Annotated in this window: 53 protein-coding genes and 1 tRNA gene (1 of these 54 running past the window's edge); 23 read left to right on the forward strand and 31 right to left on the reverse strand. The window is 73.4% G+C overall.

Annotated elements, in window-relative coordinates; genetic code table 11:
• Positions 1-744: 744 nt before the first annotated feature.
• Positions 745-1,614: a Fic family protein gene (locus ABTX81_RS07925; RefSeq protein ID WP_350542352.1), complete on the forward strand. Its 870-nt coding sequence runs from the start codon at positions 745-747 to the stop codon at positions 1,612-1,614.
• A gap of 318 nt (positions 1,615-1,932) precedes the next feature.
• Here ABTX81_RS07925 and ABTX81_RS07930 read toward each other — a convergent pair whose 3' ends face one another.
• Entirely contained in the window at positions 1,933-3,450 is a 1,518-nt protein-coding gene (locus ABTX81_RS07930; RefSeq protein ID WP_350542353.1) for an HAD-IA family hydrolase, read from the reverse strand.
• A 381-nt stretch (positions 3,451-3,831) separates the two neighbouring features.
• Between ABTX81_RS07930 and ABTX81_RS07935 the strand changes: the two genes are divergently transcribed.
• Positions 3,832-4,110 carry a site-specific integrase gene (locus tag ABTX81_RS07935; RefSeq protein WP_350542354.1) on the forward strand — a complete coding sequence of 93 codons (279 nt, stop codon included), beginning with the start codon at positions 3,832-3,834 and terminating at the stop codon, positions 4,108-4,110.
• A 176-nt stretch (positions 4,111-4,286) separates the two neighbouring features.
• Here the strand turns inward: ABTX81_RS07935 and ABTX81_RS07940 are convergent.
• A tRNA-Tyr gene (locus ABTX81_RS07940) sits at positions 4,287-4,367 on the reverse strand.
• A gap of 216 nt (positions 4,368-4,583) precedes the next feature.
• On the opposite strand from ABTX81_RS07940, the gene ABTX81_RS07945 reads away from it, so the two are divergent.
• Positions 4,584-5,072 (forward strand): YajQ family cyclic di-GMP-binding protein, encoded by a 489-nt coding sequence (locus ABTX81_RS07945; RefSeq protein ID WP_350542355.1) that lies wholly within the window; start codon positions 4,584-4,586, stop codon positions 5,070-5,072.
• 71 nt (positions 5,073-5,143) lie between these two features.
• On the opposite strand, the gene ABTX81_RS07950 is transcribed toward ABTX81_RS07945, so the two are convergent.
• The gene (locus tag ABTX81_RS07950) at positions 5,144-5,644 is read right to left on the reverse strand and encodes a hypothetical protein (protein WP_350542356.1); all 501 of its coding nucleotides are present in this window, start codon (positions 5,642-5,644) and stop codon (positions 5,144-5,146) included.
• 41 nt (positions 5,645-5,685) lie between these two features.
• Positions 5,686-6,447, reverse strand: coding sequence for an ArsR/SmtB family transcription factor (locus tag ABTX81_RS07955; RefSeq protein ID WP_350542357.1), 762 nt, complete (start codon positions 6,445-6,447; stop codon positions 5,686-5,688).
• 137 nt (positions 6,448-6,584) lie between these two features.
• On the opposite strand from ABTX81_RS07955, the gene ABTX81_RS07960 reads away from it, so the two are divergent.
• From ABTX81_RS07960 to mug, 7 genes are all read left to right on the forward strand, one after another.
• Positions 6,585-7,877, forward strand: a complete 1,293-nt coding sequence (locus tag ABTX81_RS07960) for an MFS transporter (RefSeq protein WP_350542358.1) — start codon at positions 6,585-6,587, stop codon at positions 7,875-7,877.
• Between the two features lie 266 nt (positions 7,878-8,143).
• Positions 8,144-9,586, forward strand: a complete 1,443-nt coding sequence (gene gadC, locus ABTX81_RS07965) for a glutamate/gamma-aminobutyrate antiporter GadC (protein ID WP_350542359.1) — start codon at positions 8,144-8,146, stop codon at positions 9,584-9,586.
• A complete protein-coding gene (locus ABTX81_RS07970; protein WP_350542360.1) occupies positions 9,583-10,020 on the forward strand; it encodes a hypothetical protein in 438 nt (145 codons plus the stop codon). Before gadC ends, ABTX81_RS07970 begins: the two co-directional genes overlap by 4 nt.
• A 114-nt stretch (positions 10,021-10,134) precedes the next feature.
• The gene (locus ABTX81_RS07975) at positions 10,135-11,487 is read left to right on the forward strand and encodes a dipeptidase (protein WP_350542361.1); all 1,353 of its coding nucleotides are present in this window, start codon (positions 10,135-10,137) and stop codon (positions 11,485-11,487) included.
• 58 nt (positions 11,488-11,545) lie between these two features.
• Positions 11,546-12,664 carry an aminopeptidase P family protein gene (locus ABTX81_RS07980; RefSeq protein ID WP_350542362.1) on the forward strand — a complete coding sequence of 373 codons (1,119 nt, stop codon included), beginning with the start codon at positions 11,546-11,548 and terminating at the stop codon, positions 12,662-12,664.
• A 113-nt stretch (positions 12,665-12,777) separates the two neighbouring features.
• Positions 12,778-13,848, forward strand: a complete 1,071-nt coding sequence (locus ABTX81_RS07985) for a phosphatase PAP2 family protein (protein ID WP_350542363.1) — start codon at positions 12,778-12,780, stop codon at positions 13,846-13,848.
• Positions 13,845-14,417, forward strand: a complete 573-nt coding sequence (gene mug / locus ABTX81_RS07990; protein ID WP_350542364.1) for a G/U mismatch-specific DNA glycosylase — start codon at positions 13,845-13,847, stop codon at positions 14,415-14,417. The genes ABTX81_RS07985 and mug overlap by 4 nt, the downstream gene beginning before the upstream one ends.
• Here mug and ABTX81_RS07995 read toward each other — a convergent pair whose 3' ends face one another.
• On the reverse strand, positions 14,418-15,050 hold the full coding sequence (locus ABTX81_RS07995; RefSeq protein WP_350542526.1) for a response regulator: 633 nt from the start codon (positions 15,048-15,050) through the stop codon (positions 14,418-14,420). It abuts the gene before it with no gap.
• 11 nt (positions 15,051-15,061) lie between these two features.
• Complete coding sequence (locus tag ABTX81_RS08000; RefSeq protein ID WP_350542365.1) at positions 15,062-16,330, reverse strand: sensor histidine kinase; 1,269 nt, start codon at positions 16,328-16,330, stop codon at positions 15,062-15,064.
• A 127-nt stretch (positions 16,331-16,457) separates the two neighbouring features.
• Between ABTX81_RS08000 and ABTX81_RS08005 the strand changes: the two genes are divergently transcribed.
• Positions 16,458-18,344 (forward strand): FtsX-like permease family protein, encoded by a 1,887-nt coding sequence (locus ABTX81_RS08005; protein WP_350542366.1) that lies wholly within the window; start codon positions 16,458-16,460, stop codon positions 18,342-18,344.
• Between the two features lie 332 nt (positions 18,345-18,676).
• Here the strand turns inward: ABTX81_RS08005 and ABTX81_RS08010 are convergent, their stop codons facing one another.
• Positions 18,677-19,516: a sigma-70 family RNA polymerase sigma factor gene (locus tag ABTX81_RS08010; protein ID WP_350542367.1), complete on the reverse strand. Its 840-nt coding sequence runs from the start codon at positions 19,514-19,516 to the stop codon at positions 18,677-18,679.
• 75 nt (positions 19,517-19,591) lie between these two features.
• On the opposite strand from ABTX81_RS08010, the gene ABTX81_RS08015 reads away from it, so the two are divergent.
• On the forward strand, positions 19,592-20,260 hold the full coding sequence (locus ABTX81_RS08015; RefSeq protein ID WP_350542368.1) for an FMN-dependent NADH-azoreductase: 669 nt from the start codon (positions 19,592-19,594) through the stop codon (positions 20,258-20,260).
• A 49-nt stretch (positions 20,261-20,309) separates the two neighbouring features.
• On the opposite strand, the gene ABTX81_RS08020 is transcribed toward ABTX81_RS08015, so the two are convergent.
• The 3 genes from ABTX81_RS08020 to ABTX81_RS08030 form a co-directional block, all read right to left on the reverse strand.
• The gene (locus tag ABTX81_RS08020) at positions 20,310-20,714 is read right to left on the reverse strand and encodes a YccF domain-containing protein (RefSeq protein ID WP_350542369.1); all 405 of its coding nucleotides are present in this window, start codon (positions 20,712-20,714) and stop codon (positions 20,310-20,312) included.
• 131 nt (positions 20,715-20,845) lie between these two features.
• Positions 20,846-21,796 carry a M48 family metalloprotease gene (locus ABTX81_RS08025; protein WP_350542370.1) on the reverse strand — a complete coding sequence of 317 codons (951 nt, stop codon included), beginning with the start codon at positions 21,794-21,796 and terminating at the stop codon, positions 20,846-20,848.
• An 8-nt stretch (positions 21,797-21,804) separates the two neighbouring features.
• Positions 21,805-22,245 carry a BlaI/MecI/CopY family transcriptional regulator gene (locus ABTX81_RS08030; protein WP_350542371.1) on the reverse strand — a complete coding sequence of 147 codons (441 nt, stop codon included), beginning with the start codon at positions 22,243-22,245 and terminating at the stop codon, positions 21,805-21,807.
• Positions 22,246-22,458: 213 nt separating this feature from the next.
• Here ABTX81_RS08030 and ABTX81_RS08035 point away from each other — a divergent pair, with 213 nt between their 5' ends.
• Complete coding sequence (locus tag ABTX81_RS08035; protein WP_350542372.1) at positions 22,459-22,968, forward strand: DUF7144 family membrane protein; 510 nt, start codon at positions 22,459-22,461, stop codon at positions 22,966-22,968.
• Between the two features lie 54 nt (positions 22,969-23,022).
• Here ABTX81_RS08035 and ABTX81_RS08040 read toward each other — a convergent pair whose 3' ends face one another.
• Positions 23,023-23,973 (reverse strand): DMT family transporter, encoded by a 951-nt coding sequence (locus tag ABTX81_RS08040; RefSeq protein WP_350542373.1) that lies wholly within the window; start codon positions 23,971-23,973, stop codon positions 23,023-23,025.
• On the opposite strand from ABTX81_RS08040, the gene ABTX81_RS08045 reads away from it, so the two are divergent.
• On the forward strand, positions 23,972-25,426 hold the full coding sequence (locus ABTX81_RS08045; RefSeq protein WP_350542374.1) for an aminotransferase-like domain-containing protein: 1,455 nt from the start codon (positions 23,972-23,974) through the stop codon (positions 25,424-25,426). The genes ABTX81_RS08040 and ABTX81_RS08045 overlap by 2 nt on opposite strands.
• A 6-nt stretch (positions 25,427-25,432) precedes the next feature.
• Here the strand turns inward: ABTX81_RS08045 and htpX are convergent, their stop codons facing one another.
• The 11 genes from htpX to ABTX81_RS08100 all read right to left on the reverse strand — a co-directional run bounded on the left by htpX (position 25,433) and on the right by ABTX81_RS08100 (position 36,501).
• Positions 25,433-26,296, reverse strand: coding sequence for a zinc metalloprotease HtpX (htpX, locus tag ABTX81_RS08050; RefSeq protein WP_350542375.1), 864 nt, complete (start codon positions 26,294-26,296; stop codon positions 25,433-25,435).
• Positions 26,297-26,457: 161 nt separating this feature from the next.
• The gene (locus ABTX81_RS08055; protein ID WP_350542376.1) at positions 26,458-28,053 is read right to left on the reverse strand and encodes an NADH-quinone oxidoreductase subunit N; all 1,596 of its coding nucleotides are present in this window, start codon (positions 28,051-28,053) and stop codon (positions 26,458-26,460) included.
• A 2-nt stretch (positions 28,054-28,055) separates the two neighbouring features.
• The gene (locus ABTX81_RS08060) at positions 28,056-29,612 is read right to left on the reverse strand and encodes a complex I subunit 4 family protein (RefSeq protein ID WP_350542377.1); all 1,557 of its coding nucleotides are present in this window, start codon (positions 29,610-29,612) and stop codon (positions 28,056-28,058) included.
• A gap of 56 nt (positions 29,613-29,668) precedes the next feature.
• Positions 29,669-31,690, reverse strand: coding sequence for an NADH-quinone oxidoreductase subunit 5 family protein (locus ABTX81_RS08065; RefSeq protein ID WP_350542378.1), 2,022 nt, complete (start codon positions 31,688-31,690; stop codon positions 29,669-29,671).
• Positions 31,687-32,064, reverse strand: coding sequence for an NADH-quinone oxidoreductase subunit NuoK (gene nuoK, locus ABTX81_RS08070; protein WP_350542379.1), 378 nt, complete (start codon positions 32,062-32,064; stop codon positions 31,687-31,689). The genes ABTX81_RS08065 and nuoK overlap by 4 nt, the downstream gene beginning before the upstream one ends.
• Positions 32,064-32,777 carry an NADH-quinone oxidoreductase subunit J family protein gene (locus tag ABTX81_RS08075; protein ID WP_350542380.1) on the reverse strand — a complete coding sequence of 238 codons (714 nt, stop codon included), beginning with the start codon at positions 32,775-32,777 and terminating at the stop codon, positions 32,064-32,066. Before ABTX81_RS08075 ends, nuoK begins: the two co-directional genes overlap by 1 nt.
• Positions 32,774-33,376 carry a NuoI/complex I 23 kDa subunit family protein gene (locus tag ABTX81_RS08080; RefSeq protein ID WP_350542381.1) on the reverse strand — a complete coding sequence of 201 codons (603 nt, stop codon included), beginning with the start codon at positions 33,374-33,376 and terminating at the stop codon, positions 32,774-32,776. The genes ABTX81_RS08075 and ABTX81_RS08080 overlap by 4 nt, the downstream gene beginning before the upstream one ends.
• A complete protein-coding gene (locus tag ABTX81_RS08085) occupies positions 33,373-34,332 on the reverse strand; it encodes a complex I subunit 1/NuoH family protein (RefSeq protein ID WP_425554840.1) in 960 nt (319 codons plus the stop codon). The genes ABTX81_RS08080 and ABTX81_RS08085 overlap by 4 nt, the downstream gene beginning before the upstream one ends.
• Positions 34,329-35,426 carry an NADH-quinone oxidoreductase subunit C gene (locus ABTX81_RS08090; RefSeq protein WP_350542382.1) on the reverse strand — a complete coding sequence of 366 codons (1,098 nt, stop codon included), beginning with the start codon at positions 35,424-35,426 and terminating at the stop codon, positions 34,329-34,331. Before ABTX81_RS08090 ends, ABTX81_RS08085 begins: the two co-directional genes overlap by 4 nt.
• Positions 35,423-36,094 carry an NADH-quinone oxidoreductase subunit B gene (locus tag ABTX81_RS08095; RefSeq protein ID WP_350542383.1) on the reverse strand — a complete coding sequence of 224 codons (672 nt, stop codon included), beginning with the start codon at positions 36,092-36,094 and terminating at the stop codon, positions 35,423-35,425. The genes ABTX81_RS08090 and ABTX81_RS08095 overlap by 4 nt, the downstream gene beginning before the upstream one ends.
• Positions 36,085-36,501, reverse strand: coding sequence for an NADH-quinone oxidoreductase subunit A (locus ABTX81_RS08100; RefSeq protein WP_350542384.1), 417 nt, complete (start codon positions 36,499-36,501; stop codon positions 36,085-36,087). The genes ABTX81_RS08095 and ABTX81_RS08100 overlap by 10 nt, the downstream gene beginning before the upstream one ends.
• Before the next feature lie 297 nt (positions 36,502-36,798).
• Here ABTX81_RS08100 and ABTX81_RS08105 point away from each other — a divergent pair, with 297 nt between their 5' ends.
• The gene (locus tag ABTX81_RS08105; RefSeq protein WP_350542527.1) at positions 36,799-37,989 is read left to right on the forward strand and encodes a sensor histidine kinase; all 1,191 of its coding nucleotides are present in this window, start codon (positions 36,799-36,801) and stop codon (positions 37,987-37,989) included.
• Positions 37,990-38,086: 97 nt separating this feature from the next.
• Here the strand turns inward: ABTX81_RS08105 and ABTX81_RS08110 are convergent, their stop codons facing one another.
• Positions 38,087-39,244, reverse strand: a complete 1,158-nt coding sequence (locus tag ABTX81_RS08110) for a S1C family serine protease (protein WP_502892722.1) — start codon at positions 39,242-39,244, stop codon at positions 38,087-38,089.
• A 154-nt stretch (positions 39,245-39,398) separates the two neighbouring features.
• Here ABTX81_RS08110 and galE point away from each other — a divergent pair, with 154 nt between their 5' ends.
• Positions 39,399-40,382 (forward strand): UDP-glucose 4-epimerase GalE, encoded by a 984-nt coding sequence (gene galE / locus ABTX81_RS08115; protein WP_350542385.1) that lies wholly within the window; start codon positions 39,399-39,401, stop codon positions 40,380-40,382.
• Positions 40,383-40,428: 46 nt separating this feature from the next.
• On the opposite strand, the gene ABTX81_RS08120 is transcribed toward galE, so the two are convergent.
• Positions 40,429-42,735: an outer membrane protein assembly factor BamB family protein gene (locus ABTX81_RS08120; RefSeq protein WP_350542529.1), complete on the reverse strand. Its 2,307-nt coding sequence runs from the start codon at positions 42,733-42,735 to the stop codon at positions 40,429-40,431.
• A gap of 457 nt (positions 42,736-43,192) precedes the next feature.
• Between ABTX81_RS08120 and ABTX81_RS08125 the strand changes: the two genes are divergently transcribed.
• Complete coding sequence (locus tag ABTX81_RS08125) at positions 43,193-43,840, forward strand: TetR family transcriptional regulator (protein WP_266311629.1); 648 nt, start codon at positions 43,193-43,195, stop codon at positions 43,838-43,840.
• A gap of 246 nt (positions 43,841-44,086) precedes the next feature.
• Here the strand turns inward: ABTX81_RS08125 and ABTX81_RS08130 are convergent, their stop codons facing one another.
• From ABTX81_RS08130 to ABTX81_RS08155, 6 genes are all read right to left on the reverse strand, one after another.
• Entirely contained in the window at positions 44,087-45,031 is a 945-nt protein-coding gene (locus ABTX81_RS08130; protein ID WP_350542386.1) for a beta-ketoacyl-ACP synthase III, read from the reverse strand.
• Positions 45,032-45,181: 150 nt separating this feature from the next.
• Entirely contained in the window at positions 45,182-46,396 is a 1,215-nt protein-coding gene (locus ABTX81_RS08135) for a L,D-transpeptidase family protein (protein WP_502892723.1), read from the reverse strand.
• Between the two features lie 137 nt (positions 46,397-46,533).
• The gene (gene mqnE, locus ABTX81_RS08140) at positions 46,534-47,697 is read right to left on the reverse strand and encodes an aminofutalosine synthase MqnE (RefSeq protein ID WP_350542387.1); all 1,164 of its coding nucleotides are present in this window, start codon (positions 47,695-47,697) and stop codon (positions 46,534-46,536) included.
• 91 nt (positions 47,698-47,788) lie between these two features.
• A complete protein-coding gene (locus tag ABTX81_RS08145) occupies positions 47,789-48,751 on the reverse strand; it encodes a threonine ammonia-lyase (protein WP_350542388.1) in 963 nt (320 codons plus the stop codon).
• Between the two features lie 40 nt (positions 48,752-48,791).
• Positions 48,792-49,253 (reverse strand): Lrp/AsnC family transcriptional regulator, encoded by a 462-nt coding sequence (locus tag ABTX81_RS08150; protein WP_350542389.1) that lies wholly within the window; start codon positions 49,251-49,253, stop codon positions 48,792-48,794.
• A gap of 129 nt (positions 49,254-49,382) precedes the next feature.
• Positions 49,383-50,048: a UbiX family flavin prenyltransferase gene (locus ABTX81_RS08155; RefSeq protein ID WP_350542390.1), complete on the reverse strand. Its 666-nt coding sequence runs from the start codon at positions 50,046-50,048 to the stop codon at positions 49,383-49,385.
• Between the two features lie 67 nt (positions 50,049-50,115).
• Between ABTX81_RS08155 and ABTX81_RS08160 the strand changes: the two genes are divergently transcribed.
• From ABTX81_RS08160 to ABTX81_RS08185, 6 genes are all read left to right on the forward strand, one after another.
• On the forward strand, positions 50,116-50,856 hold the full coding sequence (locus ABTX81_RS08160) for a cyclase family protein (protein ID WP_350542391.1): 741 nt from the start codon (positions 50,116-50,118) through the stop codon (positions 50,854-50,856).
• A 91-nt stretch (positions 50,857-50,947) separates the two neighbouring features.
• Positions 50,948-51,664: an MOSC domain-containing protein gene (locus ABTX81_RS08165; protein ID WP_350542392.1), complete on the forward strand. Its 717-nt coding sequence runs from the start codon at positions 50,948-50,950 to the stop codon at positions 51,662-51,664.
• Positions 51,665-51,761: 97 nt separating this feature from the next.
• Positions 51,762-52,163 (forward strand): GntR family transcriptional regulator, encoded by a 402-nt coding sequence (locus tag ABTX81_RS08170; RefSeq protein WP_350542393.1) that lies wholly within the window; start codon positions 51,762-51,764, stop codon positions 52,161-52,163.
• 31 nt (positions 52,164-52,194) lie between these two features.
• On the forward strand, positions 52,195-53,085 hold the full coding sequence (locus ABTX81_RS08175; RefSeq protein WP_350542394.1) for an ABC transporter ATP-binding protein: 891 nt from the start codon (positions 52,195-52,197) through the stop codon (positions 53,083-53,085).
• Complete coding sequence (locus ABTX81_RS08180; RefSeq protein ID WP_350542395.1) at positions 53,082-54,080, forward strand: ABC transporter permease; 999 nt, start codon at positions 53,082-53,084, stop codon at positions 54,078-54,080. The genes ABTX81_RS08175 and ABTX81_RS08180 overlap by 4 nt, the downstream gene beginning before the upstream one ends.
• A gap of 117 nt (positions 54,081-54,197) precedes the next feature.
• Entirely contained in the window at positions 54,198-54,755 is a 558-nt protein-coding gene (locus tag ABTX81_RS08185) for a SixA phosphatase family protein (protein ID WP_350542396.1), read from the forward strand.
• A gap of 13 nt (positions 54,756-54,768) precedes the next feature.
• Here the strand turns inward: ABTX81_RS08185 and ABTX81_RS08190 are convergent, their stop codons facing one another.
• Positions 54,769-55,054: the 3' portion of a VOC family protein gene (locus ABTX81_RS08190; protein WP_350542397.1), read on the reverse strand. Its footprint extends 89 nt past the window's final position; the window shows 286 of its 375 coding nt (coding positions 90-375); its start codon lies off the right edge, out of view; the stop codon is at positions 54,769-54,771.

A 55,054-nucleotide genomic window follows, 5' to 3' on the forward strand; every position in this document is an offset into this window, starting at 1 on the left:
GGAGCAAGCTAGTAGCACCAACCGACAGGCCAGCTTCTACTAGCTTGGGAGCAACTAGTAGGAAGCTAGTAGCAACCACATCACGACCACCCACACAGCACGCCACCAGCAGAGACACCGCTCCTACTAGCCTGGGAGCAACTAGGAGCAAGCTAGTAGCACCAACCGACAGGCCAGCTTCTACTAGCTTGGGAGCAACTAGTAGGAAGCTAGTAGCAACCACATCACGACCACCCACACACCTCAGGGACCGCCATGAAGAGGCCAATGCCTCCGCCGGATGACAGAAGTATTCTGCAGAGCATTGCGCGCGATCCTCAAAAGATGCTTCTCGCACTAGATGCGCCCGAGCTTGGCCCTACGGCTCGATACCTACCCTGGGATGAAATTCGACACCGGAAAGCACCTGACGGGTTAACCCACGAGGAGTGGTGGGCTGCAATCAAGTTCAGTCGACGACAGACACAGCGCGAGATAGCACTGCTCGACAAGAGTGGGCGCCCGTTTAAGTTTTCTCTCCCCGATGTCGTACTACGGGCACTCGAAGAAGTAACCCGAGATGCAAGTGGGCAGATCTCGATCAGCTCCCAGGTCACGAATCCAGCAACGCGCGACCGTTATCTAGTCAGCTCCCTTATCGAAGAATCTATCAACTCAAGTCAACTTGAAGGCGCATCGACCACTCGCAAGGTAGCCAAAGAAATGATTCGTTCCGGACGGTCCCCCAGGGATCGCAGTGAACGGATGATCTACAATAACTACCTTGCGATGCGAATGGTCAGCGATCTAAGGGATGAGGCCCTGACCCCTGATCTGATTCGTGAAATCCATCGCGTCGCAACGGCCGGCACGCTGGACAACCCAGATGCAGCAGGAAGATTCCAGCTTCCCGACGAAGAACGAGTTGGCGTCTATGCCGACTTTGACGATCGGCTACTTCACTCGCCGCCAGCTGCGATCGACCTCCCCGAGAGAGTCGAAAGGCTATGCAAATTTGCCAACGGCGAGCTGGACTCAGGGTACCTTCCGCCGATTCTCCGAGCCCTGACAATTCACTTCATGATTGGATATGACCACCCGTTCGAAGATGGAAACGGCCGAACCGCCAGAATCCTCTTCTACTGGTCGATGCTCAATCAGGGATACTGGCTGACGGAATATGTCGCCATCTCGCCAATTCTCAAATCTGCGCCTTCAAAGTATGTCCAAAGCTACCTTCACACAGAGGACGACGACAACGATCTTACCTATTTCCACATCCACCAACTGCGCGTCCTCCAGCGCGCAATCTCGAAGCTTCATGAATATCTAGCACGCAAGGCCCAGGAGGTCAAGGATCTCCGAAAGTCAATCTCGGCCTCCCAGGAGCTATTCAACCACCGGCAAATCGCCATTCTGGACTACTCCATGAAAAACCCAGGGGCGTCCGTTACGGTGCAATCCCATATGACAAGTCATAATGTTGTATACGAGACTGCGCGAAAGGATCTCCTGGGCCTGGAGCGACTTTCCCTCCTGTCGAAATTTAAGGTCGGGAAGTCTTACGTTTGGACGCCTGTCGAAGATCTTTCAGACCGCCTACGCGACCTGAAAGCGCCTAGCTCTGGCATATGAGCGGCCCCCCGCAGGCAGGGGAACGGCTTGGCCGGTGTACCGTCGAGTCTGGGGTCGAGCATGATCGGGGGCCAGAGCTTCTGCGACTCGGCCAAAGCTCTCTGGACCTGCACAATTTGGCCGAGTGGCAGCCGATTTTGCTCGACGCGGGTCCCACTCCTCACAGGTCGACGAAGCCGTCCAGTCACCGGTCACCAGCCGCTGCTCGAACTCGCCTCCGCCCGCCTCACAACGGCGAGCGGCTGTGCGCGACGCACTGGCGCGTCTGAAGCCTGTCGATCAGTTTCGACTGTCTGTTCAGGCTTCTCTGTGCTTGCGTCAGACCAGTGCATCTGCAAGGTGCTGCATCGATTCGACGACAACGACTGCCCCAATGGCGGCCAGCTTGGCATCTTTCCCAGGCTTGTTCGCGTAGCCGATGGTCGGCACACCGGCCGCATCTCCTGCTTCCACGTCCCGGACAGCGTCACCAATGAACACACAGTCCACCGGTTTACTCCCTGCGGCCGCCATGGCTTCGAGCAGGAGGCGTGGGTTCGGCTTCATGGACGAGGGATCGTCCGGGGCACGCCCAAAGATGCCAGCCACATAGCCGCTGAGACCATGCTCCACAAGGTAGGCATCGATGGCCGCGCCCGCGTTGTTGCTGACCACGGAGACCAGGCGGCCGGAGCGGGCACATGCACGGAGAACAGACTCTCCACCCAGGGTCGGGCGGCTGACCCGAATGGCTTCGGTCTCCAGCGCGGCCAGTGCGACGTCCGTGCGCTCCACTAGATCGGGGCGAGCCTCCGAGACCAGCCGAAGCAGAGCAAGCGGGTCGTCCTCCTCCGCTGCCCCGGACGGGCCCTGCTCGCCGACCGCAAACAGGCCCTCCCGGAGTCGGCGTGCGACCTCCGAGGCAGGGAGGCCGGCGAAGACCGAACACACCGGGCCGTCGAAGTCGAGGAGCACATGCTTCACCGGCCTCAGCACGTCGGCGAGTTGCTGAGCGGTGGCGATCATGACTGCCGCTCGTAGGCGATCGTGCTCCACACGCTGTCGAACCACAGCTGGGCTTGCTGGACGTACTGCGATCCGAGTGAGGCGTCGTCCGAGCCGGCGGCGTGGTGGAACAGGGTGGTGTCCTTGCCGGTGACGTCGTAGAAGGTGTGGGCGGTGTCGTCGATCGCCACGGTGCGCTCGCGGAGCGGGTAGAAGCCGAAGAACGCCTCTGACCGGTTTCAGCTTGAACAGGCTGGATCCCCGGTGGACCTTGACCTCGACGCTGGCCTTCTGGACGAGGCCCAGCTCGGCCAGCATCTCCACCGAGTGCGCGATGCCGCCGGCGTTCGTCAGGGCGATGTTGCGCGCGCGCTGTCGAAGGGCGGCTTCGTCCTGGAGACCGTCGACGAGTACCGGCACCGCCATGGGCGCCGTGGTGTCCGGTAGCAGCAGCCGGATGGTGATGGACTCGGGCGCCAGTCGGCCGGAGCGGACCTTGTCGAGCGGCTTCTGGAGCGCGTTGTGGAGCGTCTCGCTGGAGAAGCCGGCGAAGTCGAGCGTCACCTGCTGCTGCTCGAAGGCGGCTTCGAGGTGAGGCCGCAGCCCGACCGGCCGGGACGTCCGCTCCCGGACGAAGGAGCCGCTCCCCTGCCGGGTCACGATCAGTCCCTCGGTGCGGAGCAGGTCGAGCGCCTTGTCCACCGTGCCGCGCGCCACGCCGAAGTGCTTCGCCAGCTCGGGGCCTGAGGGGAGCTTGTCGCCGGTCTCGAAGCCCCGCTTCTTGGTGAGGATCGAGGCCCGCAGCGAGCTGCCGACCTGCTGATACGGGGGACGCGAGTCGTCCGGGTCCAAGGCCGTGGGCCAACGCTGGGCCGGGTCGTCAGGGATGGGCCGCTGACCGCCAATCCGCTGCCGCTGGTCCAAGGGCAGGCGCCGCCGCAGGTCGAGGAGGAGGTCAACCCCGAGTACGTGATGAGCCCGGAGCAGGCCGCCGCGATGCTGGCGGCGGTCAGAGGCCAGGGGCGGCGCGGGCCGCGGCTGGTGGCGTTCTTCGGGTGCATCTACCACGGGGGGATGCGTCCCGGGGAGGTTGTCCACCTGCGCAGGGACCGCTGTGTGCTGCCTGCGGAGGGGTGAGGGAAGCTCAACCTCAACGGCAACAGCCCCCGGGAGGGATCAGCCTGGACCGAGCCGGCGCTGGACGGCCGGCTGTTCCCGACTTTCCGGGACGGCATGGTGCAGGAGAGCGGCTACGGAGTCGTCTGGGCCGCCGCCCGGGCCGAGGGGCTGAGTCCGGACGAGCAGGCCACCCCGCTCGCGAAGCGGCCGTACGACGGCCGGCATGCCGGGATCTCGCTGTGGCTGGCCTCCGGGGTGGCGCCCACCGAGTGCGCGCGGCGCGCCGGCCACAGCATCGCCGTCCTTCTTCGCGTCTACGCGAAGTGCATCCATGGTGACGAGGAGCACGCCTACCGGCTGATCGCCGAACGCCTGCGGAGGCGGCCCGGTTGATTCTGGTCCGCGCCTGGTCCGCGCCTGGTCCGGAACTGCTGGTCAACGGCGGGATCCGGGCGGGAGGAAGTGGACAAGCTTCGCGAATCGCCCATCCGAGCGTCATGGTTGTTCGAATAAACAAAAACAGCCTCTGATCTACGTTTCCGCAGATCAGAGGCTGTTTCTCTATCCTGTGGCTGGTGCAGGGTTCGAACCTGCGTAGCTTGCGCGACAGATTTACAGTCTGCTCCCTTTGGCCGCTCGGGCAACCAGCCAGGATTTTTGTCTTCCGGGGGCTTGCCCCGTTCGACTGGGTAAACCTTACCTGATGCCGGGGGGTGGTTCGCCACCCGGTTCCGTGGGGGCGGATCGGCGGGTGTGGCGTGGCTGTCCTGGGCGGGGGTGGGGGCGGGCTGGATAGGCTGGGGCGGCGGGCGTCCGGTGGGACGGGCCGTGTCAGTGCAGCCAGAGCATCAAGGAGACCAACACCCATGGCCGACTCCAGTTTCGACATCGTCTCGAAGGTCGAGTGGCAGGAGGTCGACAACGCGATCAACCAGACCTCCCGCGAGATCGCCACCCGCTTCGACTTCAAGAACGTCGGCGCCGAGATCAAGCGCTCCGGCGAGACGATCGAGATGAAGGCCAACGGCGAGGAGCGCGTCAAGGCCATCCTGGACGTGCTGCAGAGCAAGTTCATCAAGCGCAACCTGTCGCTGAAGGCGCTGGACGCCAAGGACCCGCAGCTGTCCGGCAAGGAGTACAAGATCTTCGCGGACGTGAAGGAGGGCATCTCCCAGGACGATGCCAAGAAGATCGCGAAGATCATCCGGGACGAGGGCCCCAAGGGCGTGAAGGCCCAGGTCCAGGGCGACGAGCTGCGGGTGAGCTCGAAGAGCCGTGACGACCTGCAGGCCGTCCAGGCGCTGCTCAAGGGCAAGGACCTGGACTTCGCGATCCAGTACGTGAACTACCGCTGAGCCGAGCGGCGGCCCCGGCCGGGAGCTCTGGAAAGGGCTTCCGACCGGGGCCGCCGTCGTTCTCGGGGGTGTCAGAGGCCGGCGGCCCAGGCGGCGGTGGTGCGGTGGGCGCCGAGGCCGGCGGCGTCGAACTCGTCGTGGGCGGCGGGGTCCGTGTCGGCCAGGCGGACGCCGAGGCGGCGCAGGACGCGGGAGATCGGGCTGCCCTCGGGCGGGAGGGGGTCGAGTTCGCCGCGGGTGAGCGGGCCGAGGTCGAGGCGGCCGTCGGCCCAGAGGGCGGCGCGCTGGGTGCCGGTGCCGCCGAAGTAGTCGGCCTCCACGCAGGCGATCGGGCCGGCCTTGGACCAGGCGGCGAGCCGGCGTTCGAGTCCGTCGGGGAACCAGCCGAAGCCGGCGGCGCCCGGGGAGGCCGGGCCCTCGTCGCCGAACCGGAGGGCCGCCAGGAACTCGGGGGTGGCCGGGATCAGTGCCAGGCCCTGGGCGAGCGGCCGCGGCCGGGCCGCCGAAACCTCGGCGGCCGCCACCGCGACCAGCTCCGCCGGGCCGATCAGCGCCTGAAGTTCGTATGACATTCAGTCATCGTGAACCATGACACCGACAGTCCGCCCGGCGTTTACGATTCCGTGCCCGGTCGGGTATCAGTCCGAGAGTCGGCCGTCGGCTCCGGGCGGACGCCGTACAGCAGGGTGAACAGGGTCGCCTCCACCGCGTCCTCCGTGTCGCTCTCCCCCTCGGCGTTCAACTCGTTCAGGATCTCGTCGAGTTGACCGCGGAGCCGGAGCATCCGCTCGGGCGTGAGCCGGTACGTGACGTGCGAGAACATGCCGGGCAGGCCGACCGCCGAGGCGTCCCGCGAGGTGGTGAAGTCGATGCGGTCGGCCAGCGCGCGGGCGCGGAACTCGCCGCGGACGCGGTCCATCGCGGCGAGCATGGCGCCGTAGGCGTCGACCCGGATCGGCGAGCCGGGCGAGAAGATCTCGGGCGCCAGCCGCAGCGAGTTCTGGGCCGGGGCGTAGCGGCTCTCGACGATGCCGGAGACCAGCCGGGTGCCGGCGACGCGGACCAGCCCGGCCTTCTCCAGCTGCTTGATGTGGCGGTAGAGCTTGGTCTGCGGCTCGTCCAGCGCGGTGGCGATCTCCTTGGCGGTGAGCGGCCCGGAGGGGAGGGCGGCCATCAGGAGGTCGAGGATCGCCAGGCGGAGCGGATCGGCCAGGGCCTTGAGGGTGGCGGCGTCCTCCACCCGGCGCTCCTTGAGCGCGGCGGGGCCGGCGGCGGCGCTTGCGGCGGGGCCGACGGCCGTACCTGCGGCAGGACCGGCGGCGGGGGCGAGGGACTCCTCGTCGACGTTCTCGGCACTCTCGGTGTTCTCGACCACGGCCCCACCCTCGCAGATGGCCGCCGACCCGGGCAATCGAGCATTCACCCTTGCGCGACCGATCACGCCTACGCAATCATTCACGCATTCGTGAATGATGACGCCATCGTGAGTGGCGAGCGGAGGGGAGCAAGCCGATGACGACGGACACCACGGCCGCGAACCGGGCGCCGGCGGCCGCGCCGCCCGTCCCACTACGGCGCAACTGGCGCTTCCAGGCGCTCTGGGCCGGCCAGGCCGGCGCCACCCTCGGCCTGCAGATCGCCGACACCGCCTACCCGCTGCTGCTGCTCGCGCTCACCGGCTCCTCCACCCTCGCCGGGGCGTTCGGGGCCCTGCAGATCGGCGCCTCCCTGCTGTTCGGCGTCCACGGCGGTGCGGTCGCCGACCGCTACGACCGCCGTCTGCTGCTGATCGTCGGCGACTCCGTCCGGCTGATCGCCTGCGCCAGCGTCCCGCTCGCCATGGCCCTGGACCGGCTGACCGTCGCCCACACCCTGCTGGTGGCCGTGGTGATCGGCGCGACCATCGCCTACACCGGCCCGACCCGGCTGATCGCGGTGCGCTCGGTGGTGCCGCCGGAGCAGCTGCGGCAGGCGCTGGCGCAGGACGAGGCGCGGATGAGCGGGGCGGGCCTGGTCGGGCCGCCGCTGGCGGGCGCGCTGTTCGGGCTGGGCCGGGCGGCGCCGTTCATCGGCACGGCGGTCGCCTCGCTGCTCGCGCTCGCCGCCGCGCTGGTGGTGCGGTTCCCGGGCCGGCCGGAGTCCGGGGCGGACAGGGCCGCCACCGCGGACGGCGGCGCGCTGGCCGGCTACCGCTACCTGGCCGGCAACGCCCTGCTCCGCCCGGTCCTCACCCTCGTCCTGCTCATCAACGTCGCGGGAGCCGCGATGCTGCTGCCGGTGATGGTGATCCTGCGCGGCCAGGGCACGTCCAGCGTCGGCATCGGGCTGGCGCTGGCCGGCGAGGCCGTGGGGGCGCTGGCCGGCGCGCTGCTGGTGAGCCGGCTGCACCGGCTGGCCGGGCCCGGGGTGTTGCTGCTCGCGGTGTCCTGGCTGACCGTCCCGGTGCTGCTCGCGCCGCTGCTGCCCGGCGGGGCGGTCACCGTCTTCGCGGCGCTGTTCACGGTGGGCCTGGGGATCCCGACACTGCGGGTGATGATCGACCTGCTGGTGTTCAGCCGGGTCCCGGACGCGCTGCGCGGGCGGGTGATCTCCGCGACGCTGACGATGTTCACGGTCGGGATGCCCGCCGGGACGGTCGGCAGCGGGCTGCTGCTCGACCACCTCTCCCCCGCGGCGGCGCTCGGCGCGGTGGCCGCGCTGCTCGCGGCGGGCCTGGTCCCGGCGACGGCCGGCCGGACGCTGCGCCGCGCCGGCTGGCCCGAGCGGGCACCGGCCGACGCGGAGCAGCCCGCCCCGTCCTCCTGACGTCCGCTCACCGTTCGCTCACGGTCCGCTCACCCGTGCGGGTGCACGCCGCATGCGGCCCCATCGCCAACCGGGTGAACTGGCCGGGTACGGCCCAGCGCCGGCGGGCCACCCCAGGAGGACGCATGAGTTCGATGGACCTACCGTCGTCCGGCCAGGGCAGCCCTGGCGAAGGCGGAGACAGTCCCGGGGGAGCCGGGGGAGGCGTCCGGAACGCCTCCGGACGCGCCGGCGCGGCGGCCACCAGGCTGGTGGACGCGCCCCGGATGTCCTGGCTGACGCTCGCCTTCATGACCACCGCCTCGGTGGCCAGCCTCCGCTCCGCCCCCACCATGGCGGTCTACGGCCTCGCCTGCGTCTTCCTCTACCTCCTGCCGGCCGTCGTCTTCCTGCTGCCGACCGCGCTGGTCTCCGCCGAACTGGCGTCCGGCTGGGAGGGCGGTGTCTACCGCTGGGTCTCGGAGGGTCTGTCGAAGCCGCTCGGTTTCCTGGCCGTCTGGTGCCAGTTCGCGATGACGATCTTCTACTACCCGTCCCTGCTCGCCTACGTGGCCTCCACCATCGCCTATGTGGTCGACCCCTCGCTGGCGAACAACGGCCCGTACACCGCCCTCGTGATCATGGTGCTGTACTGGACCGGCGTCTGGGTCTCCTCCCGGGGCACCCAGGCGGTGGCTGGCCTCTCCTCGGCCGGCCTGGTCATCGGCACGCTGATCCCCGGCACGCTGCTGGTCGTGCTCGGCGCCGTCTTCCTCGGCCAGGGCAACACCTCCGCCGCCCCGATGGACGCCGCGCACCTGTTCCCGGAGTGGACCGGCCTGGCCAGCCTGGTGCTGATCGTCAACAACTTCCTCAGCTACTCCGGCATGGAGATGAACGCGGTGCACGTCTCCTCGCTGCGCGACCCGGCCCGGGAGTTCCCGCGCACGATGTTCACCGCCTCGGGCATGGTGCTGGCGATCTTCATCCTGCCCGCGCTGGCGATCAGCTGGGTGGTGCCCTCCAGCGAGCTGAGCCTGACGGCCGGCGTGATGCAGGCCTTCGACGCCTTCTTCCAGTACTTCCACATCGGCTGGCTCACCCCGGTGATCGCGGTGGCGCTGGTCTCCGCCTCGCTCGGCGGCATGCTCACCTGGCTCGCCGGGCCGTCCAAGGGCCTGCTGATGATCTCCCGCCAGGAGGGGTACCTCCCGCCGTTCCTGCAGAAGCTCAACAGGGAGGGCATCCAGCAGAACCTGCTGGTCACCCAGGGTGTCGTCACCACCGTCATCGCCCTCGCGTACGCCCTGATCCCGAACGTCTCCAGCGCCTACTGGATCTTCTCGGTGATCACCACGCAGGTGTACCTGATCGTCTACCTGCTGATGTTCGCCGCCGCGATCCGGCTGCGCCGCCTCCAGCCGGACCACCCGCGCGGCTACCGGGCGCCGGCGCTGGTGCCGATCGCCGTGACCGGCCTGGTGGCCTCGGCGGCGGCGATGGCGATCGGGTTCGTGCCCTCCTCGCAGTTCGGCAGCGGCTCGGTCTGGTCGTACCTGGCGATCGTCGGCGGCGGCCTGGCGATCCTGGGCCTGGTGATCCCCTACCTGTTCCTGCGGCTGCGCAAGCCGGAATGGCGCTCGCCCGAGGCACGGGCCGAGCTCGCCGCCCTGGAGGCCGCCGAACGCGCGGCGGCGGAGAACCCCGAGCAGGACGGAGGTGCGGCATGACCCGCAACCCGATGGCCTCCCGGCACCGCTGGATCTACCTCGGCGCGATCGTCCTGCTGGTCGTCATGGTGGTCGTCGGCCTGGTCACCTACGAGCAGCTGCACGAGACCAACGAGGCCAACCGCAAGGCCAAGCAGCTCTCCGAGGCACTGGCCGCCGCCGGCTACCCGGTGCCCTCGCAGAACCAGATCGTGCACACCCTGGGCGAGGACGGCGGCGCGGTCTGCGAGGACCCGGCCGGCGCGCTGCAGCAGGCGCAGTGGAAGTACGGCATGTCCACCGGAGCGGACGGCCCCGGCCAGCGCCCGGTGCTCTCCGACCGCGAGGTGATCCTGGCGGAGACGATCGTGCTCTCGGTGTACTGCCCGGACAAGCTCGCCGCCATCAAGGACAAGATCGACGACCTCAAGCTCGAGGACACCGTCCGCAACTGACGCCCCGGCCCCAGCCTCGAAGCCCCACCACCCCCGAAGCCCCACCCCCCGAAGCCCCACCACCCCCGCGGCCTCCAGTCCCCACGGCCCACCGCCCCCAGAGGAGCCGTCACCATGACCGACGAACTCGCCCGCCGGATCGCCGCCCTGATGCCGCGCGCCAGAACCGACCTGGCCGAGCTGGTCGCCATCCCCTCCGTCGCCGACCCGCGCCAGTACCCGCCGGAGAAGTGCCGCCAGGCCGCCGAGTGGGTCGCCGCCGCCTTCGCCGACGCCGGCCTGCGCGACGTCCACCTGGAGGAGACCCCGGACGGCAGCCACGCCGTGGTCGGCCACCGTCCGCCCCCGCCCGGCGCGCCGACCGTCCTGCTCTACGCCCACTACGACGTCCAGCCCCCGCTCGACGACGCCGCCTGGACCTCCCCGCCGTTCGAGCTCACCGAGCGCGACGGCCGCTGGTACGGGCGCGGCGCCGCCGACTGCAAGGGCAACATCGTCATGCACCTCACCGCGCTGCGGGCGCTCGGCGACGACCTGCCGGTCGGCCTCAAGCTGGTCGTCGAGGGCTCCGAGGAGCAGGGCACCGGCGGCCTGGAGGCCTATGTGCCGCCGCACGCCGGCGAGCTGCACGCCGACGCGCTGCTGATCTGCGACACCGGCAACGCGGCGGTCGGCCTCCCCACCGCCACCACCTCGCTGCGCGGCGTCACCAATGTGGTGGTCACCGTCGCCGCGCTCGAGGGCGACATGCACTCCGGCATGTTCGGCGGCCCGGCCCCGGACGCGCTGGCCGCGCTGATCCGCGTCCTCGACTCGCTGCGCGACGCCGACGGCGGCACCCGGATCGACGGTCTGGACAACGACGGCACCTGGAGCGGCGTCGGCTACGACGAGCAGCGGTTCCGCGCCGACGCGGGCGTCCTGGACGGCGTCCGGCTGACCGGCTCCGGCACCGTCGCCGACCGGCTCTGGGCCCGGCCCGCCGTCACCGTGCTCGGCATCGACTGCCCGCCGGTGGTCGGCTCCGCCGCCGCGATCCCGGCCACCGCCCGGGCCCGGGTCAGCCTGCGCGTCCCGCCCGGCACCGACGCGCGCGCCGCCCAGGCCGCGCTCACCGCCCATCTGGAGGCCGCCGCGCCGTGGGGCGTGCGGATCGCGGTGGCGCCGGAGAGCGTCGGCTCGCCGTTCCGCGCCGCCACCGGCGGGCCCGCGTACGCGGCGCTCGACAAGGCCATGCAGGAGGTCTACGGCCGGCCGATGTCCTTCCTCGGCCAGGGCGGCTCGATCCCGCTCTGCACCGTGTTCGCCACCACCTTCCCGGAGGCGGAGATCATCCTGATGGGCGTCGAGGAGCCGCGCTGCCTCATCCACGCGCCCAACGAGAGCGTCGACCCCGGCGAGATCGAGCACATGGCCCACGTCGAGGCGCTGTTCCTCCGGCACTACGCCAACTCGCACCGCTCGTGATGAAGTTGACGCACATCCGGCCGAAGTCATCGCCGCGCTCCCCCACCAGGAGACCCGCATGCCCCGAGAGTTCACCACCGAGGACTACCGCACCCGCCTGGAGCGGGCCACCGCCGCCGCCGCGGGCGCCGGGCTGTCCGGCCTGGTCGTCGCCCCCGGCCCCGACCTCGTCTACCTGACCGGCTACCAGCCGACCGCGATCACCGAACGGCTCACCGCGCTCGTCCTCACCTCCGGCCGCGAGCCCGCGCTGATCGTCCCCACCCTGGAGCGCCCCGACGCCGAGAGGGCCCCCGGTGCCCCCGCCGTCCGGCTGGTCGACTGGACCGACGGCCAGGACCCGTACGCCACCGCCGCCCCGCTGATCGACCGCGCCGGCCGCTACGGGATCTCCGACAACGCCTGGGCGATGCACCTGCTCGGCCTCCAGGCCGCCCTGCCGGGCACCGGCTGGACCTCGCTCACCGAGACCCTGCCGATGCTGCGCGCGGTCAAGGACACGGACGAGCTGGAGCGCCTCGCCGCGGCCGGCGGCGCCGCCGACGCCGCCTACCGGGGCATCCTGGAGGTCACCTTCGCCGGCCGCCGGGAGACCGACGTCGCCGCCGACCTCGCCGCGCTGCTCATCAAGTACGGGCACAGTCAGGTCGACTTCACCGTGGTCGGCTCCGGACCCAACGGCGCCAACCCGCACCACGAGGCCGGCGACCGGGTCATCGAGCCCGGCGACACCGTCGTGCTGGACTTCGGCGGCCTCAAGGACGGCTACGGCTCCGACACCACCCGCACCGTGCACGTCGGCGCCGACGTCCCGGACGAGGTGCGCAAGGTCCACGAGGTCGTCCGCCAGGCGCAGCAGACCGCGTTCGAGGCCGTCCGGCCCGGGGTGAGCTGCCAGGAGATCGACCGGATCGCCCGCCGGGTCATCACCGAGGCCGGGTACGGCGAGTACTTCATCCACCGCACCGGCCACGGCATCGGCATCACCACGCACGAGCCGCCGTACCTGGTCGAGGGCGAGGAGCGGCCGCTGGTGCCGGGCATGTGCTTCTCGATCGAGCCTGGCGTCTACCTGCCCGGCCGGTTCGGGGTGCGGATCGAGGACATCGTGACGGTCACCGAGCAGGGCGGGCGGCGGTTCAACAACACCCCGCACGAGCTGGGCATCGTGTCCTGAGTCACTCCCGGGCCGCTTCCGCTGCGCCGGCCGGGGCAATTCTGAGCCCTTCCTGAACGGACCGCCGTTCACACCGAGAGTTCTCCAAGATTGCCTTGCTAGCTTCGACCGGCATGACCAGAATGCTCCGCCCGGCGCCGCCCACCCCTCCCGAGAGCGCCGGGCGGCTGCGTCCGGCGACCGGCGACCGGACCGGCGCGCGCTCCGGCGCCCTGGCCCGGCTCCGACTGCTGGCGTGGCCGCTCTACCTCACCGCCCTGCTGTGGTACCTGGGCACCTACGGCCTGCCCTACACCAATGACCTGGTCTTCCTGTGGCTGATGGGCGCCCTGGTGGCCGCCGGTGTGCACAGCGGGCACGGCGCGCGCGGCTTCCTGCTGGTACTGCGCGACTGGGTGCCGGTGATGGCGGTCGTCTGGACGTACTCGCTGCTGCGCGGCTACGGCGCGCACACCCCCTGGGGCCCGTACCTGTGGCCGCAGCAGCGCTTCGACGAGGTCCTCGGCTTCGGCGAGACGCTGACCGTCCGGCTCCAGCACGGGCTCTACACGCCCGGCTCGCCGCAGTGGTGGGACTACGCGGCGGTCACCGTCTACATGTCGCACTTCTTCGCGGTCTTCGTGATCCTCGCGGTGCTGTGGCGCCGCCGCCACGACCGGTTCCGGCACCTGCTCGCCTGCTACCTGGTACTGACCTTCGCCGGCTTCGCGACGTACATCCTCTACCCGGCGGTGCCGCCGTGGCTGTCCTCCCAGGAGGGCCACCTGCCGGAGCTGACCCGGGTGGTCTCGGACGTGCTCACCGAGAGCGGGCTGCCGCGGGCCGCGTCGGTGTTCGAGAACGGCAGCCAGTTCGCCAACGACGTCGCCGCGATGCCCTCGCTGCACTCGGCCTACCCGGCGATGCTGCTGTTCTTCTTCTGGCCGACGGCCGCCCGGTGGGTGCGGGTCCTGCTGGTCGCGTACCCGCTCGCGATGACCTTCGCCCTGGTGTACGGGGCCGAGCACTACCTGCTGGACGTCTTCGTCGGCTGGGCGTACGCGGCCGCGGCGGTGTACGGCGTGCGGTGGCTGCGGGAGCGGCGCCGGGCCAGGTCGCTGGCGGCGAGCCGGGCGGCGGTGGCCCCGGCGGCGCCGGGGGCGGAGGCGGGGACGCCGGTGTCCACCGGCACACTGGACCGGTGACCGAGAAGCCGACCACGGCGCCCAGGCCGACCGCCGAGCAACTGCTCGCCGCCCGCGACACCACGATCGAGGACGTCACCGCCCCCGGTCTGCGCGTCCTGTTCTGCGGCATCAACCCCGGGCTCTGGTCCGGGGCCACCGGCCACCACTTCGCCCGCCCGGGCAACCGGTTCTGGCCCGCCCTGCACCGCTCCGGCTTCACGCCCCGCCAGTTCCGCCCGGACGAGCAGCGGCAGCTGCTCGACCTCGGCCTCGGCATCACCAACGTCGCCCCGCGCACCACCGCCAAGGCCGACGAGCTGACCGCCGACGAGCTGCGGGCGGGCGGCGCCGCGCTCACCGAACGGGTGCTGCGGCTGCGCCCCCGGGTGCTGGCGGTGCTCGGCATCGGCGCCTACCGCACGGCCTTCGGCCGGCGGACGGCGTCGATCGGGCGGCAGGAGCGGACCATCGGGGACACCGAGGTCTGGGTGCTGCCCAACCCCAGCGGCCTCAACGCCCACTACACCCCGGACGCGCTGGCGGCGGAGTTCGCCAGGCTGCGCGAGGCGGTCGAGGGCGCCGGCTAGCTACGCCCGGAGGAACTCCAGCACCGCCAGCACCCGGCGGTGCGTCTCCTCCGCCGGGGGCAGGTCCAGCTTCATCAGGATGTTGCCGATGTGCTTGCCCACCGCCGCCTCCGACACCACCAGCTCGCGGCAGATCGCCGCGTTGGAGCGGCCCTGCGCCATCAGCGCCAGCACCTCGCGCTCACGCGGGGTCAGCCGCTCCAGCGGGTCCCGGCGGCGGCGCAGCAGCTGGCGGACCACCTCCGGGTCGACCACCGTCCCGCCGGCCGCCACCTCGGCGACCGCCGCCGTGAACTCCTCGATCTGGCCGATCCGGTCCTTCAGCAGATAGCCGACGCCGGAGCCGTCCCCGGAGTCCAGCAGCTCCGCCGCGTACGAGCGCTGCACGTACTGGCTGAGCACCAGAACCGGCAGGCCGGGGCGCCGCTCGCGCAGGGCGACCGCCGCGCGCAGCCCCTCGTCGGTCTGGCCGGGCGGCATCCGGACGTCGGTGACGACGAGGTCCGGCGCGTGCTCCTCGACCGCCGCGCGCAGTGCCCCGGCGTCGCCGACGGCGGCCACCACCCGGTGTCCGAACCGGGCCAGCAGGCCGACCAGCCCCTCGCGGAGCAGCACGCCGTCCTCGGCGAGCACGATCCTCGAACTCACCGGGCCGCTCCTCCGTCGACGGGGGCGCAGGGGATCTCCACCCGCACCAGGGTCGGTCCGCCGGGCGGACTGCTGACCGTCAGTGTGCCGTCCACGACCGCGACCCGGTCGGCCAGCCCGGTCAGGCCGGTGCCCCGTCCGGGGTCGGCGCCGCCGCGGCCGTCGTCGGCCACCTCGATGGTCAGCCGGCCGTCCGCGTACCGGCCGTCGATGCTCGCCGTGCTCGCGCCGCTGTGCTTGGCGACGTTGGCGAGGGCCTCGGTGACGGCGAAGTAGCCGGCCGACTCGACCGGCGCCGGGAGCCGGGCGGGCAGGGCGAAGCGGGTGGCGACCGGGACCGGCGAGCGGTCGGCGGCGTCCGCGCAGGCCTCCGGCAGGCCGCGGTCGGTGAGCACCTGGGGGTGGATGCCGTTGATCAGCTCCCGCAGTTCGGCCAGGACCTCGCCCGCCTCGCGGTGCGCCTCGGCGAGCCGGGCGGCCAGCGGGCCGTCCGGCGGCGCGTCCAGCCGGGCCAGTCCGAGCGTCATCCGCAGGGCCACCAGGCGCTGCTGGGCGCCGTCGTGCAGATCGCGTTCGATCCGGCGCCGCTCCGCCTCGAAGGCGTCCACCAGCCGGGCCCGGGAGCGGACGAGTTCGCCGATCCGCCGCTCCTGCCGGTCGGGCCCGAGCAGCAGCCGCACCAGTCCCGCCCGGGCGGCCGCCGCCAGCGCCAGCGGGTGGCGGAGCAGCGGCAGCAGGGCGAGGCCGGCCAGCCCGCACAGCGTGGCCGTCCCCAGCGAGTGGACCTGCCAGATCTTGAGGACGTTGACCTGCTCGCCGTCCAGCAGGAGCAGCGGGACGGCGGCCAGCAGATGGCCGGGGACGACGAGGGCGCAGCCGGCCACGGTCAGGTCGACCGGCCAGAGCACGAACGCGGCGAGCACGGTGAAGCCCAGCTCGCGCCAGGTCGCCCGCTCGCGGTAGCGCAGCCGCAGCCAGGCCCCGAGGCCGGGGCGCTCGGGGACGCGGTGCGGGTCCGGCACCCGTCCGCCGTCCAGGAACCGGGCCAGCCGGCGCTCCCAGGCCGCGACCGGCAGGCCGACCAGGGCGAGCGCGGCCAGCAGCGGCAGCCCGACCAGCAGCACCGCCAGCACCCCGGCGGCCGTCACGGACAGCAGCAGGCCGGCGCAGAGCAGCAGCCCGGTCAGCCCGGTCGCCAGCAGGTACCCGGCCGCCCGCCACGGGGCCGCCGAGCGCCGGAACCCCGGCCGCGGCACTCCGTCCATCACACCCCTCCCCCGATGCGCCCACCCTAGAGGCCGGTTGACGGCCCGTCGGTAGAGCCTGCCCTACCTTCCGAGGTGGCCCCCGGCCTGCTGCGCCGCCCCGCCCCGCAGCGGTTCGCTGGACGTCATGAGAATGCTGCGGATCGCGCTCAAGTCACTGAAGGCCCGCCAGGTCTCCCTGGCCGGCGCCTTCCTCGCCCTCGCGCTCGGCGTCGCGATGACCGCCGTGATGCTGCTCGGCCTCGCCTCGGCCGTGGGCGCGCCCGGCGGGGAGGAGCTGGTGTCGCTGGTCGCCGCGCTCGGCACCGCGGGCGGGGTGAGCGCCTTCGTCTCGGCGTTCGTCGTCGCCTCCACCTACTCCTACGCGGTCGCCCAGCGCCGCCGTGAACTCGGTCTGCTGCGGCTCGCCGGCGCCACCCGCGCGCAGGTCCGCCGCACGGTGCTCGCCGAGGCGCTGCTGCTCGGCGCCGCCGCCTCCGCCACCGGCTGCCTGCTCGGCCGGCTCGGTGCGCCCGCGCTCGTCCGGTGGCTGTCCGACGTCGGCATGGCCCCGCCCGGCTTCGCCCTCGCCCCGGCCGGCTGGCCGCTGCCCGCCGCCTTCGCCACCGGCCTGCTGGTCGCGCTCTCCGGTGTCGCGGTCGCCGCCCACCGGGCCGGGCGGGTCGGCCCGCTGGACGCCCTGCGCGCGGCCGACCTCGACTCCGGTGTGCTGACCGCCGGACGGCTGCTGGCCGGCCTCGGCCTGCTGCTCACCGCCGCCGTCCTGGCCGGCACCGCGCTCGCCGGCGACCCCGCCGACCTGCTGCACCGCAAGACGTACACCACCCAGCCGATGTGGCTGATCTCCGCGGCCGGACTGCTCTCGCCGCTGCTCGCCCCGCCGCTGGTCCGTCTGCTGGGCCGGGTCGTGCCCGTCCGGTTCGCCGGGTACGCGGGCCGGCTGGTGACCGCCGGTGCCGCCGCCGCGCTGCGCCGGACGGGCGCGGTCGCCGCACCGGTACTGGTCGCGGTCGCGCTGACCGGCTCGCTCGCGGGCGCGCTGGACACGGTGGGCGCCGCCCGGGCCGCCGAGGCGCGCGCCCGCACCGCCGCCGACCTGGTCGTCCTCCCGGCGCCCGGCGCCGATGCTCCGCTGCTCGCCGCGCTGCGCGCCGTCCCGGGCGTGGCGGCCCTGTCGCCCACCGCGCCGACCGTCCTCGGCCTGGTCGAGCCGGACGGGGTGACGGTCCGCTCCGAGGCCCGCGCGGTCGCCGATCCGGCGGGCCTGGCCGCCCTCGCCCGGCTGCCGCTGCTGGCCGGGTCGACGGCCGGGCTCGACGACCGCTCGCTCGTCCTGCCCGCCGAGTGGGGGCACCGGACGGTCGGCGAGCCGGTCCCGGTGGTGCGCGCCGACGGCAGCCGGACGACGCTGCGGGTGGCCGCCGTGCTGCGCGACGGGCTCGGCGACAACGGCCTGTACGTGACCGCGGCCAACGCCCCGGGCGCCCGCGTCGACCGCGTCGAGGTCCGCCTCGGACCGGCGGCCCGGGCGGCCGACGTCCGCGCCGCCGCCCTGCCGCACGGCGCCGAGGTCCTCACCCGCGAGCAGTGGCTCGCCGCCGGGGCTCCCGCCCGGATCACCTGGCTGCGGATGGCCCTCGTGCTCGGCCTCGCCCTCGTCTACACCGGTATCGCGCTCGCCAACACCCTGCTCATGGCCACCGCCGACCGGCGTCGCGAACTGGCCCTGCTTCGCCTCGCCGGGGCGACCCGGGGCCAGGTGGTCCGGCTGGTGACCGCCGAATCGGTGCTGGTGACGGCGGTCGGCGCGGTGCTCGGCTGCGCGGTGGCCGCCGTCCAGCTCGGTTCCCTGCGCGCGGCCCTGGCGGTGCTGCGGGTGCCCGCGCCGCTCGTCCTGCCGTGGCGGCCGGTCGCCGCGGTGACGGCCGGCGCGCTGCTGCTCGCGGCCGTCTGCGCCGCCCTGGCCGCGGCCTGGGCGCTGCGCCCGCGCCCGGTGGCCGCCGCAGCGCGCTGAGCCCCGGCCCCGTCTCAGACCGCCGTCAGTCCCGCCGGCAGCCCCTGGCCGCGCAGCTCCCGCAGCTCGCGGATCAGCGCCCGGACGGCCGCCGTGCCCGCCGGGCGCGCCGAGCAGGGCGGTCCGGGGCAGGATCGCCATCCCCAGGCCCCGGGACACCAGGGAGACGGCCACCGTGTCGTCCTCGACGTCGATGGTCGAGGGCGGGATCCAGTCCTGCCGGGCCCACCAGTCGCGGGTGCAGGAGCCGCAGTTCTCGTCGTCGACGCCTTCCTCGGCATGCTGCGCGGGGCCGAGACCGGCAAGATGATCGTCCAGTTCGCCGGAGCGCCCTAGTCCAGCAGGGTCACCTCCGCCGCCGCCAACCGCGCCGGGTCCGCGACCACCTCGAAGGCGGCCACCCGCCCGTCCCGCACGGTGAACCGCAGCAGCAGCCACAGCCGCCCGTCCGGCGCGATCGCCGCACCGACCGCGCCGTCCACCAGCACCGGCACCCCGAAGCGCGCCCGCCGCCCGATCACCCGGGTCTCCCGGGCCACCGCCCCGGCGCCGCGCCGCACGGTCGGGCGGCCGGCGGGCAGCGCGGCCGGGTCGGCCCGGCGCACCACGTCCGGCGCGAGCACGGCGAGCAGCCCGTCCAGGTCACCGCCGCGGGCGGCGGCCAGGAACGCCTCCACCACCTGCCGGTCGCCCGTCCCCCGCTCCTGCCCGGCCCCCTTGACCCGCTGCCGGGCCCGGCTCGCCAGCTTCTTCGCGGCCACCGTGTTCCGCCCGACGATCGGCCCGATCTCGTCGAACGGCACCGCGAACCCGTCGTGCAAGACGAAGGCGACCCGCTCCGCCGGACCCAGCCGGTCCAGCACCACCAGCATCGCCCGGCCCACCTCCTCGACCAGCTCCAGCTCCGCCTCCGGCCCGTCCACCACCCCCTCGACCACCGTCACCTCGGTCTTCCTGGCCCTCAGCACGTCCAGACAGATCCGCGACACCACCGTGGTCAGCCACCCCGGCAGGTTCCCCAGCTCCGCCGCGTCGACCCGCTCCAGCCGCAGCCAGGCCTCCTGCACGGCGTCCTCGGCCTCCGCCGTCGACCCGAGCATCCGCCGCGCCACCGCCCCCAGCCGCCCCCGCTCGGCCTCGAACCGCACCGCCAGCTCCTCGCGCCCGTCCATCAGTCACCTTTCCGTCCGCGCCCTCGTCACGGGGTTGACGATGCCCACTCCCCGAAGGTGACCAGGAGCCTCCTCATGACCGCCTTGCTCCACCTGGACTCCAGCGCGAGCCCGACCGACCAGTCCGTCAGCCGCCGCCTGACCGCCTGCTTCGCCCGCGCCTGGCAGGCCCGCCACCCCGGCGCCGGCTACCGCCACCGCGACCTCGCCGCCGACCCGGTCCCGCTGATCGGCGCCGGCTACGCCTCCCTCGGCGTGCGCGTCGAACGCCAGGCCGGCCCCGTCCCGCTCTCCTCCGTCTCCTCCTTCGCCACCACCGACGCCGAGCAGCACGAGTGGTCCCTGACCCACCCGCTGATCACGGAACTCCACGCGGCCGACACCCTCCTGCTCGGCGTCCCGATGTACAACTTCACGATCCCCGCCGCCCTCAAGGCCTGGATCGACCGCGTCACCTTCCCCGGCGCCCACACCGGCCGCCTCACCGCCACCCGCGTCATCGTCGTCACCGCCCGCGGCGGCGGCTACGGCCCGGGCACCCCGCGCGAGCCCTTCGACTTCCAGACCCCGTACCTGCGCGCCTGGTGCACCGAACACCTCGGCATCCCGGACGCCAGCCTCCGCTTCATCCACGCCGAACTCACCCGCGCCGCCGACATCCCCGCCCTCACCCCCTACCGCGACCTCGCCACCACCTCCCTCACCACCGCCCGCACCGCCCTGAGCGACCTGGCCACCACCTGACACACGGAAGGGCCGGCGGGTGACCCGCCGGCCCTTCTCCGCCGCTCCCCTACCGCCGCCCACCCCACGGCTCGTCCGTCGACACGATCTCCCGCCCCAGCGGCATCAGCGACACCGGAATCAGCTTGAGGTTCGCCCACCCGAACGGGATCCCGATGATCGAGAGGAACAGCGGAATGCTGGTGACCAGGTGCATCAGCGCCAGCCACCACCCGGCGAAGACCAGCCAGATCACGTTCCCGATGCACGAGGGCGCCCCCGCGTCCGGCCGCTCCACAGCCGTCCGCCCGAACGGCCAGATCACGAACCCCGCCAGCCGGAACGAGGCGATGCCGAAGGGAATGGTGATGATCAGAATGCAGCAAATGATGCCGGCGATCACATAACCGATCGCCATCCAGAACCCGCAGAACACCAGCCAGAGCACATTCAGTACGAACCCGATCACCTTCATGCCTGGCACCTTCTCACGTACGACGACTGCCCCCTACGACCACCGATGCCCGCTGAGCTGCGTGTCTATCCGCTCAGGGGCCACACCTCAGGGAACGCTCCGGGTCCGGCCCTCCTCACGGAGGAGACGGGTCAGAGGGGCGTGACGGCCTTGAGGATGAGGAGGAGGGCGACGGCGGCGTTGAGGGCGGAGAGGGCGGAGGCGGCGGTGCCGAGGGCGGCGACGAGGGCGGCGAGGCCGGCGGGGGTGTGGGCGGGGGGCCAGTTGCGGGTGGTGGGGACGGGGCCGAGGAGGGCGGCGACGCGGCGGGGGACGGGGCCCGGGGCGGCGAAGGCGGGGAAGGCCGCGTAGGCGGCGGGCGGGCGGTGGGAGGCGAGGGCGGCGCGGGCAACGGCGCGGGCGGTGACCCGGCGGTCGCCGACGGCCTGGGCGGACTCCTCGTCGGCCCAGCGCTCCGCGCTGTAGGCGACGGCGCGCTCCAGCGGGCGCAGGAACGGGTTGACGCAGCCGGCCAGCTGGGTGGCCAGCAGATGGCGGTGGTGCCGGTGGGTCAGGTGGGCGCGCTCGTGGGCGAGCAGCGCGGCGCGCTCGTCCTCGGCGAGGCCGGCCAGCATGCCGGTGGAGACGACCACCCGGCCGGGCGAGCGCGGCGAGCCGGGGAGCGCGTAGGCGTACGGGGCCGGGTCGGGCAGCAGGGCGATGTCGGAGGAGGCGGGCAGGGCCCGGCCGAGGGCGCGCCGGGCCCGGGCGCGGATCCGCAGGTGGCGGGTGAGCGTGCGGCCGACGGCGGCCAGGACGACGGCGAGGACGAGCAGCGCCGCCGTGCCGACCGTCTCGTGGTACGGCAGCGCGGCCCGGACCTCGGGGTCGGACCAGCTGTCGGGCAGCGGGTTGCCGGGGATCTGCGCGGTGCCGACGACGCCGATCAGGGCCAGGCAGAGCGCGCTGCACAGGGCCATCACGATGCTGATCGCGGTGAGCAGCCGGGCCGCTCCGCGCGGGTGGAGGTGCTGCTCGGTGAGGCGGGCGATGGGCAGCGCCGTCAGCGGCAGGACGAGGGGGAGGAAGACGAAGACGCCCACGGAGGAGCTCAGCCTTCGGGGTCGGGGGCCGGGGCGGAGGCGCTGTCGAGCAGGGTGCGCAGCAGCTCCTCGTCGTGCGGGAGGAGCGCGGTGACGAAGCTCGCGAGCACGGCGTCCCGGTCGGGCTCGCCGTCGAGGACGCGGCGCATCCTCAGGGCGGCGAGGCCGGCCGCGTCGGAGGAGGCCTGCCAGAGGTAGGAGCGGCCGGAGCGGGTGCGGGTGACGGCGTCCTTGGCGTGCAGCCGGGAGAGGATGGTCATCACGGTGGTGTAGGCGAGGTCGCCGTCGAGGCGTTCCTGGACCCAGCCCGCGGTGACGGGGCCGGGTGCCCGCTGGAGCACCGCCAGCACCTGCGCCTCCAGCTCGCCCTGGCCGCGCCGGCGGGCCCGCGGGTCGCCGGCCACCGGGGTGCGGGTGTCCGCTGCGTCCTCTGCGGTGTCCTCTGCCATGCCGGTCATCCTAACGAGGAGGTAAAGGACCGGGAATCAGACCGGTACCGGCCGGCCGGCGGCGGCGGGCGGGGGCGCGGGACGGGTCACCCGAACAGGCGCGGCCCGGTTGCCCGGCACCGGCCCGGGTTGGACGGTCGAAGTCCGCACGTCTCTCCGCACACCTGTCCGGGAGTGCCTGTCCGGCCCCGGCGTCCGGTCCTGGAGGAACCCATGAGCAGCACGTCGACCCCGCCGCCCGGCCAACCGCCACCGGACCGGCCCCCGCCGTCCGAGGAGGCCCCGCCGCCCTGGCGCCACGGCACGGGGCAGCCGCCCCCGCCGCCGTCGCAGCACCGGTTCCGCGAGTGGGCGCCCGGGTTCGTGATGTTCGCGGGTGTCCTGATGCTCATCAACGGCATCATGGAGGTCCTGCGGGGCATCATGGCGGTCCACGACGACGAGGTCTTCCTGACCACCAACCGCTATGTCTTCCGCTTCGACCTCACCGGCTGGGGCTGGATCCACATCGTCGTCGGCGCGCTGGTCGCCCTGGTCGGCGCCTTCCTCCTCAAGGGCGCCGCCTGGGCCCGGTACGCCGGTATCGTCCTCACCGCGGTGAGCGCCATCGACGCCTTCCTGTCGATGCCGTACTACCCGGGCTGGTCGATCGTGGTGATCGCGCTGGACGTCTTCATCATCTGGGCGCTGTGCGTCTACCGGCCCGCGGAGGCCGGCCACTGATCCCGACGCTCGCGGCCCGGTCCCGCACGCGGTACGGGACCGGGCCGCGCGCCGTCAGGTCCGGGCCCGCTGGGTGAGCGCGATGCAGAGCAGCACCACCACCGCCGTCACGGGCGCGGCGGCCGGCAGCTCCTCCCCGAGCAGCAGCACCGACCAGCCGAGCGTGATCAGCGGCTGGGCCAGCTGGAGCTGGCTCGCCCTCGGCACCCCGATCAGCGCCATCCCCCGGTACCAGACCACGAACCCGCCGAACTGCGAGACCGCGGCCGTGTACAGCAGCCCGGCCACCGCCTTCGCCCCCGGCCCGCCGGGCGGCAGCGGCTCGGCCGGCAGCGCCAGCGCCGTGGCCAGCGCGGTGACCGGCAGCGCGGCGACCACCGCCCAGCCGATCACCTGCCAGCCGGGCAGCTCCCGGGAGATCCGCCCGCCCTCCGCGTACCCGGCCGCGCAGACCAGCAGCGCCGCGAACAGGTAGAGGTCGGCGAGGCCGGGCCGTCCGTGGCTCTGCACCAGGGTGAACCCGAGCACCGCGACCGCCCCGGTCAGCGCCGCGCCCCAGAACAGCCTTGACGGACGCCGGCCGTCCCGGCGCGCCCGTACGGCGGCGAAGGCGGCGGTGGCCAGCGGCAGCAGGCCGATGACGACGGCCGAGTGCGCGGTCGAGGAGGTGCGCAGGGCCAGCGTGGTGAGCAGGGGGAAGCCCAGCACGCAGCCGGCCGAGACCACCAGCAGTCCGGGCCAGTGGCGGCGCGCGGGCGGCGGGACGCGGGCGGCCGCCAGGCAGAGTGCGGCGAGCACGCCGGCCAGCAGGCCGCGCAGCCCGGCGGCCGTCCAGGGTCCGAAGCCGGTCAGCGCCCAGGCGGTGGCGGGGAAGCTGAAGGAGAAGGAGAGGACGCCCAGGGCGGCCGGCACCGTGCCCGAGGCACGGGGGGCGGCGGGGGCGGGCGCCGTAGCGGGCCGGGCCGCTACCGCCGGAGAAGTGGTAGCGCTATCTTGTGCTCTCATGAACGAGCGTAGCAGTGTGGCCGAACTCGCCGACAGCCTGCGCCGCGAGGTGGAGCGCTACCCGGAGGGGCGGAAGCTGCCGTCGAGCCGGGCCCTGATGGAACGCCACCAGGTCAGCCCGGGCACGGTCTCCCGCGCCATCGCCGTGCTGGCCGCCGAGGGCCTGGTGGTCTCCCGGCCGGGCGCCGGGGTGTTCCGGGCGGCGGCCTTCGCGGGCGGCCCGGGCGCCAGGACGTCCGCCGCCGCCCGCCCCGGCGACCTCTCCTGGCAGCAGATTGCGCTCAGCGCCGAGACCGGCCCGCGCGATCTGCTGGCCGACCCGGTCTTCGCCACCCTGCGCGTGCCGCCGCCGGACGTCGTCGACCTCAACAGCGGCTACCCGCACGCCTCGCTGCTGCCCGAACGCCTGCTCGCCGCCGCCCTCGGCCGGGCCGGGCGACGGCCCGGCGCCTGGGAGCGCCCGCCCACCGACGGCCTCACCGAACTGCGCGGCTGGTTCGCCCGTGACATCGGCGGCCACGGCGGGCCGATCGCCACCGGGGACGTGCTGATCACCTCCGGCGGGCAGGGCGGGCTCACCGTCGCGATGCGCTCGCTCGCCGCGCCCGGCGCGCCGGTCCTGGTGGAGTCGCCGACGTACCCGGGGATCCTGGCGGTCGTCCAGGCGGCGGGGCTGCGGCCCGTCCCGGTGCCGGTCGACGCCGACGGCGTCCGCACCGACCTGCTGGCGGACGCCTTCGCGGCGACCAGGGCGCGGGTCTTCGTCTGCCAGCCGCTGTTCCAGAACCCGACCGGCGCGGTGCTCTCCCCCGAGCGGCGGGCCGAGGTGCTGCGGATCGCCCGGACGGCGGGGGCGTTCGTGGTCGAGGACGACTTCTCCCGGCTGCTGGTCCACCCCGACGCCCCCGCGCTGCCGCGCCCGCTCGCCGCCGACGACCGCGACGGGGTGGTGGTGCACCTGCGTTCGCTGACCAAGGCCGCCTCGCCGAACCTGCGGGTCGGCGCGCTCACCGCGCGCGGGCCTGCGCTCGCCCGGCTGCGGGCCACCCAGGTGGTGGACACCTTCTTCGTGCCCCGGCCGTTGCAGGAGGCGACCCTGGAGCTGGTCGCCGACCCCGGCTGGGCGCGCCATCTGCGGGCGCTCGGCACCGAGCTGCGCGACCGCCGCAGCGCCGCCGTCGCCGCGCTGCACCGCGAGCTGCCGGGCATGCTCGGCATGTACCGGCCCGGCGGCTACCACCTGTGGCTGCGGCTGCCGGACGGCGTCGACGACGGCGCCGTCACCGCCGCCGCGATGCGGGCCGGCGTCCAGGTGACGCCCGGCCGCCCGTACCACGCGGCCGAGCCGCCGGCCCCGCACCTGCGGCTGAGCTACGCGGCCGCCGAGAGCTCCGCCCAGGTGGCGGAGGGCGTCCACCGGCTGCGGCGGGCCGTCGAGGAGGTCACCGGCTGAGGCGTCCTACCGCCGGTAGCCGGCCATCCGCTCCAGCCGGGCGATCCGCTCGGCCATCGGCGGGTGGGTGGAGAAGAGCTTCGCCCCGGCCTCGCCCGGCCGGAACGGGCTGGCGATCATCATGTGGCTGGCGGTCTGGATCTGCGGCTCCGGAGGCAGCGGCAGCTGCCGGGTGCCGGCGTCCAGCTTGCGCAGCGCGCTCGCCAGGGCGAGCGGGTCGCCGGTGATCCGGGCACCGTCGGCGTCGGCCTGGTACTCCCGGGAGCGGCTGACGGCCAGCTGGATCAGCGAGGCCGCGACCGGGCCCAGGATCATGATCGCGAGCATCCCGAACAGGCCCGGGCCGTCGTCGTCCTCGCCGCGGCCGAACGGGATCAGCCAGGCGAAGTTCACCAGGAACATCACCACCGAGGCGAGCGCCCCGGCCACCGAGGAGATCAGGATGTCCCGGTTGTAGACGTGGCTCAGCTCATGGCCGAGGACCCCGCGCAGCTCGCGCTCGTCGAGCAATTGGAGGATGCCGTCGGTGCAGCAGACCGCCGCGTTGCGCGGGTTGCGGCCGGTGGCGAAGGCGTTCGGGGCCGGGGTCGGCGAGATGTAGAGGCGGGGCATCGGCTGGCGGGCCGCGGTGGAGAGCTCGCGGACGATCCGGTACAGCTGCGGGGCCTCGATCTCGCTCACCGGGCGGGCGCGCATGGCGCGCAGGGCGAGCTTGTCGCTGTTCCAGTAGGCGTAGGCGTTGGTGCCGAGGGCGACCAGCAGGGCGATCACGAAGCCCGTGCGGCCGAAGAAGCTGCCGATCACCAGGATCAGCGCCGAGAGGCCGCCCAGCAGGGCGGCGGTCCTCAGTCCGTTGTGCCGGCGGTGCACGGCTGGCCCTCCAATGGTGCGTGGGGAAGCCCTTTCTGCCTCGTCCCTCCTGCCCGCTCAACGGGCGGGGCCCGGGGCCTTGTTCCCTTGTGACCAGCGCGACACCCGGCCGGGTGACCCACCCGCACCGCCCGCCACCTCGGCACATGCCCGCGCCGGGGTCAGAACAGCGAGCCGCCGACCACCTGGAGGACCAGCTGCGGGGCCACCGAGAGCACCACCGCCGCCGAGGCGGTGAGCCCCAGGGTGGCGGTCAGCGACACCGGCAGGCGCCGTTCGGGCGCCGGAGCCCCGGCCGGCTCCTCCGCCGGGGCCACCGGGGCGAAGAGCCGGGCGGTCCAGAGCAGGTAGTAGTACAGGGCGACGACCACATTGACGGCCATCACCACGGCAAGCCAGCCGAGACCGGCGTCGACGGCGGCGCGGAACACCACCACCTTGCCGAACAGGCCGATCACGCCCGGCGGCAGTCCGGCCAGGCAGAGCAGGAAGAACGCCAGCGCCAGCGCCGTCCAGCGGTTGCGGGCGAACAGGCCGCGGAAGTCGTCCACGCTGGTCCCGGCCCGGCGGCCGACCGCCGCCACCACGCCGAAGGCGCCGAGGTTGACCACGCCGTAGATCAGCGCGTACGCGGCGGTGGCGCCCAGCGGGTCGGTCGTGGTGGGCGCGTAGCCGGCCGCGGCCAGCGGCACCAGCAGGTAGCCGGCCTGGCCCACCGAGGACCAGGCGAGCAGCCGGACCGCGCTGTGGCGGGTGTCGAAGCGCTGGCGCAGCGCGCCCACGTTGCCGACCGTCATGGTGACGGCGGCCAGCACCGCGAGCGCCAGGCCCCAGGTGTGCGCGTACGGGCGGAAGGCGATCGTGGTGGCCAGCGCCAGGCCGGCCAGGCCGGCCGCCTTGCCGACCACCGAGAGGTAGCCGGCCACCGGCAGCGGGGCGCCGGTGTAGGTGTCCGGCACCCAGAAGTGGAACGGGACGGCGGCGACCTTGAAGGCGAAGCCGACCAGGGTGAGCACGGCACCCGCCTCGGCCAGCGGCTTGAGCTGCGCGGGCGCCTGCTCCAGGCCGGTGGCGACGGCGCCCAGGTGCAGGCTGCCGCTCGCCGCGTAGACGAAGCCGACGCCGAGCAGCATCACGGCGGTCGCGGTGACCGAGGAGAGGAAGAACTTCAGCGCGGCCTCGGCGCCCCGGCCGTCCCGGCGCAGCGCGACCAGGGCGAAGGCGGGCAGCGAGGCCACCTCCAGAGCGATCACCAGGGTGGCGAGGTCGCGCGAGGCGGGCAGCAGGGCGGCGCCGGTGGCGCTGGCGAGCAGCAGGAACCAGTACTCGCCGCCGGGCAGCTTCTCGTCCTCGACGGTGTGCACGGACAGCAGGGCGGCGATCAGCGCGCCGCCGAGCGCGAGCAGCTGGAAGACCAGGGCGAAGTGGTCGGCGACGTAGGAGCAGCCGCCGTTGTCGGTGGCCCCTGTTACGTTCTGCGCACAGAAGGTGGCCCGGGGTGATCCACCGGTGAGCGGGAGGAGCGAGATGAGCGCGAGGGCGAGTCCGGCGGCGGTGAGCCGGCCCAGCCACTTCTTGTGCTGCGCGGGCAGGAAGAGGTCGGTGACCAGCACCACGAGGGCGGCCAGTGCGGCGATCAGCGGGGGCGCGATCGCCACCCAGTCCACGGACTGGATCAGGCTGCCCGGGTTGGCGACGGCGAGGGAGGTCACAGTGGTCTGCCCCGTGGAGTGAGGTCCGAGTGCGGTGCCGAGCATGATCAGCCACCCCCGAGGAGGTGTTTGACGGCGGGGTCGGAGAGGCCGAGCAGCAGCGCGGGCCAGAGCCCGGCGAGCAGGGTGAGGGCGGCCAGCGGCGTCCAGCTGACGGCCTCGTACGGGCGCAGGTCGGCGAGCTCGGCCACCGGGGCGGGCTGCTTCGGGTCGCCCATGCAGACGCGCTTGACCACGATCAGCAGGTACGCGGCGGTGAGGAGGGTGCCGAGGCCGGCCAGGACCATGTAGGTGACGAACGCGGGGCGCGAGAGGCCGTCGGCCGGGTCGAACGCGCCGAACATCGCGAGCAGCTCGCCCCAGAAGCCGGCCAGCCCGGGCAGGCCGAGGCTGGCGACGGCGGCGAAGGCGAGCAGCGCGCCGAGTCGCGGTGCCCGCCCGTAGAGGGCGGCGCCGGTGGCGCCGGAGAGGGTGTCGAGGTCCGCCGTGCCGTAGCGGTCCTTGAGCGCCCCGACGACGAAGAACAGCAGGCCGGTGATCAGGCCGTGCGCGATGTTGGCGAACAGCGCGCCGTTGACGCCGACCGGGGTGAGGGAGGCGATGCCCAGCAGGACGAAGCCCATGTGGCCCACGGAGGAGTAGGCGATCAGGCGCTTGAGGTCGCCCTTGGCGCCGGGGCGGGCGAGCGCGAGACAGGCCAGCGAGCCGTAGACGATGCCGACGGCGGCGAACGCGCCCAGGTAGGGGGCGAGCGTCGTGGTGCCGTCGGGCACGACCGGGAGGAGGACGCGGACCAGGCCGTAGGTACCCATCTTCAGCAGGACGCCGGCGAGCAGCACGGAGCCGACGGTCGGGGCCGCCGTGTGCGCGTCCGGGAGCCAGCTGTGCAGCGGCCAGGCGGGGGCCTTGACCGCGAGCCCGACCATGATCGCCAGCGCGGCGATCACCTGGGTGGAGTGGCTCAGGCCGGAGCCGTGGGCGGCGGCGAGGGCCTGCATGTCGAAGGTGCCCGCCCTGACCCCGACCAGCAGGAAGCCGAGCAGCATCACGGCCGAACCGAGCAGCGTGTACAGGATGAACCGGTTGGCGGCCGGCACCTTCGCGCCGCTGCCCCAGCGGGCGATCAGGAAGTACATCGGGATCAGCACGATCTCGAAGGCCAGGAAGAAGAGCAGGAGGTCCAGCACCGCGAAGGTGGCGAGCATGCCGACTTCGAGGAGGAGGAACAGCCCGACGAAGGACCGGGCCGAGGGCACTCCGTCACCGGACGGCAGCCGCCGCTCGGAGTACAGCGCGCAGAGGAAGGTGAGCAGCGAGGTCAGGACGATCAGCGGCAGCGAGACGCCGTCCACCCCGAGGTGGAGGCGCACGCCGATGGCCGGGATCCAGGACACGTCGGTGGTGGCCTGCATCCGGGCGGGCTCGTCGTGGTCGAAGCCGGCGGCCAGGACGACGGTGAGCACCAGGACGGCGCCGGTCACCGCGCTGCCGAAGCGCAGCGCGCGCCGGTCGGCGGCGGCCGGGTCGGCGCCGAAGACCGGGGCCAGCGTGAGCGCGGCGCCGACCAGCGGCAGCACCAGGAGGGCGATGAGGACCGCGTTCATCGGGGGCTCCTAGCAACAACCACGACGGCGGACGGGGAAGGGAGGTACGGCATCGACTACACCGCCACCAGGACGGCCAGCAGGACGACGCCGGCGAGCAGCGCGCTGAGGTAGGTCTGCGCGTTGCCGGTCTGGGCGAGCCGCACGGCGCGGCCGAGCAGGCCTGCCCCGGCGCCGGCGCCGCGCACGTACGTCTCCACGACCTCGCGGTCGAGGAAACGGACCAGCCGGGCGGCGGCCTCGACCGGGCGGACGAACAGCGCGCTGTAGAGCCGGTCGACGCCGAAGCCGTGCCGGGCCGGGTCGAACAGCGGGCCGAGCAGGGCGCGCCCGGGGTCGGCGACGACCACCTCGGCGGCCGGGGCTCCGGCCTGCTCGGACACCCGGGCGGTGGCGGAGCGCCACGCCCCGTAGGCCAGCAGCGCGCCGATCACCGCGAGGCCGGTGCCGATCACGGCGGTGACCGCGGAGGGCCGCAGCGAGCCGCCGTCCAGCAGCGCGGGCAGCCAGTCCGAGCGCAGGCCGGCGATGCCGAAGCCCATGGTCGGCACGGCCAGCACCCAGAGTGGCCAGCGCATCGCGGGCGGCTCGGCGACGGCCGGGTCGGCCTCGTCCGGCTCGGGCGAGTACGGCGCGCCCGCCTCGTGGTCGTCGACGACCGTGCCCCGGTCGGCGGCGGGCAGCACCGCGGGCGCCGCCGCGGCCGCGCCCGCCGGGCTGTGGAAGGCCACCAGGAACAGCCGGGCCGCGTAGGCCGCCGTGAGCAGCGCGGTGAGTCCGGCCGAGATCAGCACGATCCAGCCGGCCGCCTGCGGCACCGCCGAGGCGGGGCCGAGGCCGTTGGTCAGCGCCTCGCCGTTGGCGGCGTGCTCGGCGGCGGTCAGCACCGCCTCCTTGCTGAAGAAGCCGGCGAACGGCGGCAGGCCGACCAGGGCGACCAGCGCGATGCCCATCGTCCAGTAGGCGTCCGGGACGCGCTTGCGCAGCCCGGGGATCCGGGACATCGCGGAGATCGAGTTGGTGTGCGCGGCGTGGATCACCACACCGGCCGCGAGGAACAGCAGCGCCTTGAACGCGCCGTGGCTGACCAGGTGGAAGACCGAGGCCTGGCGGTCGCCGCTGGCCAGCGCGCCGGCCATGTAGCCGAGCTGGCCGACGGTCGAGTAGGCCAGCACCCGTTTGAGGTCGTCCTGGGCGAGCGCGCAGAGCGCCGAGCCGATCATCGTCACCGCGGCCATCACCGCCAGCACGACCAGCGCCGCGCCGGAGAGCAGGAAGACCGGCAGCAGCCGGGCCACCAGGTAGATGCCGGCCGCGACCATGGTGGCGGCGTGGATCAGCGCGGAGACCGGCGTGGGGCCGGCCATCGCGTCCGGGAGCCAGGTGTGCAGCGGGAACTGCGCGCTCTTGCCGGCCACCCCGGCCAGCAGCAGCAGCGCGACCAGCGTCGGGTGGCCGAGCCGCCCCTCGGTGGCGGCCCGCAGCACGTCCTCGATCCGGAAGCTGCCGGCGTCGGCGCCGAGCAGGAAGACGCCGAACAGGAACGGCACGTCGCCGAGCTTGGTGACCAGGAAGGCCTTCAGCGAGGCGGAGCGGGCGTCCTCGGTCTCCCAGTGGTGGCCGATCAGGAAGTACGAGCAGATGCCCATGACCTCCCAGCCGACCAGCAGCACGACCAGGTCGCCGGAGTAGACGACCAGGAACATCGCCGCCGTGAACAGCGAGACCAGCGCCGCGTACGAGGGGTAGCGCGGGTCGTCCTTGAGGTACGCGGTCGAGTAGACCTGCACACAGGTGGCGACCAGCCCGACCAGCACCGAGATCAGCGAGCTGAAGCCGTCCAGGTGGATCGCGAGCGCGATGTCCGGTCCGCCGGTCGGGGTGAGCCGGGTGGCGGCGTCCAGCGCCTGGCCACTGCCGAGCTGGATCGCGACGACCAGCGCGAGCACCGCCGAGACGGCGACCGGCACGATCGCCAGCGGCCGGGCGAGGCCGGGCGCCCGCTTGCCGGTGGCCAGGGTGGCCGCCGCGCCGAGCGCGGGCAGCGCGGGGACGAGGGCGGGCAGGGCGAGGTTCATGCGGCGGCCTGGCCCTTCAGCGCCTCGGCTCCGGCCGGCGCCGGCTCGGCCTCGGTGGTGGACTCGGCCGGGTCGCCGAGCGCGGTGACCCGGTCGATGTCCGCCGTGCCCCGGGCCCGGAACAGCAGCAGGACGATGGCGAGCCCGAGGCCGATCTCGGCGGCGGCGACGGTGATGGTGAACAGGGTCAGCGCCTGCCCGGCGTGCAGCGAGTCGCGCAGCCAGGCGTCGAAGGCGACGAGGTTGAGGTTGACGGCGTTGAGCATCAGCTCGACGGACATCAGCACCAGGATGACGTTGCGCCGGGCGAGCACGCCGTAGACACCGACGCTGAACAGCAGCGCGGCGAGGACGACGGGGTAGGCGAGGTGCATCAGCCCTCCTGCTCGGTGGTGGTCGGAGCAGGCGCGGCCCCGGACCCGGCCCCGGCCCCGGCCCCGGGGGCGGTCTGGGCGACCGTCCCGTTGGAGCCCACCGGCCGTCCGGCCCGGATCCGCCCGGCCCGGGGCACCGGAACCCGCCGCCGGTTGCCGCGCGACAGCACGATCGCGCCGACCAGCGCGGCCAGTAGCAGCACCGAGAGCGCCTCGAAGGGCAGCACCCAGGTCCGGAACAGGCTCTCACCGGTCGCGGCGGCCGAACCGCCGCCCGCGCCGAGGTCGATCCAGGACGTCCGGAAGGCGTCCACGACCAGCGTGACCAGCGTCCCGGCCGAGGCCAGCGCGACCACCAGGGCGACCCAGCGGTTCTTGGAGTCGGCGTCCGGCGAGCGCCCGATCGGCGCCTTGGTGAGCATCAGCCCGAACAGGACCAGCACGACCACCGAGCCGAGGTAGATCAGCACCTGCACCCAGGCGATGAACTCGGCGGTGAGCAGCAGGAACTCCACCGCCAGCCCGCCGAGCGCGACCACCAGCCAGAGCGCGGCGTGCACCAGCTGCTTGGTGGTGACGGCGACCAGGGCCGAGCCGAGCACGGCGATGCCGACCAGCAGGAAGACGATCTCCACCCCGGTCGGGGAGAGGAAGGAGCGCGCGGCCGGGTCCAGCGACCCGGTCGCGGCGAGCAGCGTGGCGGCGCCCTTCACGCGTCACCACCGTCCTCCGCCGGCTCGGCGGTGGCTGCGGCCTCTGCGGCCTCTGCGGCCTCGGCGGACGCCTTGGCCGCGGCGGCGGCCAGCTTGTCGGCGGCCTTGCGCGCGGTGGCGATCTCCTTGGGCTCCTCGGCCGCCGGGTCCAGCGCCGGCGGCACCGGCACCGTCCACATCCACTCCCGCAGCCGGTCCCGCTCGTGGGTCAGCTCCAGGATGTCGGTCTCCGCGTACTCGAACTCGGGCGACCAGAACAGCGCGTCGAACGGGCACACCTCGATGCAGATCCCGCAGTACATGCAGAGCGAGAAGTCGATGGCGAACCGGTCCAGCACATTGCGGGTGCGGGCGCGCGCGTTCGGGTCGGCGGCCGGCAGCGTCTCCTTGTGGGAGTCGATGTAGATGCACCAGTCCGGGCACTCACGGGCGCAGAGCATGCAGACCGTGCAGTTCTCCTCCAGCAGCGCGATCACGCCGCGCGACCGCGGCGGGAGGCTCGGCTGCACGTCGGGGTACTGCGCGGTGACGCTCTTCCTCGTCATCGTCCGCAGGGTGACGGCCAGGCCCTTGGCCAGGCCCGCGCCGGGGAAACTCATGAGATCGCCACCTTGATGATGCCGGTGAGGGCCAGCTGGACGAGCGCGAGCGGGATCAGCGCCGTCCACGCGAAGCGCATCAGCTGGTCCTCGCGCAGCCGGGGGTAGGTGACCCGCAGCCAGATCACCACGAAGGCCAGCGCGAAGGTCTTCAGCAGGGTCCACAGCCAGCCGAGCTGGTCCGGCAGCGGGCCGTGCCAGCCGCCGAGGAAGAGCACCGCGGTCAGCGCGGAGACCACCAGGATGCCCGCGTACTCGGAGAGCAGGAACAGCGCGAAGCGCAGGCCGGTGTACTCGGTGTACGCGCCGAAGATGATCTCGGAGTCGGCGACCGGCATGTCGAACGGCGGGCGCTGCAGCTCGGCCAGGCCGGCCGTGAAGAAGACGAATCCGCCGATCAGCTGCCACGGGATCCAGTACCACTCCCAGGCGTCCATGATCCCGGGCAGCGAGAGCGTCCCGGCGGCCATCGCGACGGAGGCGGCGGCGAGCACCATCGGCAGCTCGTAGGACATCAGCTGCGCGGCCGTCCGCAGACCGCCGAGCAGCGAGAACTTGTTGGCCGACGCCCAGCCGGCCATCAGCTTGCCGATCACGCCGACGCCCATGACGGCGAGCACGAAGAACAGGCCGGCGTCCACCGCCTGCCCGACGAAGCCGCCCGGCCCGACCGGGATCGCCAGCAGCACCAGCAGGTACGGCAGCAGCGAGACGGCGGGCGCCAGCTGGAAGATCCGCCGGTCCGCGCCGGCCGGGACGATGTCCTCCTTCTGGGCGAACTTCACGCCGTCCGCGATCAGCTGCGCCCAGCCGTGGAAGCCGCCGGCGTACATCGGGCCGAGGCGGCCCTGCATGTGCGCCATCACCTTGTGCTCGGTCTGGCCGATGACCAGGGGGAGGGTGAGGAAGACGACCAGCGTGGCGACGCAGCGCAGCACCGTGTCGAACAGGTTCACGCGCCGTCTCCGTCCTGGCCGGCCGGCTCGGCCGGCGGCGTCTCGCTCGTCTTCTCCTCCGCGGCGGGCTCCTCGACGGCCGGCTGCTCGGCGGCGGGCTTCTCGGCCGCCGGCTTCTCGGCGGCCGGCCGCTCGGGCTCGTCGTGCGCCGGCACCGGGTTGTGCCACGGCGCGTCGGAGGACCGCGTACGGGCCGGCGCGGCGGCGGCCTCGCCGGGCGCCTGGCTCGCCGAGCCCTCGGAGACCGAACGCGTCCGCCGCGGCCGGTCCGCCCGCACCGCGGGCTTCTCCTCCGCCGGAGCGGCCCCGCCGGTCTCGGCAGCCCCGGCAGCCCCGGCGGCCCCGGTGGCCTCGACGGCGGCCTGGCTCGCCGAGCCCTCGGAGACCGACCTGGTCCGCCGCGGCCGGTCCGCCCGCACCGGGGCACCGCCCTCGGCACCCGCGGCCGCCGCCGCGCGCGGCGTACGGGCCGCACCGGCGGCACCGGCCGCCCGGGCCCCGCGCGCCGGGCGCTCGGCGACCGGCGGCAGGGTGCCCTTGAGCGGCCCCCACTCGTTCGGGTCCGGCACCCCGGCCGGCTGCATCTTGCGCCGCGCCGGCCCGTCGCCGTGGTCGGACTCGCCCGGCTCCTTGGCACCCGGCCAGGCCTTGGCGACCCGCGCCGCGAGCACGAACTCCTTGCGCAGCGGGTGCCCCTCGAAGCCGTCCGGCAGCAGCAGGGTGATCAGGTGGGGGTGCCCGGGGAAGTCGATGCCGAACATCTCGTGCGTCTCGCGCTCGTGCCAGGCGGCCCCGGCGTACACCGGGACGGCGGTCGGCAGCGCGGCCGCGTCGCGCGGCACCCGGGTGCGCAGCGCCAGGTGGCGCACGCCCGGGGCCTCGACGGCGGCGAGGTGGGCGACCACCGAGAAGCCCTCGGCGAGCTCGTCGACGGCGCTGAGCCAGTCGAAGAAGGTGAGGCCCAGGGTGTCCCGGGCGGCGGTGAGCGCCTCGATCCAGTGCTCCGCCGGCACGTCGACGGTGATCAGCCCGTACGCCTCGGCGCCGGTCGCCCACTCCCCGACCGACGCCGCGTACTGCTCGGCCGTGGTCACGAGACCCCTCCCTCGGCGGACGCGGAGCCGGTGGCACCGGCGGCACCGGGCCCGGGCACCGGCGGACGCCGCAGCGCCGCCGCGGGCGCGGTGTAGCGGCCGGGCAGCGACTCGGCCGCGATCTTCTCCTGGAGCTTGAGGATGCCCTGGAGCAGCGCCTCCGGGCGGGGCGGGCACCCGGGCACGTAGACGTCGACCGGGATGATCTGGTCGACGCCCTTGGTCACCGAGTAGGAGTCCCAGTAGGGCCCGCCGGAGTTGGAGCAGGCGCCGAAGGAGATGACGTACTTCGGCTCGGGCATCTGCTCGTAGAGGCGCTTGACGGCGGGCGCCATCTTGTCCGTCACCGTCCCCGAGACGATCATCAGATCGGCCTGCCGGGGGCCCGGCGCGAACGGGATGACACCCATCCGGATGAAGTCGTGCTTGGCCATCGAGGCCGCGATGAACTCGATCGCGCAGCAGGCCAGGCCGAAGTTGAAGCACCAGAGGCTGTAGCGGCGTCCCCAGTTGAGGACGACCTTCACCGGGTCCGGCGCCAGCCGGGCCAGCGGGCCGATGCCGCGCCGCTCGACGGCGGCACCGGGGCGCGACGGATCCGGCACGCCCAGCGGAACCGGGCCGCCGGAGGCGCCGTGCCCGTGCGAGTGGGTGTGCGTCACGTCCATTCCAGAACGCCCTTCTTCCAGGCGTAGAGCAGTCCGACCGCGAGGAAGCCGATGAAGACGAACATCTCGACCAGCGTCCCGGCGCCGTACCCGGCGGAGGCGAAGACGGTCGCCCACGGGAACAGGTAGATCGCGTCGACCGCGAAGATCACGTACAGGAAGGCGTAGACGTAGTAGCGGACCTGGGTGTGCGCCCAGTCCTCCCCCACCGGGTCCACGCCGCACTCGTAGGCGAGGAGCTTCTCCGGCGAGTACACCACCGGCCGCAGCAGGCGGTTCGCGGTGAACGCCACCGTCACGAAGAGCACGCCGACGACGGCGAGCAGGCCCATCGCGGCGTACGCGTCGAAGTAGCCGCTGCCGGCCGCCGGGTCGGCCGCGACCGAGGCCGCCTGCTGCCCCACCATGCCCTCGCCTCCACATCGGCCGCGGAACCCGCCCTCGGGGCGGTTCTACGACGTTCCTTTACACGCTCATAACCATCGCCAGTGCGTGAGTCTAAGTGCACGGCACCGGTGCCCGGCATCCTGCCCGGTCCGCAAGACGCCCGATGGACAACCGTGGACACCCGGCGCCCCGCACCGGGGTGGGGATAACCCCCGCCCCGGGAGACGTATCACCCCCATAGCCCCACCTACCCCGGACCGACCAAGCTAGAGGGCACAGCGCGACCGGAAAAAGGACGGTAGACCGAGATGAAGCGAATGGACGGCGCGGCCGAGGGCGCCGAGCGCACCCCGCTGTACGGCGCGCGGATGTGGCGGCAGGTCGGGCAGCTGCTGCTGAACCTGCCGCTCGGGATCGCCGGTTTCCTCTTCACGGTCGCGACGCTGTCGATCGGCCTCGCCCTGTCGGTCACCGTGATCGGCCTGCCGCTGCTCGCCGCCGGGCTGGCCGGCTGCCGGGCGACGAGCGGCTTCGCCCGCGGCCGGGCCCGGACGCTGTACGGCTCCGAGGTGCGCGAGCCGGAGCCGGTGCAGCGCCGCCGGCCGGGCATCACCGGCTTCGCGATCGCCCATCTGACCGACGCGCTCTCCTGGCGCTCGGCGCTCTACCACGTGCTGATGCTGCCCTGGGGCGTGCTGTGCTTCGCGCTGACGCTGATCTTCGTCCTGGTCGGCTGGCCGGCCCTGCCCTGGGCGATCCGCGCCCAGTCGGCGGTGGACCGGATGCTGGTGGAGACCCTGCTCTACCCGGGCGCGCTGTCCGAGCGGGTCCGCGAGCTGGAGGACGACCGCGGCACCGTGGTCGACACCGCCGCCGCCGACCTGCGCCGGATCGAGCGCGACCTGCACGACGGCGCCCAGGCCCGGCTGGTGGCGCTGGCGATGGACCTCGGCATGGCCAAGGAGCGGCTGCGGGAGACCGAGACGCCGGACGACGTGGCGGCCGCCGCGAAGATGGTCGACAACGCCCACGGCGAGGTGAAGCTGGCCCTGCAGGAGCTGCGCGACCTGGCCCGGGGCATCCACCCGGCGGTGCTCACCGACCGCGGCCTGGACGCGGCGCTCTCCTCGGTGGCGGCGCGCTGCACGGTACCGGAGGGGGTCAAGGTGCACGTCGACCTGAAGGCCCGGGACGGCAGCACCGAGCGGCCGGACTCGGCGGTGGAGGGCATCGCCTACTTCACGGTCAGCGAGCTGCTGACCAACATCTCCAAGCACTCCGGCGCCCGCTCCGCCACGGTGGACGTCTGGCGGGCCGCCGACCAGCTGATGCTGCTGGTCCAGGACAACGGCAAGGGCGGCGCGGCGCCCTACCCGGGCAGCGGCCTGGCCGGACTGGCCGAGCGGGTCCGCGCGGTGGACGGGGTGTTCCTGGTGGAGAGCCCGGAGGGCGGCCCGACCACGGTGACCGTCGAGCTCCCCTGGCGGACCCGCGCCGCCCGGCGCTGACGCCGGCGACCACGCCCCTTCGATCCCGGACGGCGGGCGGCTCCGCGGAACCCTTGCGCGGTCGTGCGGACCGCCCGCCGTCCGGGGGCTGATGGGGTCAGGGCGTCTCCAGGGTGCCCAGGGTGACCTCGGCGGTCTTGCTCCGGCCGTCCCGGCTGTAGGTGACGCTGACCTTGCTGCCCGGCGTGAGCGAGGCCAGCGCGGTGGTGAGCGAGTTCAGCGAGTCGACCGCGGTGTCGCCGATCCTGGTGATCACGTCGCCGACCTGGAGGCCCGCCGAGGCGGCCGGGCCGTCCGGCGTGACGGCGACCACCACGGCGCCGGCCGGCCGGAAGTTCTGGTCGAAGTAGGTCCGGGCGGTGATGCCGAGGGCGGCCCGGCCGGAGTTGGTGACCTTGCCGTCCTTGATCAGCTGGTCCGCGATGTTGGTCACGGTGGACGCCGGGATGGCGAAGCCGATGCCCGGGGCGGCGGCGCCGTTGGACTCCGGCTCGGTGGCGGCCAGCGTGTTGATGCCGATCACCTGGCTGTCCAGGTTGACCAGCGCGCCGCCGCTGTTGCCGGGGTTGATCGCGGCCGAGGTCTGCACCATGTTGCCGATGACGGCACCCGGCGAGCCCTGGGTGGGCGGCTCGGAGACGGTCCGGCCGGTGGCCGAGACGATGCCCTGGGTGACGCTGCTGGAGAGCCCGAGCGGGCTGCCCATGGCGAGGGTGATCTGGCCCAGCTCGACCTTGGTGGAGTCCCCGAAGGCGGCCGGCTTGAGGCCGTCCGGCGGGTTGCTCAGCTTGATCACCGCGAGGTCGGAGTCCGGGTAGCTGGCGACCAGGGCGGCGTCCAGCGGCTTGGTGCTGCCGGCCAGGGTGACGGTGAAGGCGGAGGCGGTGCCGACCACGTGGGCGTTGGTGACGATGTCGCCCTTGTCGTCGTAGACGATCCCGGAGCCCAGGCCGCTCGCGGTGGTGATCTGCACCACCGAGGGCAGGACGTCCTTGATCACCCGCTGGTAGTCGGACTGGAGCTGGTTGGCGCCGCCCGGCTGGGCGGGGCTGCCGGTGGCCGCGGCGGTGACCGCCGGGGAGCCGTTCCCCGGCGAGGACGCGTCCGAGGACGAGCCGCTGCTGCACCCGGCCAGCGCGAGCGCGGTCAGCGCGGCGACGGCCACCGGCGCGCGCAGCCGCCCGGTGGCCGCCCGGGGTCCGGTCGGGCGCGGTCCGGCCGGAATCGGACGGGTGGGCTCCTTCTTGCGGTTCACCGTGACGGCCTCCGGATTCCTCAGCGCGCGGCCACGACGGGCCGCTCGAACGCGACGCAGAGATCTTTGTCAGCATTTCACCGAAATGTCCGAATATCCCGCTCCGACGCGCCCGCGCCACCGCCGCGAAATCCGAACACCCTAGGATTCGGCCATGACTTGGTTGATCACCGGCGGTGCCGGTTACATCGGCGGGCACGTCGTGCAGCAGCTCCTCGACGCGGGCGAGCGCGTGGCCGTCCTGGACGACCTGAGCACCGGCGACCGGACCCGGCTGCCCGAGGGGGTCGCCCTGGTCGAGGGGTCGACCCTGGACCGGACCGTGCTGGACGCGGCCATTCGCGAGCACCGGGTGGAGGGCATCCTGCACTTCGCCGCCAAGAAGCAGGTCGGCGAGTCGGTCGAGCAGCCCTTCCTGTACTACCGGGAGAACATGATCGGCCTCCAGACCGTCCTGGAGGCCGCAGCCGAGGGCGGGGTCAAGCGCTTCCTCTTCTCCTCCTCCGCCGCCGTCTACGGCATGCCGGACGTCGACCTGGTGACCGAGTCGACCCCGTGCGCGCCGATGAGCCCGTACGGCGAGACCAAGCTGGCCGGCGAGTGGCTGGTGGCCGCGGCCGGCAAGGCGTACGGGATGTCCACCGTCGCGCTGCGCTACTTCAACGTGGCCGGCGCGGCCTCGCCGGAACTCTCCGACGCCGGTGTGTTCAACCTGATCCCGATGGTCTTCGAACGGCTCACCGCCGGTCAGGCCCCGCGGGTCTTCGGCGCCGACTACCCCACGCCGGACGGCACCTGCGTGCGCGACTTCATCCACGTCTCGGACATCGCCTCGGCCCACGTGGCCGCCGCGCGCCGGCTGGCGGCCGATCCGGCCGGCGAGGTCGCGCTGGTCCTCAACATCGGTCGCGGCGAGGGCGTCAGCGTCCGCGAGATGCTGGACATGATCGGCAAGGTCACCGGCTACGACACCACCCCCGAGATCACCCCGCGCCGGGCCGGCGACCCGGCCCGGGTGGTCGCCTCGGCCGACCTGATCCACCGCGAGCTGGGCTGGACCGCCCGGCACGGGGTGGAGTCCATGGTGGCCTCGGCCTGGGAGGGCTGGTGCAGCCGCCACCCGGAGGCCCGCAAGTAGCGCGACCGCGGCGGGGGCCCCGGGCCCCCGCCGCCCGCGCCCCGGGTCAGTGCGAGGGCACCGCGGTGCCGTAGAAGGCGTCCAGCGCGTAGACGCAGCGGTCCTTGCTGCCGACGAAGACCTTCCCGCCGACCGCCACCGGGGAGCCGGTCAGCTCGCCCTTGGTGCCCAGCTCCCAGCGCAGCTGACCGCTGGCCAGGTCCACGGTGTGCAGCGAGTGGTCCCGGCTGCCGAGGTGGACCAGCCCGTCGGCGACCGCCGGGGAGCCGACGATCTCGCCGCGCGCGGTGTACCGCCAGCGCTCCCGGCCGCTGCCCGCCTCGAAGGCGTACAGCACCTCGCCGCTGCCGACCAGCACCATGCCGTCCCCGACCACCACCGGCTCGGCGCCCTGCCGGGTGCCGGTGACCGCGCGCCAGCGGTCCCGGCCGGTGGCCGCGTCCAGCGCGTACACGGTGCCGAGGTAGTCGGCGACGTAGACCGCGTCGGCGTCCAGCGCCGGCGGGGTGAAGAGCACTACGGGGGCCTCGAAGCGCCAGCGCTCGGCGCCGCTCGCCGCGTCCAGCGCGTACACCCGGGTGCCGGCGGTCACGTAGAGCACCCCGGAGCGCTCGACCGGGCGGGACGGCACGTCCTCGCCGACCGGGACCGACCAGCGCAGGCCGGAGCCGCGCGGGTCCACGCAGCGCAGCCGCCCGCCGCCGTAGTAGTACGCCGAGCCGCCGACCAGGGCGGGGCCGGACTGCGGGTTCTCGTAGTCCTGCTGGGCGTCGTCGGCGCGCCACAGCTCGGCACCGGTGGCCGCCGCGCGCAGCTGGACGCCGCCGCCCCGCACGCCGCAGCAGAGCACGCCCTCGGCCGCGTCCAGCGAGTACACCCAGCCGTCCAGCGAGTGCCGCCAGCGCTCGGTGCCGTCCGCGACGTCGACCGTGTACAGGTGCGGGCCGTCGGCCGCGTGCACCCGGCCGGCGTCCACCGCGAGCGCCCAGGCGACGTCCCGGGTCTTGTAGCGGCGCTGCCCGGAGGCGATGTCCAGGGCGTGCACCTCGAAGCTGGAGACGAACAGCGTGCCGTCGGCGACCACCGGGGTGCCCCAGACGTCGTTGGACATCCGGAACCGCCAGGGGCGCCAGCGGGCGGCGCGGGCCGGGGGCGGGGTGATCCGCCGGACCCAGTCGGTCTCGGCGGGCGGCGCGCCCGGGCCGGCCTGCTCGGCGCGCGGCCCCGGCCCTATCCGGACCGAGGCGCCGGGCAGCCGCACCTCGTCGCCCTCCTCGACCACCGGCCGGCGGTGCCGGCTGGGGGCGGCCAGCTTCTCGGTGGCGGCCTCGGTGTCCGGCCCGGGCGGCCCGCTGTGCACCGGCCCGGCGGGCGGCGGGGCGTGCCCGGCGACCGCCCGGGTGCGCGGGTCGTCCTGGGCCGGGTGCGGCGTCTGGACCGGCTGCCGGACGGGCGGCGGCTGACGGCGGCCCCGCTTGTCCTCGATCAGCGCGAGCGCGTCGGGCGGCAGCCAGTCCCCGGCCTCGCCGGAGGCGTCGTCCCGGGAGAACAGGTGCGGGGCCAGCTCGGCCTGGATCTGCTCCGGGGTCGGCCGGTGCTCGGGCGCCGGACGCATGCAGGCGCGCACCAGGTCGGCCAGCTCGGCCGGCAGGCCGGAGAGGTCGGGCTGGTCGCGCAGCAGCTGGAAGACCGTCTCCACCGGATTGGCGCCCCGGTACGGCGGGTGGCCGGTGGCGCAGAAGACCAGCAGCGAGCCGAGCGAGAAGACGTCGCTGGCGCCGGTGACGCCCCGGCTGTCCCGGGCCTGCTCCGGCGACATGTACGCCGGGGTGCCGACCGCGACGTTGGTCATGGTGAGCCGGGTGCTGGAGACCCCGGCGGCGATGCCGAAGTCGATCACCCGGGGGCCGTCCTCGACGACCAGCACGTTGGACGGCTTGAGGTCGCGGTGGACCAGCCCGGCCGCGTGGATGGACTGCAGGGCCTCGGCGATGCCGGCCACCAGCCAGCGCACCGCCCCGACCGGCAGCGGCCCGCACTCGGTGACCAGGTCCTCCAGGGACGGCGCCGGGACGTACGCGGTGGCCAGCCAGGGCACCCGGGCGTCCGCGTCGGCGTCGACCACGGCGGCCGTGTAGAAGCCGCCGACCGTCTTGGCGGCCGCGATCTCCCGCGCGAAGCGGACCCGGAACAGCTCGTCCTCGGCCAGCTCCCCCCGGACGGTCTTGATCGCCACCCGCCGGCCGGACGCCGACCGCGCCAGGTAGACCAGGCCCATGCCGCCCGCCCCGAGCCGCCCCAGCACCTCGAAGGGCCCGATCCGCCTCGGATCGTGCGCCGTCAGCTGGTCCACCCGCTGCCACCTCCCCGTCTTGAGCACCGCCCGCGTGGTGCCGCGCACCCACCGCGTGGTGCCGGTCCCGATTCTCCAATGCCGCCCGGCCCATCTCCAACCTCCCCCGCCCAGAGCGCTGTCCGGCCGGCGGGAGGCTCCACTGCCCGGTCAGCGACTCCGGAACGGCCGGATTCTGACGTCCGCTCCGGCGGTGACTTGCACCCGACACGCCCGGGAGTGTCGCGAGGGGCAACTCACACCCCCAGGAGAGTCGTCACGCTCCGTTACTCGATAACCCCTCAGCGAAGGGTTCGTCACCCTGCGGCGTCACCAGTGCACGGGGGGGCGTCAAGGAGGGGCACGGGGGCCCGGAAATATCCATCCGAAGCGCCGTGAGCGGCTATACCAACCCCCGTGCGGAGTAATTGTCACATCACCGAATCGCGCCAAGATCGGGCCACGGTAAGCTGACGGCATGACAGGACAAGTTCGCACCGTCGACGGTCGCGTCGCCGGGCGACGCGGACAGGAGACGCGGCAGAAGCTGCTCGACTGCCTCCGCGAGATGCTCAGCACGTCGCCCTATCGGGACGTCAAGGTCATCGACGTCGCCCGTATGGCGGGTACCTCCCCCGCGACCTTCTACCAGTACTTCCCGGATGTCGAGGGCGCCGTCCTCGAAATCGCCGAGGAAATGGCCAAGGACGCCGACACGCTCAAAGAGCTGGTGGCCGGAAAGTCCTGGGCAGGGAAGTCCGGCACGGCCACTTCGGAAGAACTGGTCGACGGATTCCTCGCCTTCTGGCGCAAGAACGACGCCATTCTCCGCGTGGTCACGCTCGGTGCCGCCGAAGGGGACAAGCGGTTCTTCAAGATCCGCATGACCGTCCTCAACGCGGTCGCCAAGCCGCTCACGGAGGCCGTCAAGGAACTCCAGGCGAAGGGCCAGGCCGACAAGTCGTTGGACCCGGCCGCCGTCGCCGGGTCGCTGGTCTCGCTGCTCGCCTCGGCGGCCGAGCACCAGAAGGCCTTCACCTCCTGGGGCGTCAAGGTCAAGGACCTCAAGCCCAATCTCGCTCCCCTGGTGTACCTGGGCGTCACCGGCAAGAAGGCGCCCAAGTAGACCGATCCGCTTCGACCCACCTTCCGCTTCGCGCGCGCCCCGGCCTCCTGTCCGGGGTACGACGGACGGCGGCCGTGTCCTCGGGGGAGGTCCGCCGGCGGTCCGCAGCGCGCCATGACACGCCTGTGGGCGGCCACCCGACGAGGGTGACCGCCCACAGGCATGTCCAGGGGGTGTCAGAGCGCCGGCCCGCCCCGGGCGTGCACGAAGCCCGCCCCGAGCCTCACTCTCGGGCGAGCGGGCGGGTTACGGGCAGCGGACGACCTGGCCGGCGTAGGCGAGGCCGCCGCCGAAGCCGAAGAGCAGCACCGGGTCGCCGGGGTTCAGCTCGCCGCGCTCGACCAGCTTGGAGAAGGCCAGCGGGACGGAGGCCGCCGAGGTGTTGCCGGAGTCCACCACGTCCCGGGCCACCACCGCGTCGGTGACCCCGAGCCGGTTCGCGATGGCGTCGATGATCCGCAGATTGGCCTGGTGCGGTACGAAGCCCTTCAGCTCGGACGGGTCGATCCCGGCCCGCTCGCAGGCCTGCCGGGCCAGCGGGGCGATCTGGGTGGTCGCCCAGCGGAACACCGACTGGCCCTGCTGGCTGATCACCGGGTCCCAGCCGGTGATCACCACGGCGTCGCCCTTCTCCGGCTCCGAGCCCCAGACCACCGGGCCGATCCCCGGCTCGGCGCCCTCCTCCTGGGCCTCGACCAGCGCCGCACCGGCGCCGTCGCCGAAGATCACACAGGTGGAGCGGTCGGTCCAGTCGATGGTGTCCGACATCCGCTCGGCGCCGATCACCAGGGCCGTGCGGGCCGCTCCGGCCCGGATCGCGTGGTCGGCGGTCGCCAGCGCGTACGAGAAGCCCGAGCAGACCGTGTTGATGTCGTAGGCGGCCGGCGAGCCCACCCCGAGCCGGGCGGCCACCGCAGCGGCCGTGTTGGGGCTGCGTTCGATCGCGGTGCAGGTGGCGACCACGACCAGGTCGACCTCGGACGCCGACCGTCCGCTGTTGGCCAGGGCCTTCTGGGCCGCCTCGGTGGCGAGGTCGACGAGGGTCTCGCCCTCCGCGATGTGCCGCGTCCGGATGCCTACCCGGCTGCGGATCCATTCGTCATCGGTGTCGACCAGCTTCGCCAGGTCGTCGTTGGTGAGGACCCTGGGGGGCTGGTAGTGGCCGAGTGCCACGATGCGAGAACCGCTCATACTGCCACTCAACCCGGTTACCCGCTGGTCAGCGGGTCGCGACCGGCTACAGGATCCGCGCCGGGATGCTGTAGGAGGCCGACAAGGGCCGTTGCGGCAGACGGGTCCCCGGACCGGGGCGCGGGCCGCCGATTCGGGCTTCCGGGCCGGTCAGGCCGCCAGCGAGGCCGCGTCGCCCATCACGATCACCGGACGGGCGGCCGGGTCGAGGGTGCGGATCAACTGTGCCATCTTGTCCTCCGGGATGGAGACGCAGCCGTGCGTCGGACCGCCGTGGTCGACGTGGATCCAGATCCCGCCGCCCTTGGTCGAGCCGCTCGGGCGGCGCGGGTCGAGCGGGGAGTTGCCGGGCACCCGGTTGTAGTTGATCGCGACGACGTAGTCGAAGGAGCCGGCCAGCTGCTCGCCGGCGAAGCCCGTCCCGGAGACCACGAAGTCGGCGTCCTTGTCGTACGGCAGCCGGCTGCCCGGGTCGGCCTTGCGGCCGCCGGCGTCGGTGAGCGAGAAGACGCCGATCGGGCTGCGCAGGTCGCCCTCGTTGTGGTCGGTGGTCCAGCCCTTGTACGCGTTGTGGCCCTGCCAGTTCTCGCCGGCCAGCCAGCGGCCCTCGCCGGTGCGGGTCCACAGCGTGACGGTGGCCCGGTTGGTGTCCTTGCCCTCGCCGGTGGCCACCACCACCTGGTTGGTGTCGGCGGGTATCCGGCCGGCGAAGGAGGCGCCGAGGCCGGGGATCGCCTCGACCGAGCCGTCGGCGCGGGCCTCGCTGCGGGCGGCGGCGGGGGTCTCGGCCTGCCGGGCGTCGGCGGCCCGGGCGGCCGGCGGCGCGGTCGGCGAGGCCTGGTCGGCGGCCGGCTGCCCGGCGGCGGGGCGGTCCGGGCCGGCGACACCCTCGGGGACGGGGCCGTCGGCGGTCGTCACACCGGGCTTGGCGGCGTCCTGGCCGACGGTGTACCAGCCGGCGGCGGCCGCCAGCAGCAGGGCGGTGCCGGCGACGGCGGCGCGGCCGGTGCGCTTCTTCTTGGGCTTGCGCCGGTGCCCGCGGGCGGCCGCGCGCCCGCCGGCCGGGGCGGCGCCCCGCTGCCGGGGCAGCGGCGCCGGCGGCTGCTCCGGCTCCGGCCGGAACTCCGGCTCGGCGGGGTGCGCCTGGAACGGCTGGTCGTAGACGTCGTGCTCGGCGGGGGTCAGGTAGCCGTACCCGGGGTCCTGCCCCTCGTAGAGCGGGCCGTCGTGCTCCTGGTGCCCGCCGTACTCCTGCCGGCCCTCGTACGGCTGCTGCGGAGCGCCGTACGGCGGTTGCGGCGGCTGCGGCACCTCGTACACCGGCTCGTACGACGGGTACGGGGAGGTGCGACGGTAACCGGACATGTGGCCGATCCTGCCAAACGGAGGCGCGGTTGCGAAAGCCGGGTGCCTGTGCGAGGCCGGTGAAGAAGCCGCCGCCCAGGCCGCAGGGGCCCGGGCGGCGGCCCGGAGTCGAGACGCGCCGGCCGGCGGCGCCCAGGTCAGAGGCGCATCGCCTGCGGGGTCTCCCGGCGGGCCTGGTCGGGGCCGTCGTACTCGCGGATGACCTCGTAGCGGGTGTTGCGCTCCACCGGGCGGAAGCCGGCGTCCCGGATCAGGCCGAGCAGGTCCTCGCGGCCCAGCTTGTTCGGGGTGCCGAAGTTGTCCGCGTCGTGGGTGATCTTGTACTCGACCACCGAGCCGTCCATGTCGTCCGCGCCGTGGCTGAGCGCCAGCTGGGCGGTGGTGACGCCGTGCATCACCCAGAAGACCTTGACGTGCGGCACGTTGTCGAACAGCAGCCGGGAGACGGCGAAGGTCTTCAGCGCCTCGGCGCCGGTGGCCATCTCGGTGCGCGCCATCAGCTTGTTGCGCACCACGCCGTCCTTGGAGTCGTGGAAGTCGTGCTGGTAGCGGAGCGGGATGAAGACCTGGAAGCCGCCGGTCTCGTCCTGCAGCTCACGCAGCCGCAGCACGTGGTCCACCCGGTGGCGGGGCTCCTCGATGTGGCCGTACAGCATGGTGGCCGGCGTCTTGAGGCCCTTGCTGTGGGCGAGCCGGTGGATCCGCGACCAGTCCTCCCAGTGGGTGTCGTGGTCGACGATGTGCTGGCGGACCTCCCAGTCGAAGATCTCCGCGCCGCCGCCGGTCAGCGACTCCAGGCCGGCGTCGATCAGCTCGTCGAGGATCTCGTCGGCGGGCAGACCGCTGATCCGCTCGAACCAGTGGATCTCGGTGGCGGTGAAGGCCTTCAGCGAGACGTTCGGCAGCGCGGCCTTCAGCTCCCGCAGCGAGCGCGGGTAGTAGCGCCACGGCAGGGTGGGGTGCAGGCCGTTGACGATGTGCAGCTCGGTGAGGGAGTCGACCTCCATCGCCTTGGCCAGCCGGACGGCCTCCTCGATGCGCATCGTGTAGGCGTCCTTCTCGCCCGGCTTGCGCTGGAACGAGCAGTACGCGCAGGACGCGTTGCACACATTGGTCATGTTGAGGTGGCGGTTGACGTTGAAGTGGACGACGTCGCCGTTCTTCCGCGTCCGCACGTGGTGGGCGAGCCCGCCCAGCCAGGCCAGGTCGTCGCTCTCGTAGAGCGCGATCCCGTCCTCCCGGGTCAGCCGCTCCCCCGCGTAGACCTTCGCCTCCAGCTCGCGCTTGAGCCCTGCGTCCATGCGGTGCCCCGCCTCCTCCGACTTCGAATCCTTGCCGGAACGAGCGTACGCCCCTGGCCGGGCGGGTTCGCGGGCAGCCGCCCCGCGCGGCTCAGCGGGCGAGCAGCTCCGCCAGCAGCGAGGGCTCGATGTTGCCGCCGCTCACCACGGCCGCCACGGCCTGCCCGCCGAGCTCGGCGGCCCGGTGGAAGTAGGCCGCCGGGGCGACCGCGCCGGACGGCTCGGCGACGATCCGCCCGCGCCGGGCCAGCAGGGCCACCGTGGCGCGGATCTCGTCCTCGGTGACGGTGACGATGTCGTCCACGTAGGCGGTGAGGTGCTCGAACGGCAGCACGCCCACCGAGGGGGTGCGCAGGCCGTCGGCGATCGTCCGGTAGGTGTCGGCGACCGGCCAGCTGATCCGCTCCCCGGCCCGCAGGCCGGCCTGCGCATCGGCGGCCAGCTCGGGCTCGACGCCGACCACCCGGATGCCCGGGCGGGTCAGCTTGAGCGCGGCGGCGGTACCGCCGATCAGCCCGCCGCCGCTGACCGGGACGAGCACGGTGTCCAGCTCCGCCGGGGCGTCCTCGGCGATCTCCAGGCCGACCGTGCCCTGGCCCGCGATGATGAACGGGTCGTCGTACGGCGGCACCCAGACGTAGCCGTGCCGCTCGGCCAGCTCGGCGGGCGCGGTGTCCCGCTCCCGCGGCGACACCAGCAGCACCTCGGCACCGAACGACCGGGTGGCCTCGACCTTGACCGCCGGCGAGGTGTCCGGCATCACGATCACAGCCTTGATCCCGAGCAGGTCCGCGGCGTACGCCACCGCCTGCGCGTGGTTGCCGCTGGACTGGGCGACCACGCCGCGGGCGCGCTCCTCCCCGCTCAGCGCGGCGAGCCGGTTGTACGCCCCGCGGGTCTTGAACGCGCCGGTCGGCTGGAGGTTCTCCGGCTTGAGCCAGAGCCGGCGCCCGCCGTCCGCCGCCCAGGGGGCGGGGACCAGCGGGGTGCGCACCGCGACGCCCGCGATCCGCTCCCGGGCCGCGTGCAGCTCCTCCAGACCGACCAGTGCCATGACCGTCACTCCCCCGTGCGTCGCCCGGTGCCACCCGGCTCTATTCGGCCTCGGGGAGCGGCAGCTCGCTCACCCGGCTCTCCCACTTGGTGGAGAGTACGACGGTCGTGCGGGTGCGAGCCACACCCTTGGTGCCCGAGATCCGCTTCACCACCGACTCCAGGCCCTCGACGTCCGGCACCCGGACCTTGAGCATGTAGGAGTCGTCGCCGGCGATGAACCAGCAGTCCTCGACCTCGCCGAGGTCCTTCAGCCGGAACGCGACGTCCTCGTGGTCCGCCGCGTCGGTCAGCTGGAGACCGATCAGGGCCGTGACCCCGAAACCGAGCGAGGCCGGGTTGACCGTCGCCCGGTAGCCGGTGATGACGCCGGCCTGCTCCAGGCGGTTGATGCGGTCCGTGACGCTCGGGCCGGAGAGGCCGACCAGCCGGCCCAGCTCGGCGTAGGAGGCGCGGCCGTTCTCCCGGAGCGCCTGGATGAGCTGTCTGTCCACCGTGTCCATATACCGTCCGCGTCCTTCCGAACCTCACCAGACCCACAGATCATTATCCGGATTCAAAGGCGCTGTGCGCGGACCAACCCGGATATCGCAGAGAACATACTCTCCCGTCCTGCGGTCCCTCACTCCCCCTCAGGCCGACCGTTCGCTCGCGCGCGCCGCCGCGCCCAACTCACCCTCCCAACGGCGGTACAGCGAATGGGGCACGCCGACCGCGTCCAGCACCCGTCCGGCGACGAATCCGACCAGCTCGCCGACGGTGGAGCCGCCGGCGTAGAAACCGGGCGAGGCGGGGAGCACGACCGCTCCCTGCGCGTCGAGTTCCACCAAATGCTTCAACGTCACCCCGTTGAGCGGTGTCTCGCGGACGCAGACGACCAGCGGACGCCGCTCCTTGAGGGTGACGCTGGCCACCCGCTGGAGCAGGTCCTTGCTGAGGCCGAGCGCGATCCCGGCCACCGCGCCGGTGGTCGCCGGTACCACCAGCATCCCCTTGGCGGGGTAGGAGCCGCTGGACGGGCCCGCCGCGAAGTCCCCGGCCGGCCAGTACCGGACGTCCTCCAGCTCCTCCGCCGCGGTTCCCAGCCAGCCGGCCAGGTCGGCGCGCCAGTGCGCGTCCCGGAACGCGATGCCGGTCTCGTCGAGGATCGTCAGCCGGGCCGCGCGGCTGACCACCAGGTCGACCGACTCGCCCGCGGCGAGGAGGGCGCGGATCACCGCGGCGGCGTACGGGGTGCCGGACGCGCCGGAGACCCCCACGACCCAGGGACGGCGGACAGGCTGCTCAGGCTTTTCCATAGTGGTTACTTTCTATCCCCACTCCGCCCCTCCTCCCGCCCCGGCCCGCCCTGGGAGGATGGTCGCCATGGCCACCCTCGTCGACCTCACCCACCAGGTGACCACCGCGATGCCGGTCTACCCCGGCGATCCGGCCGTCCTCCTGGAACCCGCCCTCACCACCGCCACCGCCGGGGTGAACGTGCTCGCCCTGCACCTCGGCTCGCAGTCCGGCACCCATGTGGACGCGCCGTACCACGTCGACGTCACCTGGCCGACGCTGGACGGCCTGCCGCTGGAGCGGTTCACCGGCTCGGCGGTCGTCGCCGACCTGCGCGGCCTGGAGCCGCGCTCCGCGATCACCGCCGAGCAGCTCGCACCGGCGCTGGAGCGGGCCGGCGAGGGCATCGTGCTGCTGATCGCCACCGGCTGGGCCCGGCACTGGGGCACCGACGCCTACCTCGCCCATCCGAGCCTGACCGCGCGGGCGGCCGAGGCGATCGTCGCCGCCGGGGTCCGCACGGTCGGGGTGGACGCGCTCAGCGTGGACCCGACGCCCGCCCCGGGCCCGGGCGACCCGGCGGTAGCCGCGCTGCTCGCCGACCTCACCGACGAGCACGACCAGCCGGGCGCCGAGGAGCCCACGCTGGCCGCGCACCGGGTGCTGCTCGGGGCGCCGGGCGGCGGGGTGATCGCGGAGAACCTGACCGATCTGCGGCCGCTGCTGACGGCCCAGGAGGCGGGCCGGCCGGTCGAGGTGTCGCTCTACCCGCTGCGGCTGGTGGCGGCCGACGGGGCGCCGGTGCGGGCGGTCGCCCGGCTGGGGTGAGCGGCCGCCGGCCGGCCGGGTTCGAACACCTGCCCGGGCCCTGGCACTTGGTCTAGACCATCATCGGCGGGCGGCGGTACGCTCTCCGGCCATGGCAGAGATCATCGGAGTCATCGAGCAGCTCTGGCGCTACCCCGTGAAGTCCACCGGCGGCGAGCGGCTCGACTCCGTCGAGGTGGACGACCGCGGTCTCGCGGGCGACCGCCTCTACGCCGTGCGCGACGGCAACGGCAAGCTCGGCTCCGGCAAGAACACCCGCCGGTTCCGGCGGATGGACGGCCTGCTCCGCCTCTCCGCCCGGCTCGGCCGCCGGCTCGACGGCCCCGAGCTGTTCGACCCGCTCGGCCGGCCGGTCGTCGACCCGACCGCCTTCCTCCGCGCCTATCTGCAGCGCGACGACGTCGAGCTGGCCCGCGAGGACTCCGTCTCGCACTTCGACCAGCTCCCGGTCAGCGTGCTCACCACCGCCACCCTGGACTGGGTCGCCGAGGCCGCGCCGTCCGCCGTGGTGGACGTCCGCCGGTTCCGCCCGAACGTCCTGCTGCGCACCCCGCCGGGCACCCCGCCGTTCACCGAGGACCGGTGGTTCGGACGCGAGGCGCACGGCTCCGCGCCCTCCGGCGCCCGGCTCGCCTTCGTCCGCTCCAGCGAGCGCTGCGCGATGACCACCGCCGCCCAGCCCGGACTGCCGCACGCCCCGGAGATCCTCAAGGCCCTCGCGCAGTTCCACGACTCCCGCCTGGACGCCCTCGCCGAGGTCGCGGCCCCCGGCCGGCTCGCGGTCGGCGACACCCTGACGCTGGGCTGATCCACGCTCCGACCCTCCGTCAATTGAGCCATCTTCTTCACTACTTGACTGACGCACGCCTATCCTGTCTTACTGTCTTAAGACAGGAGAACAACTGGTGATCGAGTTCGTGCTCGACGGCCGCTCGCGGGTGGCCACGTACATGCAGCTGGTCCTGCAGGTGAAGCAGGCGCTGCGGGTCGGACTGGCGCAGCCGGGGGACCGGCTGCCCAAGGTGCGGGACGTGGCCCAGGCCCTGGCGATCAACCCCAACACCGTGCTCAAGGCCTACCGGGAGCTGGAGTTGGAGGGGCTCGCCGAGGGCCGGCCCGGGGTGGGGACCTTCCTGGTCCGCACCCTGGCCGGCCCCTCGCTGGCCCACCACGCCGAGCTGCGCGAGGAGTTGGTGGCCTGGCTCGGCAGGGCGCGGGCCGCCGGACTCACCCGCGAGGACATCGCCGCGCTCGTCGACACCACCCTGCGGGCCACGCCCGACCGACCGCCCACCGGCGGGACCTGACCGGTCCGACAGTCATCTTGGGGGAACACACATGACGGAAGTCGCTCTGCACGCCGAGGGGTTGGGGAAGCGCTTCGGGCGGACCTGGGCCCTCCAGGACTGCTCGCTGGAGCTCCCCGCCGGGCGGATCGCCGCCCTGGTCGGCCCCAACGGCGCCGGTAAGTCCACCCTGCTCCACCTCGCCGTCGGCCTGCTCCGCCCGGACACCGGGTGGGCCCGGGTCTTCGGACGCGATCCGCGCCACGACCGCGACGCCCTGGCCGACATCGGCTTCGTCGCCCAGGACACCCCGCTCTACCCCGACTTCACCGCCACCGAGCTGATCACCATGGGCGCGCGGCTCAACCGCCGCGGCTGGGACGCCGGCATCGCCCGCGACCGGCTCACCCGGATCGGCATCCCGCTCGACAAGCCGGTCGGCAGGCTCTCCGGCGGCCAACGCGCCCAGGTCGCCCTGGCGCTGGCGCTCGCCAAGCGGCCCCGGCTGCTGCTGCTCGACGAACCGGTGGCGGCCCTCGACCCGCTCGCCCGGCACGAGTTCATGCAGGCCCTGATGGGCGCCGTCGGCGAGTACGGGACCACCGTGCTGCTCTCCTCCCACCTGCTCGCCGATCTCGAACGGGTCTGCGACCACCTGGTGCTGCTGCACACCTCCCACGTCCGGCTCACCGGGCCGGTGGACGAGTTGCTCGCCGAGCACGTCCGGCTGATCGGCCCCCGGCTCCCCGACGGCGCCGCCGTCCCCGGCGTGGCCGAGGTGATCCGGGCCAGCCACACCGAACGGCAGTCCACCCTGCTGGTGCGCACCGACGGACCGGTCGACGAGAGCCGCTGGACCGTGCACGACATCACTCTGGAGGACCTCGTGCTGGCCCACCTCGGCGCCTCCGCCGGTGCCACGCCCTCGGAGGTCGCCGCATGATCTGGCTGACCTGGCGGCAACACCGCAGGCAGGCCCTGTGGACGGCCGTGGCGCTCGCCGTGCTCGCCGCCGTCCTGGTGCCCACCGGCCTGTCCATGCGCTCGTCCTTCGAGGACTCCGGCCTCGGCGCCTGCCTGCGCGCCCTCGGCGACGCCGAGTTCGTCGGCGGCGAGGGCTGCGAGTCGCTGAGCCAGCGCTTCGCCAACCAGTACGGCTCGACCGCCTTCCTGGCCGTCCTGTTCGTCCTGCTGCCGGTCGTGGCCGGCCTCTTCCTCGGCGCCCCGCTGGTCGCCCGGGAGGTCGAGAACGGCACCCACCGGCTGGTCTGGACCCAGGGCATCAGCCGCCGGCGCTGGATGCTCACCAAGTTCGGGCTGGTCGGCGCGGTCGCGCTGGTCCTGTCCGTCGGCTACGCGCTCGGCGCCTCCTGGTGGCTCGGCCCGCTCGCCGCCAACGGCCTGGGCCGCTTCCGCTACCTGATCTTCGATGTCCAGGGCGTCGCGCCGATCGGCTACACGCTGTTCGCGGTCGCGCTCGGCATCCTCGCCGGCACCCTGACCCGCCGGGTGCTGCCCGCGATGGGCCTCTCGCTCGCCGCGTTCATCGCCGTCCGGGCCCTCGTCGAACTGCTCGCCCGGCCCGTCTTCCTGCCGGCCAAGACGCTCAGCTACGCCATCGAGAGCCCGGTCATGGCCAACCGCTTCGCCGGCTCCTGGGTCTACCAGGAGGGCGTCCGCAACGGCGCCGGCACCCTCGTCCTCTCCGACGCCCGCGTCGGCTGCGGTCCGAACGCCGGCGCCGATCCCGAGGGCACCGCCCGCTGCACGGCCCACTTCGCCCAGGAGGGCTTCGGCCCCGGCCCGTACACCAACTGGCAGGAGTACCAGCCGGCCGACCGCTTCTGGACCTTCCAGGCGATCGAGACCGGCCTCTTCCTCGCCCTGACCGCCCTGCTGATCACCCTCGCCATCCGCCGGGTCCGCCGGATCTCCTGAACCCCCTGAGCCCGGGGCACGGCGGGCGAAGGCACCCTGACGGGCCGTTGCTACCATCCACGGACCGACCGGATCGTGTGCGTCCGGTCGTTCCGGCCAGGGGAAGGGGAGGGCACCATGACCGCCGACGACGCCCGGAGGATCGTCCTGATCCGCCACGCGCAGGCCGAACGGGAGACCGTGGTCGACCACGAGCGGCGGCTGGACGAGCGGGGCCGCACCGAGGCCGCCCTGGCCGGACGATGGCTCGCCGCGTCCGGCGTCCTGCCCGGTCTCGCACGGGTGTCCAGCGCCCGGCGCACCGGCGAGACCTGGGAGCTCGTCCGCGCGGCGCTCCCCGAGCCGCCCGAGACCGTCCACGAGCGGCGGATCTACGACATCAGCGTCGACATCCATCGCCGCGAGGCCGGGGTCGACGAGCTGATCGCGATCCTGCGGGAGACGCCGGAGGGGTCGGGCGACCTGGTCGTGGTCGGCCACCATCCGAGTCTCCACGACCTCGTCGCCGTCCTCGCGGCACGGGGCCGGGACGCGACGGAGGACGGGCTGTCCCGGCAGGTGGCGCGGACCGGGTTCCCCACCGCCGCCGTCGCCGTCCTCGCGGTCGACGGCCCCTGGCGGAGCCTCGGCCCCGGCCGCGCTCGGCTGACCGGCTTCTGGGCTCCGGCCGGCTGACCTCCCCGAACGCTCAGTGGCGGGCCGGCAGGAGGCACAGGGGGTGGCCGGCGGGGTCGGCGTAGACGCGCCAGCGGCCGGCGTCGTGCAGCAGGGTGGCGCCGAGGGCGAGGACGGCGGGTTCGGCGGTGGCCAGGTCGGGGACGTCGATGTCGAGGTGGGCCTGCTGGGGGCTCGCCGGATCGCCCCAGCGGGGCGGTCGGTGGTCGGCGACGCGCTGGAAGCAGAGCACCAGGCCGGCCGGGGTGTGCAGGGTGGACCAGTCGGGGTGCAGCGACCAGCGCGGGTCCGGCCGGTCC

The sequence above is a fragment of the Kitasatospora sp. NPDC097605 genome (assembly GCF_040302725.1).
Lineage (GTDB): Bacteria > Actinomycetota > Actinomycetes > Streptomycetales > Streptomycetaceae > Kitasatospora.

Excerpts from the sequence above, each read along its gene's own strand:
- ABTX81_RS07925 (WP_350542352.1), top strand. The coding sequence starts at position 745 with ATGATCTACAATAACTACCTTGCGATGCGAATGGTCAGCGATCTAAGG.
- ABTX81_RS07935 (WP_350542354.1), top strand. The coding sequence starts at position 3,832 with ATGGTGCAGGAGAGCGGCTACGGAGTCGTCTGGGCCGCCGCCCGGGCC.
- ABTX81_RS07945 (WP_350542355.1), top strand. The coding sequence starts at position 4,584 with ATGGCCGACTCCAGTTTCGACATCGTCTCGAAGGTCGAGTGGCAGGAG.
- ABTX81_RS07950 (WP_350542356.1), bottom strand. The coding sequence starts at position 5,644 with ATGTCATACGAACTTCAGGCGCTGATCGGCCCGGCGGAGCTGGTCGCG.
- ABTX81_RS07960 (WP_350542358.1), top strand. The coding sequence starts at position 6,585 with ATGACGACGGACACCACGGCCGCGAACCGGGCGCCGGCGGCCGCGCCG.
- gadC (WP_350542359.1), top strand. The coding sequence starts at position 8,144 with ATGTCCTGGCTGACGCTCGCCTTCATGACCACCGCCTCGGTGGCCAGC.
- ABTX81_RS07970 (WP_350542360.1), top strand. The coding sequence starts at position 9,583 with ATGACCCGCAACCCGATGGCCTCCCGGCACCGCTGGATCTACCTCGGC.
- ABTX81_RS07975 (WP_350542361.1), top strand. The coding sequence starts at position 10,135 with ATGACCGACGAACTCGCCCGCCGGATCGCCGCCCTGATGCCGCGCGCC.
- ABTX81_RS07980 (WP_350542362.1), top strand. The coding sequence starts at position 11,546 with ATGCCCCGAGAGTTCACCACCGAGGACTACCGCACCCGCCTGGAGCGG.
- ABTX81_RS07985 (WP_350542363.1), top strand. The coding sequence starts at position 12,778 with ATGACCAGAATGCTCCGCCCGGCGCCGCCCACCCCTCCCGAGAGCGCC.
- ABTX81_RS08000 (WP_350542365.1), bottom strand. The coding sequence starts at position 16,330 with ATGGACGGAGTGCCGCGGCCGGGGTTCCGGCGCTCGGCGGCCCCGTGG.
- ABTX81_RS08005 (WP_350542366.1), top strand. The coding sequence starts at position 16,458 with ATGAGAATGCTGCGGATCGCGCTCAAGTCACTGAAGGCCCGCCAGGTC.
- ABTX81_RS08010 (WP_350542367.1), bottom strand. The coding sequence starts at position 19,516 with ATGGACGGGCGCGAGGAGCTGGCGGTGCGGTTCGAGGCCGAGCGGGGG.
- ABTX81_RS08015 (WP_350542368.1), top strand. The coding sequence starts at position 19,592 with ATGACCGCCTTGCTCCACCTGGACTCCAGCGCGAGCCCGACCGACCAG.
- ABTX81_RS08020 (WP_350542369.1), bottom strand. The coding sequence starts at position 20,714 with ATGAAGGTGATCGGGTTCGTACTGAATGTGCTCTGGCTGGTGTTCTGC.
- ABTX81_RS08030 (WP_350542371.1), bottom strand. The coding sequence starts at position 22,245 with ATGGCAGAGGACACCGCAGAGGACGCAGCGGACACCCGCACCCCGGTG.
- ABTX81_RS08035 (WP_350542372.1), top strand. The coding sequence starts at position 22,459 with ATGAGCAGCACGTCGACCCCGCCGCCCGGCCAACCGCCACCGGACCGG.
- ABTX81_RS08045 (WP_350542374.1), top strand. The coding sequence starts at position 23,972 with ATGAACGAGCGTAGCAGTGTGGCCGAACTCGCCGACAGCCTGCGCCGC.
- ABTX81_RS08040 (WP_350542373.1), bottom strand. The coding sequence starts at position 23,973 with ATGAGAGCACAAGATAGCGCTACCACTTCTCCGGCGGTAGCGGCCCGG.
- ABTX81_RS08055 (WP_350542376.1), bottom strand. The coding sequence starts at position 28,053 with ATGCTCGGCACCGCACTCGGACCTCACTCCACGGGGCAGACCACTGTG.
- ABTX81_RS08060 (WP_350542377.1), bottom strand. The coding sequence starts at position 29,612 with ATGAACGCGGTCCTCATCGCCCTCCTGGTGCTGCCGCTGGTCGGCGCC.
- ABTX81_RS08065 (WP_350542378.1), bottom strand. The coding sequence starts at position 31,690 with ATGAACCTCGCCCTGCCCGCCCTCGTCCCCGCGCTGCCCGCGCTCGGC.
- nuoK (WP_350542379.1), bottom strand. The coding sequence starts at position 32,064 with ATGCACCTCGCCTACCCCGTCGTCCTCGCCGCGCTGCTGTTCAGCGTC.
- ABTX81_RS08080 (WP_350542381.1), bottom strand. The coding sequence starts at position 33,376 with ATGAGTTTCCCCGGCGCGGGCCTGGCCAAGGGCCTGGCCGTCACCCTG.
- ABTX81_RS08095 (WP_350542383.1), bottom strand. The coding sequence starts at position 36,094 with ATGGACGTGACGCACACCCACTCGCACGGGCACGGCGCCTCCGGCGGC.
- ABTX81_RS08100 (WP_350542384.1), bottom strand. The coding sequence starts at position 36,501 with ATGGTGGGGCAGCAGGCGGCCTCGGTCGCGGCCGACCCGGCGGCCGGC.
- ABTX81_RS08105 (WP_350542527.1), top strand. The coding sequence starts at position 36,799 with ATGGACGGCGCGGCCGAGGGCGCCGAGCGCACCCCGCTGTACGGCGCG.
- galE (WP_350542385.1), top strand. The coding sequence starts at position 39,399 with ATGACTTGGTTGATCACCGGCGGTGCCGGTTACATCGGCGGGCACGTC.
- ABTX81_RS08125 (WP_266311629.1), top strand. The coding sequence starts at position 43,193 with ATGACAGGACAAGTTCGCACCGTCGACGGTCGCGTCGCCGGGCGACGC.
- ABTX81_RS08130 (WP_350542386.1), bottom strand. The coding sequence starts at position 45,031 with ATGAGCGGTTCTCGCATCGTGGCACTCGGCCACTACCAGCCCCCCAGG.
- ABTX81_RS08135 (WP_502892723.1), bottom strand. The coding sequence starts at position 46,396 with ATGTCCGGTTACCGTCGCACCTCCCCGTACCCGTCGTACGAGCCGGTG.
- mqnE (WP_350542387.1), bottom strand. The coding sequence starts at position 47,697 with ATGGACGCAGGGCTCAAGCGCGAGCTGGAGGCGAAGGTCTACGCGGGG.
- ABTX81_RS08145 (WP_350542388.1), bottom strand. The coding sequence starts at position 48,751 with ATGGCACTGGTCGGTCTGGAGGAGCTGCACGCGGCCCGGGAGCGGATC.
- ABTX81_RS08150 (WP_350542389.1), bottom strand. The coding sequence starts at position 49,253 with ATGGACACGGTGGACAGACAGCTCATCCAGGCGCTCCGGGAGAACGGC.
- ABTX81_RS08155 (WP_350542390.1), bottom strand. The coding sequence starts at position 50,048 with ATGGAAAAGCCTGAGCAGCCTGTCCGCCGTCCCTGGGTCGTGGGGGTC.
- ABTX81_RS08160 (WP_350542391.1), top strand. The coding sequence starts at position 50,116 with ATGGCCACCCTCGTCGACCTCACCCACCAGGTGACCACCGCGATGCCG.
- ABTX81_RS08165 (WP_350542392.1), top strand. The coding sequence starts at position 50,948 with ATGGCAGAGATCATCGGAGTCATCGAGCAGCTCTGGCGCTACCCCGTG.
- ABTX81_RS08175 (WP_350542394.1), top strand. The coding sequence starts at position 52,195 with ATGACGGAAGTCGCTCTGCACGCCGAGGGGTTGGGGAAGCGCTTCGGG.
- ABTX81_RS08180 (WP_350542395.1), top strand. The coding sequence starts at position 53,082 with ATGATCTGGCTGACCTGGCGGCAACACCGCAGGCAGGCCCTGTGGACG.
- ABTX81_RS08185 (WP_350542396.1), top strand. The coding sequence starts at position 54,198 with ATGACCGCCGACGACGCCCGGAGGATCGTCCTGATCCGCCACGCGCAG.